Source organism: Methylobacterium sp. J-059, assembly GCF_022829485.1.
In the GTDB taxonomy this organism is placed as follows: domain Bacteria; phylum Pseudomonadota; class Alphaproteobacteria; order Rhizobiales; family Beijerinckiaceae; genus Methylobacterium.
Map to the genome: position 1 here is coordinate 57672 of NZ_JAKSYA010000117.1, position 56951 is coordinate 114622.

52 protein-coding genes (2 of these 52 cut by a window edge) are annotated in these 56951 nt (G+C 70.7%); 28 read left to right on the forward strand and 24 right to left on the reverse strand.

Translation table 11 applies throughout. The features are described 5' to 3' along the window. From MKK55_RS16140 to MKK55_RS16155, 4 genes are all read left to right on the forward strand, one after another. A protein-coding gene (locus MKK55_RS16140; RefSeq protein WP_147724992.1) for an ABC transporter permease crosses the window boundary here: on the forward strand, positions 1–293 show its 3' end. The gene continues 724 nt to the left of window position 1, outside the view; the window shows 293 of its 1017 coding nt (coding positions 725–1017); its start codon lies off the left edge, out of view; the stop codon is at positions 291–293. After that, a complete protein-coding gene (locus MKK55_RS16145; RefSeq protein ID WP_279593165.1) occupies positions 293–1450 on the forward strand; it encodes an ABC transporter permease in 1158 nt (385 codons plus the stop codon). The genes MKK55_RS16140 and MKK55_RS16145 overlap by 1 nt, the downstream gene beginning before the upstream one ends. A gap of 76 nt (positions 1451–1526) precedes the next feature. Beyond that, positions 1527–2669 (forward strand): dimethylmenaquinone methyltransferase, encoded by a 1143-nt coding sequence (locus MKK55_RS16150; RefSeq protein WP_243936321.1) that lies wholly within the window; start codon positions 1527–1529, stop codon positions 2667–2669. A 159-nt stretch (positions 2670–2828) separates the two neighbouring features. Further along, positions 2829–3332, forward strand: a complete 504-nt coding sequence (locus MKK55_RS16155; RefSeq protein ID WP_243936323.1) for a MarR family winged helix-turn-helix transcriptional regulator — start codon at positions 2829–2831, stop codon at positions 3330–3332. 114 nt (positions 3333–3446) lie between these two features. Here MKK55_RS16155 and MKK55_RS16160 read toward each other — a convergent pair whose 3' ends face one another. Beyond that, the gene (locus tag MKK55_RS16160; RefSeq protein WP_147725000.1) at positions 3447–3809 is read right to left on the reverse strand and encodes a c-type cytochrome; all 363 of its coding nucleotides are present in this window, start codon (positions 3807–3809) and stop codon (positions 3447–3449) included. Between the two features lie 306 nt (positions 3810–4115). Here MKK55_RS16160 and MKK55_RS16165 point away from each other — a divergent pair, with 306 nt between their 5' ends. Both MKK55_RS16165 and MKK55_RS16170 read left to right on the forward strand, forming a co-directional pair. Continuing rightward, the gene (locus MKK55_RS16165) at positions 4116–5549 is read left to right on the forward strand and encodes an FAD-linked oxidase C-terminal domain-containing protein (protein ID WP_147841226.1); all 1434 of its coding nucleotides are present in this window, start codon (positions 4116–4118) and stop codon (positions 5547–5549) included. 154 nt (positions 5550–5703) lie between these two features. Beyond that, positions 5704–8484: a PAS domain-containing protein gene (locus tag MKK55_RS16170; RefSeq protein WP_409566075.1), complete on the forward strand. Its 2781-nt coding sequence runs from the start codon at positions 5704–5706 to the stop codon at positions 8482–8484. Between the two features lie 24 nt (positions 8485–8508). On the opposite strand, the gene MKK55_RS16175 is transcribed toward MKK55_RS16170, so the two are convergent. Further along, positions 8509–9915 carry a TAXI family TRAP transporter solute-binding subunit gene (locus MKK55_RS16175; protein WP_147725005.1) on the reverse strand — a complete coding sequence of 469 codons (1407 nt, stop codon included), beginning with the start codon at positions 9913–9915 and terminating at the stop codon, positions 8509–8511. Positions 9916–10022: 107 nt separating this feature from the next. Here MKK55_RS16175 and MKK55_RS16180 point away from each other — a divergent pair, with 107 nt between their 5' ends. From MKK55_RS16180 to MKK55_RS16195, 4 genes are all read left to right on the forward strand, one after another. Next, a complete protein-coding gene (locus tag MKK55_RS16180) occupies positions 10023–10613 on the forward strand; it encodes a regulatory protein RecX (protein ID WP_243936344.1) in 591 nt (196 codons plus the stop codon). Between the two features lie 95 nt (positions 10614–10708). Beyond that, positions 10709–11140 carry an OsmC family protein gene (locus MKK55_RS16185; RefSeq protein ID WP_147725009.1) on the forward strand — a complete coding sequence of 144 codons (432 nt, stop codon included), beginning with the start codon at positions 10709–10711 and terminating at the stop codon, positions 11138–11140. A 112-nt stretch (positions 11141–11252) separates the two neighbouring features. After that, on the forward strand, positions 11253–12464 hold the full coding sequence (locus tag MKK55_RS16190) for a putative DNA modification/repair radical SAM protein (RefSeq protein ID WP_147725011.1): 1212 nt from the start codon (positions 11253–11255) through the stop codon (positions 12462–12464). 92 nt (positions 12465–12556) lie between these two features. Continuing rightward, entirely contained in the window at positions 12557–14053 is a 1497-nt protein-coding gene (locus tag MKK55_RS16195) for a UdgX family uracil-DNA binding protein (protein WP_243936352.1), read from the forward strand. A gap of 17 nt (positions 14054–14070) precedes the next feature. On the opposite strand, the gene ybaL is transcribed toward MKK55_RS16195, so the two are convergent. Continuing rightward, entirely contained in the window at positions 14071–15924 is a 1854-nt protein-coding gene (gene ybaL / locus MKK55_RS16200; protein ID WP_243936360.1) for a YbaL family putative K(+) efflux transporter, read from the reverse strand. A 195-nt stretch (positions 15925–16119) separates the two neighbouring features. On the opposite strand from ybaL, the gene dapB reads away from it, so the two are divergent. From dapB to MKK55_RS16255, 11 genes are all read left to right on the forward strand, one after another. After that, positions 16120–16917 (forward strand): 4-hydroxy-tetrahydrodipicolinate reductase, encoded by a 798-nt coding sequence (gene dapB / locus MKK55_RS16205; protein WP_243936369.1) that lies wholly within the window; start codon positions 16120–16122, stop codon positions 16915–16917. A 121-nt stretch (positions 16918–17038) separates the two neighbouring features. Then, a complete protein-coding gene (locus tag MKK55_RS16210) occupies positions 17039–17674 on the forward strand; it encodes a 2,3-bisphosphoglycerate-dependent phosphoglycerate mutase (RefSeq protein WP_147725019.1) in 636 nt (211 codons plus the stop codon). A gap of 10 nt (positions 17675–17684) precedes the next feature. Beyond that, entirely contained in the window at positions 17685–18332 is a 648-nt protein-coding gene (locus MKK55_RS16215; RefSeq protein WP_243936371.1) for an alpha-ketoglutarate-dependent dioxygenase AlkB, read from the forward strand. A 183-nt stretch (positions 18333–18515) separates the two neighbouring features. After that, positions 18516–19475 carry a hypothetical protein gene (locus MKK55_RS16220; protein ID WP_147841219.1) on the forward strand — a complete coding sequence of 320 codons (960 nt, stop codon included), beginning with the start codon at positions 18516–18518 and terminating at the stop codon, positions 19473–19475. 110 nt (positions 19476–19585) lie between these two features. After that, the gene (locus MKK55_RS16225) at positions 19586–20728 is read left to right on the forward strand and encodes a YihY/virulence factor BrkB family protein (RefSeq protein ID WP_147725025.1); all 1143 of its coding nucleotides are present in this window, start codon (positions 19586–19588) and stop codon (positions 20726–20728) included. Between the two features lie 41 nt (positions 20729–20769). Then, a complete protein-coding gene (locus MKK55_RS16230) occupies positions 20770–21066 on the forward strand; it encodes a nucleotidyltransferase family protein (RefSeq protein ID WP_147841217.1) in 297 nt (98 codons plus the stop codon). After that, positions 21047–21412: a DUF86 domain-containing protein gene (locus tag MKK55_RS16235; RefSeq protein WP_243936373.1), complete on the forward strand. Its 366-nt coding sequence runs from the start codon at positions 21047–21049 to the stop codon at positions 21410–21412. The genes MKK55_RS16230 and MKK55_RS16235 overlap by 20 nt, the downstream gene beginning before the upstream one ends. Positions 21413–21449: 37 nt before the next feature. After that, positions 21450–24515, forward strand: a complete 3066-nt coding sequence (polA, locus tag MKK55_RS16240) for a DNA polymerase I (protein WP_243936374.1) — start codon at positions 21450–21452, stop codon at positions 24513–24515. 189 nt (positions 24516–24704) lie between these two features. Beyond that, positions 24705–25025, forward strand: coding sequence for a GIY-YIG nuclease family protein (locus tag MKK55_RS16245; protein WP_243936376.1), 321 nt, complete (start codon positions 24705–24707; stop codon positions 25023–25025). 169 nt (positions 25026–25194) lie between these two features. Continuing rightward, positions 25195–25941, forward strand: coding sequence for a rhodanese-like domain-containing protein (locus MKK55_RS16250; RefSeq protein WP_243936378.1), 747 nt, complete (start codon positions 25195–25197; stop codon positions 25939–25941). Then, positions 25938–26144: a SlyX family protein gene (locus MKK55_RS16255; protein WP_147725031.1), complete on the forward strand. Its 207-nt coding sequence runs from the start codon at positions 25938–25940 to the stop codon at positions 26142–26144. The genes MKK55_RS16250 and MKK55_RS16255 overlap by 4 nt, the downstream gene beginning before the upstream one ends. Before the next feature lie 67 nt (positions 26145–26211). Here the strand turns inward: MKK55_RS16255 and MKK55_RS16260 are convergent, their stop codons facing one another. After that, positions 26212–27645 carry an NAD-dependent succinate-semialdehyde dehydrogenase gene (locus MKK55_RS16260; RefSeq protein ID WP_243936380.1) on the reverse strand — a complete coding sequence of 478 codons (1434 nt, stop codon included), beginning with the start codon at positions 27643–27645 and terminating at the stop codon, positions 26212–26214. Between the two features lie 117 nt (positions 27646–27762). Continuing rightward, positions 27763–28554 (reverse strand): class II glutamine amidotransferase, encoded by a 792-nt coding sequence (locus MKK55_RS16265; protein ID WP_147858564.1) that lies wholly within the window; start codon positions 28552–28554, stop codon positions 27763–27765. Positions 28555–28893: 339 nt separating this feature from the next. Between MKK55_RS16265 and MKK55_RS16270 the strand changes: the two genes are divergently transcribed. Further along, positions 28894–29286, forward strand: coding sequence for a response regulator (locus MKK55_RS16270; protein ID WP_147725038.1), 393 nt, complete (start codon positions 28894–28896; stop codon positions 29284–29286). Positions 29287–29424: 138 nt separating this feature from the next. Here MKK55_RS16270 and rpsU read toward each other — a convergent pair whose 3' ends face one another. Further along, positions 29425–29745 (reverse strand): 30S ribosomal protein S21, encoded by a 321-nt coding sequence (gene rpsU / locus MKK55_RS16275; protein ID WP_147725040.1) that lies wholly within the window; start codon positions 29743–29745, stop codon positions 29425–29427. 404 nt (positions 29746–30149) lie between these two features. On the opposite strand from rpsU, the gene MKK55_RS16280 reads away from it, so the two are divergent. After that, positions 30150–31193: a threonine aldolase family protein gene (locus MKK55_RS16280; protein ID WP_243936382.1), complete on the forward strand. Its 1044-nt coding sequence runs from the start codon at positions 30150–30152 to the stop codon at positions 31191–31193. Positions 31194–31415: 222 nt separating this feature from the next. Beyond that, positions 31416–32888 (forward strand): SulP family inorganic anion transporter, encoded by a 1473-nt coding sequence (locus tag MKK55_RS16285; protein WP_243936384.1) that lies wholly within the window; start codon positions 31416–31418, stop codon positions 32886–32888. 15 nt (positions 32889–32903) lie between these two features. On the opposite strand, the gene lysA is transcribed toward MKK55_RS16285, so the two are convergent. The 5 genes from lysA to MKK55_RS16310 form a co-directional block, all read right to left on the reverse strand. Then, the gene (lysA, locus tag MKK55_RS16290) at positions 32904–34172 is read right to left on the reverse strand and encodes a diaminopimelate decarboxylase (protein ID WP_243936386.1); all 1269 of its coding nucleotides are present in this window, start codon (positions 34170–34172) and stop codon (positions 32904–32906) included. Between the two features lie 133 nt (positions 34173–34305). Next, positions 34306–34665: an LPS translocon maturation chaperone LptM gene (gene lptM, locus MKK55_RS16295; RefSeq protein ID WP_243936388.1), complete on the reverse strand. Its 360-nt coding sequence runs from the start codon at positions 34663–34665 to the stop codon at positions 34306–34308. Between the two features lie 132 nt (positions 34666–34797). Continuing rightward, the gene (locus MKK55_RS16300) at positions 34798–35064 is read right to left on the reverse strand and encodes a 3',5'-cyclic-nucleotide phosphodiesterase (protein WP_147729929.1); all 267 of its coding nucleotides are present in this window, start codon (positions 35062–35064) and stop codon (positions 34798–34800) included. Between the two features lie 130 nt (positions 35065–35194). Then, positions 35195–35890, reverse strand: a complete 696-nt coding sequence (locus MKK55_RS16305) for a hypothetical protein (protein ID WP_243936390.1) — start codon at positions 35888–35890, stop codon at positions 35195–35197. A 199-nt stretch (positions 35891–36089) separates the two neighbouring features. Beyond that, positions 36090–36746 carry a DUF1134 domain-containing protein gene (locus tag MKK55_RS16310; protein WP_243936392.1) on the reverse strand — a complete coding sequence of 219 codons (657 nt, stop codon included), beginning with the start codon at positions 36744–36746 and terminating at the stop codon, positions 36090–36092. 172 nt (positions 36747–36918) lie between these two features. On the opposite strand from MKK55_RS16310, the gene MKK55_RS16315 reads away from it, so the two are divergent. Beyond that, positions 36919–37371: a YHS domain-containing (seleno)protein gene (locus tag MKK55_RS16315; protein WP_243935531.1), complete on the forward strand. Its 453-nt coding sequence runs from the start codon at positions 36919–36921 to the stop codon at positions 37369–37371. Here the strand turns inward: MKK55_RS16315 and MKK55_RS16320 are convergent. From MKK55_RS16320 to MKK55_RS16365, 10 genes are all read right to left on the reverse strand, one after another. Beyond that, positions 37349–38242 (reverse strand): 3'(2'),5'-bisphosphate nucleotidase CysQ, encoded by an 894-nt coding sequence (locus tag MKK55_RS16320; RefSeq protein ID WP_243936394.1) that lies wholly within the window; start codon positions 38240–38242, stop codon positions 37349–37351. The two genes, MKK55_RS16315 and MKK55_RS16320, sit on opposite strands and share 23 nt — an antisense overlap. Positions 38243–38324: 82 nt before the next feature. Next, positions 38325–39326 (reverse strand): asparaginase, encoded by a 1002-nt coding sequence (locus MKK55_RS16325; RefSeq protein ID WP_243936407.1) that lies wholly within the window; start codon positions 39324–39326, stop codon positions 38325–38327. A 157-nt stretch (positions 39327–39483) separates the two neighbouring features. Then, positions 39484–40122: a hypothetical protein gene (locus MKK55_RS16330; RefSeq protein ID WP_243936409.1), complete on the reverse strand. Its 639-nt coding sequence runs from the start codon at positions 40120–40122 to the stop codon at positions 39484–39486. 174 nt (positions 40123–40296) lie between these two features. Next, positions 40297–41172, reverse strand: coding sequence for a CheR family methyltransferase (locus tag MKK55_RS16335; protein ID WP_147844378.1), 876 nt, complete (start codon positions 41170–41172; stop codon positions 40297–40299). Beyond that, a complete protein-coding gene (gene cheB, locus MKK55_RS16340) occupies positions 41169–42338 on the reverse strand; it encodes a chemotaxis-specific protein-glutamate methyltransferase CheB (protein WP_409566076.1) in 1170 nt (389 codons plus the stop codon). The genes MKK55_RS16335 and cheB overlap by 4 nt, the downstream gene beginning before the upstream one ends. A 100-nt stretch (positions 42339–42438) precedes the next feature. After that, the gene (locus tag MKK55_RS16345; protein ID WP_243936585.1) at positions 42439–42831 is read right to left on the reverse strand and encodes a response regulator; all 393 of its coding nucleotides are present in this window, start codon (positions 42829–42831) and stop codon (positions 42439–42441) included. A 43-nt stretch (positions 42832–42874) separates the two neighbouring features. Next, positions 42875–43357: a chemotaxis protein CheW gene (locus MKK55_RS16350; RefSeq protein WP_243936411.1), complete on the reverse strand. Its 483-nt coding sequence runs from the start codon at positions 43355–43357 to the stop codon at positions 42875–42877. A gap of 89 nt (positions 43358–43446) precedes the next feature. Then, the gene (locus MKK55_RS16355; protein WP_243936414.1) at positions 43447–46200 is read right to left on the reverse strand and encodes a hybrid sensor histidine kinase/response regulator; all 2754 of its coding nucleotides are present in this window, start codon (positions 46198–46200) and stop codon (positions 43447–43449) included. A gap of 120 nt (positions 46201–46320) precedes the next feature. Then, the gene (locus MKK55_RS16360; RefSeq protein ID WP_147726975.1) at positions 46321–46971 is read right to left on the reverse strand and encodes a hypothetical protein; all 651 of its coding nucleotides are present in this window, start codon (positions 46969–46971) and stop codon (positions 46321–46323) included. After that, on the reverse strand, positions 46968–48191 hold the full coding sequence (locus MKK55_RS16365) for an ATPase (RefSeq protein ID WP_147726976.1): 1224 nt from the start codon (positions 48189–48191) through the stop codon (positions 46968–46970). The genes MKK55_RS16360 and MKK55_RS16365 overlap by 4 nt, the downstream gene beginning before the upstream one ends. A gap of 287 nt (positions 48192–48478) precedes the next feature. Here MKK55_RS16365 and MKK55_RS16370 point away from each other — a divergent pair, with 287 nt between their 5' ends. Next, the gene (locus MKK55_RS16370) at positions 48479–50323 is read left to right on the forward strand and encodes a cation:proton antiporter (protein WP_147726977.1); all 1845 of its coding nucleotides are present in this window, start codon (positions 48479–48481) and stop codon (positions 50321–50323) included. A gap of 28 nt (positions 50324–50351) precedes the next feature. Here the strand turns inward: MKK55_RS16370 and MKK55_RS16375 are convergent, their stop codons facing one another. After that, on the reverse strand, positions 50352–50768 hold the full coding sequence (locus MKK55_RS16375) for a hypothetical protein (RefSeq protein ID WP_147726978.1): 417 nt from the start codon (positions 50766–50768) through the stop codon (positions 50352–50354). A gap of 246 nt (positions 50769–51014) precedes the next feature. On the opposite strand from MKK55_RS16375, the gene MKK55_RS16380 reads away from it, so the two are divergent. Next, the gene (locus MKK55_RS16380; protein ID WP_147843333.1) at positions 51015–52190 is read left to right on the forward strand and encodes a vWA domain-containing protein; all 1176 of its coding nucleotides are present in this window, start codon (positions 51015–51017) and stop codon (positions 52188–52190) included. A gap of 13 nt (positions 52191–52203) precedes the next feature. Here MKK55_RS16380 and MKK55_RS16385 read toward each other — a convergent pair whose 3' ends face one another. Further along, positions 52204–52524: a 2Fe-2S iron-sulfur cluster-binding protein gene (locus MKK55_RS16385; protein WP_147726980.1), complete on the reverse strand. Its 321-nt coding sequence runs from the start codon at positions 52522–52524 to the stop codon at positions 52204–52206. Between the two features lie 217 nt (positions 52525–52741). Then, positions 52742–53056, reverse strand: a complete 315-nt coding sequence (locus MKK55_RS16390; protein ID WP_243935539.1) for an Hpt domain-containing protein — start codon at positions 53054–53056, stop codon at positions 52742–52744. Positions 53057–53328: 272 nt separating this feature from the next. On the opposite strand from MKK55_RS16390, the gene MKK55_RS16395 reads away from it, so the two are divergent. Further along, a protein-coding gene (locus tag MKK55_RS16395; protein WP_243936416.1) for a hypothetical protein crosses the window boundary here: on the forward strand, positions 53329–56951 show its 5' portion. Its footprint extends 3496 nt past the window's final position; 3623 of the gene's 7119 nt are visible here — the first part of the coding sequence; it begins with the start codon at positions 53329–53331; the stop codon falls past the right edge of the window.

The following is a 56951-nucleotide window of genomic DNA, read 5'->3' on the forward strand; positions in this document are numbered from 1 at the left end:
GCCTGCCGCCGCTGCGGGCGCTGCTCAAGTATCCGTTCCGGATGTCGCTGAACCCGTTCGTCGCCGACATCGGCAACCTGCTGCCGCACCTCGTCTCCGGATCGGTGCTCGTCTCGCTGGTGCTGAGCCTGCCGACCGTCGGCCCGCTGCTGCTCGACGCGCTGAAGAGCCAGGACCAGTTCATGGCCGGCTTCATCCTGATGTTCGTCGCGCTGCTGACGCTCGTCGGCATGCTGATCTCGGACCTCGTCCTGGTCTGGCTCGATCCGCGCATCCGCATGGGGGCACGCTGATGGTGCCCGAGACGGCACCCGTGGCACCTCACTTCGTCGACCCGGCGCCGTTCGATCCGGAGGCCGGCGGCGGACGTGATTCCGGCACGGCCTACGCCTCGGCTTGGCGGCTGATCTTCCGGAAGTTCCTCGGCCACCGCATCGCCGTCGCCTCGGCGCTCGTGCTCCTGGCACTCTACGCCGCCGTGCCCTTCGTTGAGTTCCTGGCCCCCTACGAGCAGGCGAGGCGCAACGGCGACTACCTGTTCGCGCCGCCGCAAGCGGTGCACCTGTTCCACGAGGGGCGGTTCGTCGGGCCGTTCGTCTATCTCTACCGGGCCGAGCTCGACATGGAGACCTTCCGCCGCGGCTACGTCACCGACACCGCCACGCCGCAGCCGCTGCGCTTCTTCTGCCGCGGCGACGCCTACACCCATCTCGGGCTCGGCCGGGGCGACCTTCACCTCGTCTGCCCGTCCGAGGGCGGGACGCTCTATCTGCTGGGCACCGACCGGCTCGGCCGCGACCTGCTCTCGCGCATGATCTACGGCGCGCGGGTCTCGCTGGTGATCGGCCTCGTCGGCGTTGCGATCTCGTTCGCGCTCGGGCTCCTGCTCGGCGGCATCGCCGGCTACTTCGGCGGCTTCGTCGACGCGGCGGTGCAGCGGCTGATCGAGGTGGTGCGCTCGCTGCCCGAGCTCCCGCTCTGGCTCGCCCTGTCGGCGGCGCTGCCGCCGAGCTGGAGCCCGCTCTGGGTGTTCTTCGGCATCACCATCATCCTCGGGCTGCTCGATTGGCCGGGCCTCGCGCGCGCCGTGCGCGGCAAGCTGCTGGCGCTGCGCGAGGAGGATTTCGTGCAGGCGGCGGAGCTGATGGGCGCCTCGCCCGCCCGCGTCATCGGCCGGCACCTGATCCCGAACTTCATGAGCCACCTGATCGCCTCGGCGACGCTCTCGATCCCGACGATGATCCTGGGCGAGACCGCCTTGTCGTTCCTCGGCCTCGGCCTTCGGCCACCGGTGACGAGCTGGGGCGTGCTGCTCAACGACGCCCAGAACCTCTCGGCGGTGCAGCTCTACCCCTGGCTGCTGCTGCCGGTGGTGCCCGTGCTGGTGACGGTGCTGGCGTTCAACTTCCTGGGCGACGGGCTTCGGGACGCCGCCGACCCGTATCATTGAGGCACGCCTCGGCAGGGCTCGCCCCGGGCCGCGCCGTGCCGCATAAGGCGGCGAGATCGCTCCCGAGGACCGCCCCGTGACCGTCACCCAGATCACCCATCACGACCTCGACGGCTACGGCGCCGTGGCGATCGTCGGCAACCACGTCGACGTCGCGCGGATCGTCCACGTGCCGCGCTACTCCGATGTCGGCCCGGTGGTCGAGGAGGAGCTGAAGCGCCTGTCGAAGGCGGAAGCCTCCGAGACGCTGATCATGACCGATCTCGGGCTCGAGCCGGTGGCGGTGAAGTTCCTCAAGAGCTTCGTCGAGATGAACCGCAAGCGGGGCGAGGATGCCCGCCACCGCCTGATCGTCCTCGACCATCACGCCTCCTCGATCGACCAGCTGCGCCAGCACGGGGTCGAGCCGGTGGACGAGGCGGCCTCGCCGAAGCGCTTCGAGCTGGACGACCCGGACGTCGTCGTCCTGATCGACGAGACCTGCTGCGCCACGCGGATGGCGCACGCCAACCGCAGCCTCTACGCGACGCGCGACGGCGAGGATCTCACCGCCCTGGTCGAGGCCGTGGACGCCCTCGACCTGTGGAAGAAGGAGCGCCCGACCTTCGCCGGCGGGCTGATGCTCGACGAGGTGTTCTGGGACAACGTCGGCAACCTCGTGCCGGTCGGCCACCCCTGGCACGACCGCTTCGTCGTGACGCTGCTCCGCGCGGTCTCGGGGCTGATCGACGAAGGCCTGGCGCCCGCCGAGATCGAGACCCGGGTCGCCGCGCTGCGCCGGCAGGTCCTCGATCGGCTCCTCGATGGGGAGGCCGACGACGACCGCAACCTGACCACGCGGATGCGGATCGCCCGCGTGCTCGCGCGCTCGGACGTGCTGTTCCGCCCCCTCTCGGACGGGACCCTGCTCTCGTTCGGCCTCGATTCGGGCACCTTCCAGCGCGTCTCGGACCTGATCATGGATCGCGGCGGCGCCAAGCGGGTGTGCAACGTCCAGCGCACGGGCTCCCTGTCGTTCCGCTCGAACGACGAGACCGCCCTGGATGCCGCGCGCAAGTTCCGCGGCGGCGGCCACAAGGACGCCGCCGGCGGCAAGCTGCCCGCCGGCTCGGCCTTCTCGCTCGCCGACGCGATCGCCCAGGTCGAGCCGATTCTCAATCCGCCGCCGCCGGATCGCTCGGGCAGCCCCTTCGCCGCGCTGAAGGATTGGAAAAGGTAGTCCGTCTCGAAAAGCCGCAGGATGATCGCATAGATTGTGCAATCGCTCCGTGCTGGCTAAGATATTGCCCGACCGAGATACTGCGTCAGATCTGTGCCTACGCCTGACCGAATTCGTGCTGGGATTTGACCAGCGTCGTCAACCGGAGTCGAAAAGCCCATGTCCGTTCGGCAAGGCTCGCAGCGGCGAGCGCCGAGGAAGCCCGCAATCGTCCCGGAGGCGTCCGCGGACTCGCAGCGCCTCGACAACCAGCTTTGCTTCGCCGTCTACGCCGCGGCGCATGCCTTCGGCCGCGCCTATCGCACGCTGCTGGGCCAGCACGACCTCACCTACCCGCAATACCTCGTGCTTCTCGTCCTGTGGGAGGAGGAAGGGTTGTCGGTGAAGGAGATCGGGACGCGGCTGTTCCTCGATTCCGGGACGCTCACGCCGTTGCTGAAGCGGCTCGAGTCGTCGGGCCGGGTCCGGCGCGCCCGCGACCGTGCGGACGAGCGTCAGGTCAGCATCTTCCTGACCGATTCCGGCCGGGCCCTGCGCAAGCCGCTGGCCTGCATTCCCGATCAGGCCGGCGGCATGACCGGCCTCGACGTCGAGGGGCGCCGCGCCCTGCTCGACCATCTCGTCACCCTCCGCACCGGCCTGCACGACGGCACCGACGCCTGATCGGGCCGGCAACGTCGACCACTGCGGAATCCGCCGACCGTCACGAAAAAAGGCCGTCCCCGCGCGAGCGGGAACGGCCTTCGGCCTGACCTGAATGGCCGGGTCGTCGATCGCTCAGGTCTTGGACTTGAGGTAGGCGATGATGTCCTCGACCTTCTTCTCGTCCTTGATGCCCGGGAAGACCATCTTGGTGCCGGGGACCTTCTTCTTCGGGTCGACCAGCCACTCCTTGAGGTTCGCCTCGTCCCAGGTGATGCCCGAGTTCTTCAGCGCCGCGGAGAAGGCGTAGCCGTCGCGGCCCTCGCCGGCCTTCTCGCCGACGATACCCTTGAGGTTCGGGCCGACGCCGTTCTTCTCGAAGTTGTGGCAGGACTTGCAGGGTGCGAACGCCTTCTCGCCGGCGGCCGCATCGCCTTCCGCCTGGGCGGCGATCGGCAAGAGCAGGGCAAGGGCGGCGCCGAGGATGACATGACGCATCGGGATTTCCTCCATTATGACGGCTATGGCCGTCAGGCTTATGGCAGAGCTTGGTCGATTGGAACAGGTCGAAGGTGCAAACGCCGTTCACGCCGATGTGCCGGTGCGACCAAACGTTGCAGTAGCCTCTCAGTCGCCTTCGAGCCGCCCCTTCGCCCGACGGTGCGGACCCGCCGGGAGTGCGATAGACTGATCTCCAAACGGTCCCCGCACCGCCGCGGAACCCGTCTAGGCCCACGCTCCTGAGCGGCGGCTGAAGGGCCTGAGACGGTGACGATCGGATCGACGAAATTCGGAGGTTTCGCCATGTCCATCCGCTTCCCCGAGCCCGATGCCGGCGTCGTCGCCCGCCGCGACGCGATCGTCGCCGGCCTGCGGCCGCTGGTCGGCCCCGAGGCCCTGGTGACCACGGAGGACGAGCGCCGCGCCTTCGAGACCGACGGGCTCACCGCCTACCGCAAGATGCCGCTGGCGGTGGTCCTGCCCTCCACCACCGCCGAGGTCTCCGCGGTGATGGCCTATTGCCACGCCCACGGCGTCCGCGTGGTGCCGCGCGGCGCCGGCACGTCGCTGGCCGGCGGCGCCATCGCGCAGGAGGATGCGATCATCCTCGGCGTGGGGAAGATGACCCAGGTGCTCGCCCTCGATTTCGAGAACCGCATCGCCCGCGTCCAGAGCGGGATCACCAACCTGGCGATCTCGGGCGCGGTCGGCCACGAGGGCTTCTTCTACGCGCCCGACCCGTCGAGCCAGCTCGCCTGCACCATCGCCGGCAACATCGCGATGAATTCCGGCGGGGCGCACTGCCTCAAGTACGGCGTCACCACCAACAACCTGATGGGCGTGACGCTGGTGATGAACGACGGCACCGTGGTCGAGATCGGCGGCGACCATCTCGATGCCGGCGGCTACGACCTGCTCGGGCTGATCTGCGGCTCGGAGGGGCAGCTCGGCATCGTCACCGAGGCGACCGTCCGGATCCTGCGCGCGGCCGAGGGCGCGCGCCCGGCGCTCGTCGGCTTCTCGTCGGTCGAGGATGCCGGCGCCTGCACCGCGGCGATCATCGCCGCCGGCATCATCCCGGTTGCGATCGAGTACATGGACCGCGAGGCGATCCTGATCACCGAGGATTTCGCGCAGGCCGGCTACCCGCGCGACGCCGAGGCGATGCTGATCATCGAGGTCGAGGGCTCGGACACCGAGTGCGAGGCGATGCTCGCCCGCATCGCGGCGATCGCGCAGGATTTCCGCCCGACGAGCATCCGGGTCTCGAAGTCGGAGGCCGAATCCGCCGCGATCTGGAAGGGCCGCAAGTCGGCCTTCGGCGCCACGGGGCGCATCTCCGACTACATCTGCATGGACGGCACGATCCCGACCGGGCAGCTGTCCGTGGTGCTGGAGCGCATCGGCGCGATCTGCAAAGCGCAGGGGCTTCGCGTCGCCAACGTGTTCCATGCCGGCGACGGCAACCTGCACCCGCTGATCCTGTTCGACATCAACAAGCCCGGCGAGCTGCAGAAGGCCGAGACCGCGGGCGACGAGATCCTCAAGCTCTGCGTCGAGGTCGGCGGATGCCTTACCGGCGAGCACGGCGTCGGCATCGAGAAACGCGAGCTGATGCGCTTCCAGTACACGCAGGCCGACCTGGAGCAGCAGATGCGGGTGCGCAACGTCTTCGACCCGCACTGGCTGATGAACCCGGCGAAGGTCTTCCCGCTCGAAGGGCGGGTCGCCGCCTGAGAGCAGGACCCGCCGGACCCGCGTTGACACCCATCGGACTTGCCGACATCCCTCCTGCGATGTTCCGGACCGACGTTTCGACAGCCACCGCCCGCCAGGAACGCCGCCTCGGCCGACGTCCGGATCGCGACCGGACCGTGCCGAGACCGACCCGGTGACGATCGGCATCGAGGACCCGAAGTTCCGCTTCCTCGCCGAGGGCGGCGAGACCGGCCGCGAGATCCTGATGAAGGATTGGTCCGGCTCGGTGCTCGGCCCGCTGGCGGAATGGCCGGTGGCGCTCCGCACCACGCTCGCGACGATGCTCGCCTGCCCGGTGCCGATGTTCCTGGCCTGGGGGCCGGACCTCGTCAGCTTCTTCAACGACGCCTATCGCGAGGTGCTGGGCGATCGCGTCTCCCGTGCGCTCGGCGTGCGGTTTCCGGAGCTGTGGGCGGACCTGTGGCCGGAGATCGGGCCGCTCTGCGCCCGGGCGCTCGCGGGCGAAGGCGTGTCGGTGCGCGACCTGCCGCTGACGATGTACCGCCGCGGGCAGCCCGAGCGGACCTGGTGGACCTTCTCGTACTCGCCGGTCCACGACGACGACGGCGCGGTCGCAGGCATGATCTGCATCACGCGGGAGACCACGGCGCAGATCCTGGCGGAAAAGGACCGCGAGGACAGCCGCAGCCGGCTCGACCTCGCGCTCTCGGCCGGCGACGGCATCGGCACCTGGGACTGGGACGTCGCGGCCGACCGCGTCACCGCGGATGCCCGCTTCGCCCGCCTCTACGGTGTCGATCCCGACCGGGCCGCCGCCGGCGCGCCGATCGCCGAGTTCTTCGGCGGCATCCATCCCGACGACCTGCCCGCCGTGCAGGAGCGGATCGCGGCGGCGATGCGGACGGGCGGCGACTTCGCCGCCGAGTACCGGCTCGTCCAGCCGGACGGCGTGCGCTGGGTCGCGGCGCAAGGGCAGTGCGTGCTCGATGCGGACGGCCGCCCCGTTCAGTTCCCAGGCGTGACCTTCGACATCACCGAGCGTCGCGACGCCGAGGACGCGGTCCGCGCGGCTGCGCGCGAGCTTCGCCTGGTGGCCGATGCGCTCCCGAGCCTGATCGCCTTCATCGATCCAACGCTGACCTACCGCTTCGCGAACGCCGCCTACGAGACGTGGTTCTCGCGCCCGCTTTCCGAAGTGATCGGCCGTACCGTCCGCGACCTCGTGGACGAGGACGGCTTCGCGCGGCGTGAGCCGGCCTTCGCCGCGGCGCTCGGCGGGGAGGATGTCCGCTTCGAGATGGAGTGGCCGCATCCCGACGGGCGCGAGCGCGTCGCGGACATCCGCTACATCCCGCGGTGGGATGGCGACGGCGCCGTCGATGGCTTCTACGCCTTCGTGCAGGACATCACCGACCGGACGCGGATCGAGGCCGCGCTGACGCGGGAGGTCGAATCGCGCACCCGCGAGCGCAACCGGCTCTGGGAGACCACGACCGACCTGATGGGCACGGCCGGGCTCGACGGCTACCTCAAGGCGGTCAACCCGGCCTGGACGCGGGTGCTCGGCTGGAGCCGCGAGGAACTCCTCGGCGAGCCGTTCGCGACGATCATCGACACCGCCGACCATGCCGAGACCGCCGAGGTCGTCGCGCAGCTCGCCCGCGGCGAGACCGTCGACGGCTTCGTCGACCACGTCATCCGGAAGGACGGCGAACGCCTCACCATCTCCTGGAACGCGGTGCCGGAAGGCGACCTGTTCTACATCGTCGGCCGCGACATCACCGAGCAGCGTGCGGTCGAGGAGCTGCTGCGCCAGGCGCAGAAGATGGAGGCGGTCGGACAGCTCACCGGCGGCATCGCCCACGACTTCAACAACCTGCTCACCGGCATCGTCGGCTCGCTCGACCTGATGCAGACCCGGATCAAGCAGGGCCGGACCGAGCAGATCGAGAAGTACGCCACCGCGGCTTTGTCCTCGGCCAACCGCGCCGCCGCGTTGACCCACCGCCTGCTGGCCTTCGCCCGCCGCCAGCCGCTGGAGCCGAAGCCCACCGACGCCAACGGCCTGATCGCCGGCATGGAGGACATGCTGCGCCGGACGCTGACGGAGCAGGTCAACCTGGAGATCGTCACCGCCGGCGGCCTGTGGCTCACGCTCTGCGACCCGCACCAGCTCGAGAACGCGCTGCTCAACCTCGCGATCAACGCCCGCGACGCGATGCCGGACGGCGGCCGCCTCGTGATCGAGACCTGCAACACCCACCTCGATCGGGCCTACGCGCGGCTGCATCCGGAGGTGGAACCGGGCCAGTACATCTGCGTCTGCGTGACCGACACCGGCACCGGCATGAGCGCGGACGTGGCCGCCAAGGCCTTCGACCCGTTCTTCACCACGAAGCCGCTGGGCCAGGGCACCGGCCTCGGCCTGTCGATGATCTACGGCTTCGCCAAGCAATCGGAGGGGCACGCCAAGATCTACTCGGAGCTGGGATCGGGCACGACGATCAAGATCTACCTGCCGCGCTACCGCGGCGAGGCGGCGGCCGAGGGCACCGGTCCCGGGATCGCCACGGCCCTGCGCGCCGAGCGCGGCGAGACGGTGCTCGTCGTCGAGGACGACCCGGTGGTGCGCGACCTCATCGTCGAGGTGCTGGGCGAGCTCGGCTACCACGCCCTCGAGGCCGCCGACGGGCCGGCCGGCCTGCGCATCGCGGAATCGCGCACGCGGATCGACCTGATGGTCAGCGACGTCGGCCTGCCCGGCCTCAACGGGCGCCAGCTCGCCGACCGCGCCCGGCTGGTGCGGCCCGGGCTGAAGATCCTCTTCATCACCGGCTATGCCGAGAACGCGATCTTCGGCAACGGCGGCCTCGACCCGGGCATGCAGATGATCACCAAGCCGTTCCCGGTCGAGGTGCTGGCCAGCCGCATCCGCGAGATCATCGAGGGATAGGGCGACGCCGCGTCCCGGGCTCGCCTATTCGGCGGCCGAGAGGTTGAGGGCGAGCGACCGGGCGGCCCGCGTGCGGCCGCCGGGGCGATGCTCGGCCCCGGCGGAAAGCCCGCGTCGGCCGTCGTTGATCGCCGCGTGGACCCCGTCCACCGCCAGGATCAGGGCGCTGACCGTGCGCGCGTCGATCGAGCGCTCGCGGGCGTAGCGCACCACGTCGGCGACGAGATCGTCCACCTCGATCGCCAGGGCGTCGAGTTCGGCCATCGTCGGCGCGGCGCGGACCTCGCGCATCACGTCGAGCAGGCGGTCGAGCACGATGTCGACCCGCTCGCGCCGCTTGCGGGCGAGGCGCTGGCCGAGCCAGGCAACGGCGGAGCCGATCGTGCCGCCGAAGAAGGCGAGCAGGTAGATGTAGTCCTCGTAGCGGTCGAGGAACGTCTGCTGCTCGCGCTCGAAGTAGTCCACCGCACCGGGGTGGTTGGGCAGGCGCGCCGAGGTGGCGGCGACCGTGGTGTCGAAGTCGGGCGCCTTCATCAGCCTGACGATCGGCGCGGCCGCCGCGAGGCGCGAGCGCCACTCGAACAGGTGCTGCGTCGCGGAGGCGACGGCGACCCGGCTCACGGTGCCCCGCGCCATCAGGCGATACGAGGCGCCGACGGTCTTGACCTCCTCGGCCGGACGCTTCGGGCGCCCGCCGAAGGTTCCGGCCGGGATCGTGACGGATTGCAGCTCGGGATAGCGCTGCAGGATCGCGTCGCCGTCGGGCACCGAGACGAGGCCGACCTTCTTGTCGGGAAGGCCGATCTCGACGGCGTGAACCATGGCGCCCGCGGCCTTCGAGGTCGGGCTGGCGATGATCGCCACCGCGTCGACCCGCTTCTCGGCGATCGCGGCGGTGACCTCGGATGGCTTGAGCGGAACCAGCACGACCTGCCCCGGCGGGGCTTCCTCGCCGTCCGGGATGTCGGCGGCGGCGGGGACGAAGTCGTAGAAGGTCAGCAGGTTGGTGATGAACGGGATGTCGGCGCTGTGGCGCACGACGATGCCGAGGCGCCGGCGTGCAAGGTCGGGAAAATCATCGATCTCGCCGGCCTCCGAGGCGGCGACGATCAGGGCCTCGTCGTGCAGGATGGCGAGCGTCAGGCCGTTCTCGGGCAGCAGCACGTCCGGCCGCACCACCGCGAGGTCGGCCTTGTTGGCCTGGAGCGCGGCCGCGCTGTCGCGCACGTCGGCGTAGCGCACCACCTTCAGGCGTACGTCCTCGCGGGCGCGGGACAGGGCGTTGGCGTAGGCCTCCATCAGCGCGGCCTCGGGGCCGTCCTGCGGCCCGACCGCTACGGTCAGCGTGGTCGGACGGGACAGGTAGACCACCGCCGCCGCGGTGGCGGCGAGCCCGAGAGCGAGCAGCACGAGGAGCCACTCGCGTCTCAACAGGATGGCCGATGCTGCGGGGAGGAGACCATGACCGATCCTGCCGCGTTGCCTGGGTTCCATGGCTGATCCATGAAACCGAAACCTGTCCGGATCGTGAAGAACCCGTGAAACGCGCAACCGTTGCAGACTCCGGTGCGGCCCGCGGTGCAAGGCCCGCGCCGCCCGTCACGGCCGCCTATCTCGAGCGGGCGGCGTTGCACTACCTCGAGCGCTACAGCGCCTCGGTGGAGATGCTGCGCCGGACGCTGCGGCGGCGGGTCGAGAAGCGCGCCCGGGCCCGCGGCGAGGAGGCGAGCGCCTTCTTCGAGATGATCGAGGCGACGGTGGCGCGGGCGGTCTCCGCCGGGCTGGTCGACGACGCGCGCTTCGCGACTGCGCGGCTCGCGACGTTGCGCCGGCGCGGCACCTCTTCCCGCGGCGCCTCGGCCAAGCTGTCGGCCAAGGGCCTGTCGCGCGATGCGGTCGAGACCGCGATGGAGGCCGAGCGCGAGGCCGTGCCCGAGGCGGATTCGGCGGCGATCGAGGAGAAGGCCGCCTTCGCCTACGCCAAGCGGCGGCGGCTCGGGCCGTTCCGCCGCCCGGACATCCGCGCTCTCCACCGCGACCGGGATCTGGCGGCGCTGGCGCGGGCCGGCTTCGGCTACGATCTCGCGCGCCGCACCGTCGACGCCGAGGAGGTGCCCGACGGGGCCTGAGCCTGGAACTCGCCGGAGCCTGCGCCACTTGGCCGGTCATCGACGGTGACGTCGCGCACGGTCGTGCGCGGCACCGCGAACCCTGGAGAGCTTCGATGATCAACCGCAAGGCGCACGCTGTCTGGCAGGGCAACGGCAAGGACGGCAAGGGCACGATCACGACCCAGTCCGGCGTGCTCTCGCAGCAGCCCTACGGCTTCAACACGCGCTTCGAGGACAAGCCCGGGACCAATCCGGAAGAGCTGATCGCAGCGGCGCATTCCGGCTGCTTCACCATGGCGCTGGCGTTCCAGCTGCAGGAAGCCGGGCTGGCCGCGACCGAGATGACCACCGAGGCGGTCGTGACGCTCGAGAAGGACGGTGCCGGCTTCAAGGTGACGAAGTCCGCGCTGACGCTGACCGCGGCGATCCCGGGCATCGACCAGGCCAAGTTCGACGCGCTGGCGCATGCCGCCGAGATCGGCTGCCCGATCTCGAAGGTTCTGGACTGCGAGATCACCCTGAAGGCCACCCTCAAGCAGGGCTGATCGGTCTTCGGAGCCGCGCCCCGCGAAAGGCAGGCGGGGTGCGGCATCGCCGCCCGGGGGCAACGCCGGCCGACGCCTTGTATTCACGCTCCCCGGGTTCATTGTTTGTTCGATGGATGAAACGCTCGCCAAGAAACTGCGCATCCTCGCCGATGCCGCCAAGTACGACGCCTCGTGCTCGTCGTCCGGCGCGCCGAAGCGCAAGGCCGGCAAGGACGAGCTCGGCTCGACCACCGGATCGGGGATCTGCCACGCCTACACTCCGGACGGGCGCTGCATCTCGCTGCTGAAGATCCTGCTGACGAACTACTGCCTGTTCGATTGCGCCTACTGCATCAATCGCCGCTCCTCGAACGTCGAGCGGGCACGCTTCTCGGTGCAGGATGTCGTGACGCTCACGGTGGAGTTCTACAAGCGCAACTACATCGAAGGGTTGTTCCTCTCCTCCGGCATCATCAAGTCGCCCGACTACACGATGGAGCTGCTGACGCGGGTGGCGAAGTCGCTGCGGCGCGACCACGGGTTCCGCGGCTACATCCACCTCAAGTCGATTCCCGAGGCGAGCCCATGGCTGATCGAGGAAGCCGGCCTCTACGCCGACCGCCTCTCGATCAACGTCGAGCTGCCGACCGAGGCGAGCCTGCAGAAGCTCGCCCCCGAGAAGGACGGTGCGACGATCCTCGGGGCGATGGCGCAGGTGGCCGAGCGCATCGTCGAGGCCAAGGCCGAGCGGCGGCGCTTCTCGCCGGCCGGGCAGTCGACGCAGGTGATCGTCGGGGCCGACGCGACCACCGACGAGGCGCTGATCCGCAAGAGCGCGCATCTCTACGGCAGCGTCGGGCTCAAGCGGGTGTACTACTCGGCCTTCAGCCCGATCCCGGAAGGCTCCGGCATCCTTCCGCTGAAGGCGCCGCCGCTCCAGCGCGAGCATCGGCTCTACCAGGCCGACTGGCTGATACGGTACTACGACTTTTCCGCCGACGACGTCGCCGATGCGGCCGACGACGGGATGTTCTCCCTCGACATCGACCCGAAGCTCGCCTGGGCACTGAAGAACCGCCACCGCTTCCCCGTGGACGTGAACACCGGCGACCGCGAGATGCTGCTGCGCGTCCCCGGCCTCGGGGCGCGGGCGGTCGACAAGATCATCCGCGCGCGCCGCCACACGCGCCTGCGCCTCGACGACGTGGCGCGGCTGTCCTCGGCGCTGAAGCGCGCCCGCCCGTTCCTGATCGCGGCCGACTACACGCCGGGTGGGCTCACCGATCGGCTCGATCTGCGCAGCCGTCTGGTGGAGCCGGCGCAGCAGCTGAGCCTGTTCTGATGGATGCGCGGCGCCACTCCCCTCCCCCCTGTGCGGGGGAGGGTGGGCCTCGCGTCAGCGAGGGTCGGGAGAGGGGAGCGCCGTATCCGGAAATGCCGCTCCCCTCTCCCGACCCGCTGCACGGGCCACCTTCCCCCGCAGAGGGGGGAGGGACAGACAGCGCGCATCGCACGATCCACCTGCGCCCCGGTGCCGATCTCGATGGCTTCCGCACCGCCCTGCGCCGGCTGGTCGCCGATGGGGTTCCGCCCGATCGCGTCACGTGGTCGGCGGGCGATGCGCCCGGCTTGTTCGGCACGTCCGCCAGCGACGAGCCCGACGCGCCCCCGGTCGCGCTGCCGAAGCCCGTGGCCGGGCTGATCCCGATGGTGGTGCCCCACCGCGATCCCGAGCGCTACGCGCTGCTCCACACCCTGGTCTGGCGCGTACTCCGCGGCGAGCGCCACCTGCCGGAGGTGGCGAGCGACCCGCTGGTCCACCGCCTCAACGGGATGCGCAAGGCGATCGCCCGCGACCTACACAAGATGCACGCGTTCCTGCGCTTTCGCCGTATCGAAACCGATACGGGCGAACGCTTCGTCGCGTGGTTCGAGCCGGACAACCACATCCTTGAGGCCGCGGCTCCGTTCTTCGTCGACCGGTTCCGCGCCATGGATTGGACGATCCTGACGCCGGACGGCTCGGCGCATTGGGACCGCACGGCGCTGACCTTCGGACCGCCGGGCGACAAGGCGCAGCTGCCGGAGGGCGATGGCTTCGAGGCCGGCTGGCGGGACTATTACGAGAGCACGTTCAACCCGGCCCGTACCAACCTCAAGGCGATGCGGGCGGAGATGCCGAAGAAGTACTGGCACAACATGCCGGAGACCGCCGCCATCCCCGGCCTCGTCCGCGCGGCCGCGACCCGAACCACGCAGATGATCGAAAGGGCCCCCCAGATGACGATCAAGCGCGATCCGGCCAAGGCGGTGGCGGCGATGTCCGACCAGGCGCCGAAGACCCTCGAGGCGCTGAACGCGATCATCAAGCGTTCCGAGCCGCTGGTGCCGGGCGCGACGCAGGCCGTGCTCGGCGAGGGCCGCATCGGCTCGACCATCGCCTTCGTCGGCGAGCAGCCGGGCGACCAGGAGGACCGGCAGGGCCGCCCCTTCGTCGGGCCCGCCGGCCAGCTGCTGTCGCGGGCGATGGCGGAAGCGGGTCTCGACCGAGCGGCGAGCTACCTTACGAACGCCGTCAAGCACTTCAAGTTCGAGGAGCGCGGCAAGCGCCGCATCCACCAGAAGCCGACCGCGGGCGAGGTCAGCCACTACCGCTGGTGGCTCGATCGCGAGCTGGACTTCGTCGCCCCGAAGCTCGTCGTCGCGCTCGGCGCGACCGCCGTGCTGGCGCTGACGGGCAAGCAGATCCCGATCACCCGTGCCCGCGGCCCGTTCCGGTTCGAGCGCCTCGACGACCGCTTCCAGGGCTTCATCACCGTCCACCCCTCCTACCTGCTGCGCCTGCCGGACGAGGCGAAGGAGGAGGCCTACGCGACCTTCGTCGACGACCTGCGTCGGGTCGCGGAATTGGGGCGCGCGCTGACGGCCTAGGACGACGCGGCCGGCGCTCACCCCGCCGCCGGCTCCTCCTTGTGCGGCCGGAGTTCCGGCGATGGGTCGATCTCGGCCTCCGTCGGCGCCTCGGCGCGGCTGTCGGCGCGGCTCGCATCGACGAAGAGGCGGGCCTCGCCCTCGGTCAGGCCGAGGCTGCGCAGGGCATAGAAGGTCATGCCGAAGGCGAGCTCGCGCTCGGCCATCAGCACCAGCCCGACCTTCTCCTCCTCCATCCGGCGGCGCTCGGCGTCGCTGTGGGTGCGGATCAGGGTGTCGATCCGCGGGTTCGCCTCCCGGGCGATCTCGACCAGCCGGCGCGCATGGTGCGAATCCGGCGTCGCGATCACCAGGAGGCGGGCCTGCGCGATGTCGGCGGCGGCGAGGATGCCCGGCGCCAGCGCATCGCCGAACACCACCTCCAGGCCCGAGGCGCGCAGGTCGAGCACCCGCCGGCGGTCGCGATCGACCACGACGAAGGGCAGGTCCCAGGCGTCGAGCGCCTTGCCGATCCCGCTGCCGACCCGGCCGTAGCCGACGATGATCGCGTGGCCGCGATGGGGCTTGGCGGGCTCGGCGACGGCGATCGCATCGGCGCCGTGGCGCTCGAACCGGCGCGCGAGGTCGGGCCTGTCGGCGAGGTAGCGCTCCACCCGCGCGGCGAGCACGAAGAACAACGGGTTCAGCGTGATCGACAGCAGCGCCCCGCCGAGGATGAGGTCGCGCCCCTCCTCCGGCAGCAGCTTCAGCGACAGGCCGAGCCCGACGAGGATGAAGGAGAACTCGCCGATCTGCGCCAGGCTCGCGGCGATGGTGAGCGCGGTGCCGACCGGATGCTTGAACGCCAGCACGATCGCCACCGCGGCGATCGACTTGCCGAGCAGGATCACGCCGAGCACCGCCAGCACCGAGAGCGGCTCGCGCACGAGGATGCCGGGGTCGAACAGCATGCCGACCGAGACGAAGAACAGCACCGCGAACGCGTCCTGCAGCGGCAGGGAATCGGCTGCGGCCTGATGGCTCAGGTCGGACTCGGCGAGCACCATGCCGGCGAAGAAGGCGCCGAGAGCGAAGGACACGCCGAACAGCTCCGCCGAGCCGAAGGCGATGCCGAGCGCGAGCGCGAGCACGGCGAGGGTGAACAGCTCGCGCGATCCCGTGCGGGCCGCCTGGTCGAGCAGCCACGGCACCATGCGGCGGCCTGCGACCAGCATCAGGGTGGTGAAGACGCCGACCTTGGCGAGCGTCAGCCCGAGGGTGAGCCAGATGCTGTCGCCGAGATAGCCGGAGAGCGCCTGCGCGAGGGTGTTGCCCGTGGCATGGTCGCCGGTACCGGCGCTCCCGCCGAGCGAGGGCGCCAGCGCCGGCAGCAGCACCAAGGCGAGGACCATCGCGAGATCCTCGACGATGAGCCAGCCGACCGCGATGCGGCCCTTGTCGCTGTCGAGCAGGTTGCGCTCCTCCAGCGCCCGCAGCAGCACCACCGTGCTCGCCACCGCCAGGGCGAGGCCGAACACCAAGCCGGCGCCGAGGCCCCACCCCCAGGCGAGCGCCAGGCCGCCGCCCATCGCGGTCGCCACCGCGATCTGCACCACGGCGCCGGGCAGCGCGATCGTGCGCACCGCCATCAGGTCCTTGATCGAGAAGTGCAGGCCGACGCCGAACATCAGCAGGATGACGCCGATCTCGGCGAGCTGGCCGGCGAGCTTCTGGTCGCCGACGAAGCCCGGCGTGAACGGCCCGATGGCGATGCCGGCCACGAGGTAGCCGACCAGCGGCGGCAGCCGCAGGCGTTGCGCCAGCATGCCGAACACGAAGGCGATCACGAGGCCCAGGGCGATGATGGCGATCAGCTCGGTCGCATGCGGCACGGGTCGGTGGTCTCCTGGCGTCGGCGTCGGGACGGGCGTTCCTGAACAACCTAGCGGAATCGCGCATCGAATTCCGTACGCGATGGCACCCGGGGGTGTTCCGGCGCACAGGCACGTTCGGGTCGGCAGGTGCGGGTTGGCAGGCCGGCACCGAGCCTATACCCGTGATCCTCGGATCGAAGGACGGCGAAGACGATGCGGCTGGTGGTGGTGGGCGCCGACGGGCGCATGGGGCGAATGCTGATCCGCGCGGTGGCGGAAGCCGAGGGCTGCACGCTCTCGGCCGCGATCGAGCGCGAAGACTCGGACGCGATCGGCCACGATGCCGGGACGCTCGCCGGCCTCCACCCGCTCGGCGTGCCCGTCACCGACGACCCGCTGACTGCGTTCGCGGCCAGCGACGGCGTGCTCGATTTCACCGTCCCGGCGGCGACGGTGCAGTTCGCCGAGCTCGCGGCGCAGGCCCGCATCGTCCACGTGGTCGGCACCACCGGCCTGTCGGAAGACGACCTCGCCAAGCTCCGGGCCGCCGCCTACCACGCCCGCATCGTGCGCTCCGGCAACATGTCGCTCGGGGTCAACCTGCTCGCCGCCCTGGTGCAGCGGGTCGCCGCCGTCCTGGGGCCGGAATTCGACATCGAGATCGCCGAGATGCACCACCGCATGAAGGTGGACGCGCCCTCCGGCACCGCCCTGCTGCTCGGGGAGGCCGCCGCGGCAGGCCGCGGCGTCGACCTCGCCGACGTCCGCGTCTCGACCCGGGACGGCCATACCGGCGCGCGCCGGGCCGGCGACATCGGCTTCGCGACGCTGCGCGGCGGCAGCGTCGTCGGCGATCATTCGGTGATGTTCGCCGGCGCCGGCGAGCGCATCACCCTCTCGCACCACGCCGAAGATCGCAGCCTGTTCGCGGCCGGAGCGGTGAAGGCGGCGCTCTGGGCGCATCCGAAGCCGCCGGGCCTCTACAGCATGACAGACGTGCTCGGCCTGTAAGGCTACGCTCGACCACGGACGGGCGCGGGTGGCCGGCCCGCGCTTGGGGCCTCGGCCCGGCTCTGGTAGGAGCCGCAGCGACCTGCCCAATCGGGCGCCTCCCCAGAAAGACCGGACCCCGATGGACCGCTTGCTCGTCCTCGCTCGCCACGGCCAGAGCGAGTGGAACCTCAAGAACCTCTTCACCGGCTGGCGCAACCCGGACCTCACCGAGCGCGGCGTCGACGAGGCGCACAAGGCCGGGCGCTGGCTGAAGAGCGAGGGCTACGGCTTCGACGTGGCGTTCACCTCGAACCTCGGGCGGGCGCAGCGGACCTGCAAGCTGATGCTCGGGGAGATGGGCCTGTCCGAGATCGAGACGATCCGCTCGGAGGCGTTGAACGAGCGCGATTACGGCGACCTGTCCGGCCTCAACAAGGAAGACGCCAAGGCGCGCTGGGGGGCCGAGCAGGTGCACCAGTGGCGCCGCTCCTACGATATCCCGCCGCCCGGCGGCGAGAGCCTGAAGGACACCGCCGCCCGGGTGCTGCCCTACTATATCGAGACGATCCTGCCCCGCGTGATGGCCGGCGATCGGGTGCTCGTGGCCGCCCACGGCAACTCGCTCCGCGCCCTGGTGATGGTGCTCGACCGGCTCAACACCACGACCATCGCCGGCCTGGAGATCGCCACCGGCGTGCCGCTCGTCTACCGCCTCAAGGCCGACACCACCGTCGCCTCGAAGACGGTGCTGGAACGCGACATCGACGACGCGTGACACGCAGCGCGTGGCGGTCGAACTCGCGCCGGGCCTGATCCACCATCCCGGCTGGCTCGATGCGGCCGCCCGGCGGCGCCTCTCCGACGAGATCGCGACCGTGCTGGCGGCCGCGCCGCCGTTCACGCCGCGGATGCCGCGCACGGGAAAACCGTTCTCGGTGCGGATGTCGAATGCCGGCCCGCTCGGCTGGGTCTCGGACGTCGCCGGATACCGCTACCAGCCGGATCATCCCGAGACCGGCGACCCCTGGCCGGCGATGCCCGCGACCGCACGCGCCGCCTGGGACGCGCTCGCCGATCATCCCCGCCCGCCCGAGGCCTGCCTGATCAACCTCTACGCGCCGGGCGCCCGCATGGGCCTGCACCAGGACCGCGACGAGGACGACCTGACGGCCCCGGTCGTGTCCCTGTCGCTGGGCGCGGCGGCGGTGTTCCGCTACGGCGGCCCGAAGCGCTCCGACCCGACCCGCTCGATCCGCCTGACGGCCGGCGACGCCCTGGTGATCGGCGGCCCCTCCCGCCTCATCCACCACGGCGTCGATCGCATCGTCGCGGGCGGCGACCTGCTGTCGGCGGCGGAAGACCCGGACCCGCCCTTCCTGCCCCCGGGCGGCCGCTGCAACCTGACCCTGCGGCGGGTGACGAGGGCGCCTTGAACGCGAAGGGCCCTGGTTGATGCGGACTCATGGAGACAGGCGCCTGGTTCGAAGTTCGCTCCAAGGCCCGCAGGTCCGGCATCCGGGTAGACGCGTGAACGCGTCCGCTTGACAGGACCCGGCCGCGGGCCGACGCATCGCATCCGGTCCGGCGCCGTTCCGGATTGTGGAGATCCTGGTTCGATGCGCCTGCGCCCCCGTCTGTCCGCCCTCGCGCTGCTTGCCCTGGTGCTCGGCTTCGATGCGGGGCCGGCGTCGGCCGCCGAGCCGGTCTATCCCGCGGGCTCGCGCTTCGGGTTCGAGCCGCCCTCCGACATGTCGCCCTCGCGCCGCTTCTCCGGCTTCGAGCGCAAGGAGGGCGGGGCGACGCTCTCGGTGGTCGAGCTGCCGGCGACCGCCTTCGCCGACCTCGTGCAGACCTTCACCGACGCCAACCTGAAGAACCAGGGCTTCGCCGTCGAGACCCGCGAGCCGGTGAAGATCGGCGAGGCCGACGGCATGCTGTTCACCGGCTCGCAGCCGGGCGAACCGGGCAGCGCCACGCCGACGGTCCGCAAGTGGCTGCTGCTCGTCGGCGATCCGACCGTCACCGGGCTGATCATCGGGCAGGCGCTGCCCGATGCCGAGACCGAAAAGACCATGCGCAGCCTCGTCACCGGCGTGACGATCCGGCCGGCGCTGACGCTGGCGCAGCAAGTCGACGCGCTGCCCTTCCGCATCGCCGATCCGGCGGGGTTCCGCCCGCTGCGCGTGCTCGCCGGCAACTCGGTGCTGCTGACGCAGGGGCCGAAGGACCAGATGAGCAACCTCGAGCAGCCGATCCTGGTTCTGGCTCAGGCGGTGCAGCAGCCGCCGACGGCCGAGCAGCGCGACGGCTTCGCCAAGGCCGCGCTGTACTCCAACCAGACCATGAAGGATTTCGTGATCGAGCGCTCGCAGAGCTACCGCTCCAACGGAACCGATTGGCACGAGATCGTGGCGCGCGCCACCGACATGCCGACGAACACGCCGGTCGTCGTCTCCCAGACGATCCGCTTCGCGCCGGACGGCTATCTCCGCGCCCTCGGGGTGGTGCGCGAGGACCAGCGCGAGGGCACGCTCGCCAAATTTCGCGAGGTCGTGGACAGTGTTCAGGTGAAATAGCACGGGGCAGCCTGAGAATTCGCCCGTCGTCCGAGGAAACCACTCCTTGCGACCACCGGTTGTCGTCGCGACGCGCCGTCTCGTAGACGGCCATCGCGACGGGACCATTGATGACCGACCGAAACCATAGCGCAGACGGACTGGACGAGCGCCATTCCGCCGTGTGGACGCTGGCGCTCGCCGCCACCCTCGTCGGCATCGCCGCGCTGCCGTATCGGCGCGGTGGAGACCGGCCCGCGCCGGCCCCGGACGGTCCCCGTGCGCCCTCGCCCTCGCATTCCGGCGGCGACGCCCGGGCGGTGGCGCAAACCGAGTCGGACCGCGGCCGGCAGGCGAGCACCCCCTCCGAAATACCCAAAAGCGGCTGGAAGGATGTCGGGCTGCGCGTGTTCCGCGACCTGAAGGAGAATCGCCTGGTCTCGGTCGCGGCCGGCGTCACCTTCTACGTTCTGCTCGCGATCTTCCCGGCCGTGGCGGCGCTGGTGTCCTGCTACGGCCTCTTCGCCGACGTCGCCACGATCAACGACCACCTCGCCAGCCTCCAGGGGGTGATGCCCTCCGGCGCGATCGACATCGTCGGCGAGCAGGTCAAGCGCATCGCGGCCAAGGGCGACACGACCCTCGGCGTCACGTTCTTCACCGGCATCCTGCTCTCGGTCTGGAGCGCCAACGGCGGCATGAAGGCGGTCTTCGACGCGCTCAACATCGTCTACGAGGAGCGCGAGACGCGAAACTTCGTCTGGCTGAACCTGCGGTCCCTCGCCTTCACCGCGGGCGCGCTGCTGTTCATCATCCTGGCGCTCGGGGCGATCGTGGTGTTGCCGGTGGTGTTCAACACGGTCGGCCTGTCGGCGGACGCGTGGTACCTGGCGCTGCTGCGCTGGCCCGCCCTGTTCGTCGCCGTCCTCGGCGGCCTCGCCCTGCTCTACCGCTACGGCCCCTGCCGCGACGCGCCGCGCTGGCGCTGGGTGACGTGGGGCAGCGCGATCGCCGCCTTCGCTTGGCTCGCCGGCTCCCTCGGCTTCTCGTGGTACGTGGCGAACTTCGGCAAGTACAACGACACCTACGGCTCGCTCGGCGCCGTGATCGGGTTCATGACCTGGATTTGGATCTCGACGGTGATCGTGCTGCTCGGCGCGGAGGTGAACGCCGAGATGGAGCACCAGACCGTCCACGACACCACGGTCGGGGCGCCGCAGCCGCTCGGCACGCGGCGGGCGAAGATGGCGGATACGGTGGGGGCTGCGACCTGAGGCGCGTTCCGCGAAGGTCGGATCCGCGGTAGGGTCGGTCCATGGATCGCGACGCCGCCATCGATATCCTGCGTGCGCATGAGCCGGAGCTGCAACGACTCGGCGTGCGGCATGCCGCGGTGTTCGGCTCGGTCGCGCGGGGCGAGAACCATGCAGGCAGCGACCTCGACGTGATGATCGAGATCGACGCGCGGGCGGTACGAGATGCCTTCAACTACGTCGGGATTTGCCGAGCCATCGGGAGCCTGTTCCCGGTCCCCGTCGACGTCGCCAATCGCGAGACGTTGAAGCCGCACATTCTCTCGCGCGCCGAGCGGGATGCCGTCCGTGCTTTCTGAGCGTGAATCGGACGCCTGCGTCGATATCGTCGCCAACGTTCAGGCTGCCCGCGACTTCATCGACGGCATGCCCTACGAGGCCTTCGCCGCCGATCTGCGGACGAATTACGCGGTGATCCGCTGCATCGAGATCGTGTCCGAGGCGAGCCGACGCCTCGGAGCGGCATTCAAAGCCCGGCATCCGCACATCCCCTGGCAGGACGTCGCAGATACGGGCAACTTCTATCGCCACGCCTATCATCGTGTCGCGCTGGACATCGTATGGAGGACCGTCCACGAGCCGCTGATGGAGATCGCTGTGGTCTGCCGCGCCGAGCTCGAGGCGCATCAGGATCCGGCTGCGTGATCTTCTGTTCTCCCGTTCGCCGAGATGTCCGCGCACCATGACCGACGAGACGCTTCCTTCCCCCGTCGGCCCCGGCGATCAGGTGATCCTGGTGGACGGCTCGTCGTTCATCTTCCGGGCCTACTTCCAGGCGATAAACCAGCCGGAAAAGTTCAACTTCCGTCCCTCGGACGGGCTGCCGACCGGTGCGGTGCGGCTGTTCTGCACCAAGATCGCGCAGTTCGTTCAGGAGGGCGCGGCCGGCATCTGCCCGACCCATCTCGGCATCGTCTTCGACAAGTCGGAGGGCTCGTTCCGCAAGGAGCTCTACTCCGACTACAAGGGCCACCGCCCCGACGCGCCGGACGACCTGAAGCGGCAGATGCCGCTGATGCGCGACGCGGTGCGCGCCTTCGGCCTGCATGCGATCGAGATGGAGCGCTACGAGGCCGACGACCTGATCGCCACCTATGCCCGGCAGGCCGAGGCGCGGGGCGCCGGCGTCATCATCGTCTCGTCCGACAAGGACCTGATGCAGCTCGTCGGGCCGCTGGTTCGGTTCTACGATTTCGAATCCGGCTCCAAGGGCAAGCCGGGCCACCGCCCCGAGCGCAACCTCGACGAGGCGGCGATCGTCGCCAAGTGGGAAGGCCTGCAGCCGAACCAGATCGGCGACGCGCTGGCGCTGATCGGCGACACCTCCGACAACGTGCCCGGCGTGCCAGGCATCGGCCTGAAGACCGCGGCGGCCTTGATCAAGGAATACGGCAGCCTCGAGCAGCTGCTGGAGCGGGCGGGCGAGATCAAGCAGCCCAAGCGCCGCGAGATGCTGCTCGCCGGCATCGAGCAGGCGCGGCTCTCGCGCCGGCTCGTGGCCCTGGTCGAGGACGTCGACGTGCCGGTGGCGCTCGACGACCTACGCCTGCCCAAGCCCGACCCGGAAAAGCTCGTCGGCTTCCTCAAGGCGATGGAGTTCAACACGCTGACCCGGCGCATCGCCGCGATGCTGCATGTCGACCCGGAAGCGGTGAAGCCCGATCCGCGCCTGCTCCCGGGCCATGTCCCGGGCGACGACGCCCCCTTCTCCGACGCCGCGGCCGCGGCCGGGGACGGCGCCGAGATCGACCCCTTCGCCGATCTCGGCCTGCCGGACGCCGCGCCCAAAGCCCGCGGCCCGTCCGATCCGACGCCGTCGAACCTCGTCGCGGCGCGCGCGGCGGAGGCGAGCAAGCCGTTCGACACCAGCGCCTACGAGACGATCCTCTCGCTCGAGCATCTCGATGCCTGGATCGCCGAAGCGCACGAGGTCGGTGTGATCGCAGTCGACACCGAGACCGACTCGCTCGATGCGCACCACGCCAACCTCGTCGGCGTGTCGCTCTGCGTCGCGCCGGGGCGCGCCGCCTACATCCCCCTCGCCCATGTCCGCGCGGTCGAGGCCGCGCCGAACGCCGACGACCTGTTCGGCGGCGGGGCGACGGCGTCCGATCTCGTGGAGCCGCTGCCTTCGCAGATCGACCGCGACGCCGCGCTCAGTCGGCTGAGGCCGCTGCTCGAGAGCCCGAGCGTGCTCAAGGTGGCGCAGAACCTGAAATACGATTGGCTCGTGTTCCAGCGCTACGGCATCACCGTGGCGCCGTGTGACGACACCATGCTGATCTCCTACGTGCTCGATGCCGGCAAGGGCGGGCACGGCATGGACGAACTCGCCAAGCGCCATCTCGGCCACCAGCCGATCACCTTCTCGGACGTGGCCGGCACCGGCAAGGCCAAGGTCACCTTCGACCGGGTGCCGCTCGACCGGGCCACCGCCTACGCGGCCGAGGATGCCGACGTGACGCTGCGGCTGTGGCGGATGATGAAGCCCCGCCTCGTCGCCGAGCGGCGGCTCGCCGTCTACGAGACCCTGGAACGGCCCCTGATCGCGGTTATCGCCCGGATGGAGCAGCACGGCATCCGCGTCGACCGCAACATGCTCTCGCGGCTGTCCGGCGACTTCTCGCAGATCCTGGCGCGTCTCGAGGAGGAGATCCAGGAGGATGCCGGCGAGCGCTTCCAGGTTTCCTCGCCGAAGCAGATCGGCGACATCCTATTCGGCAAGATGGGCCTGCCCGGCGCCAAGAAGACGCCGTCCGGCCAATGGGCGACGCCAGCGACCCTGCTCGAGGAGCTGGCCCAGGCCGGGCACGACCTTCCGAAGAAGATTCTCAACTGGCGCCAGCTCGCCAAGCTGAAGTCGACCTACACCGACTCGCTGCAGGAGCACGCCGACCGCGACACCAACCGGGTCCACACCTCGTTCTCGCTCGCCGCCACCACCACCGGGCGGCTGTCCTCGTCGGACCCGAACCTGCAGAACATCCCGATCCGCACCGAGGAGGGGCGCCGCATCCGCCGCGCCTTCGTCGCCGACCCCGGCAACCGCCTGATCTCGGCCGACTACAGCCAGATCGAGCTGCGCCTGCTCGCCCACATGGCCGACATCCCGCAGCTGCGGCAGGCCTTCGCCGACGGCATCGACATCCATGCGGCGACCGCGAGCGCCATGTTCGGCGTGCCGCTCTCCGAGATGACGCCGGACCTGCGGCGGCGGGCCAAGACCATCAACTTCGGCATCATCTACGGCATCTCGGCCTTCGGGCTAGCCGACCGCCTCGGCATCGGGCGCGAGGAGGCGAGCCTGTTCATCAAGCAGTATTTCGAGCGCTTCCCCGGCATCCGCGACTACATCGACACCACCAAGCGCGCCTGCCGCGACAAGGGCTACGTCACGACCCTGTTCGGCCGCGTCTGCCACTACCCGCAGATCCGCTCCAACAACCCGTCCGAGCGCGCCAGCGTCGAGCGCCAGGCGATCAACGCCCCGATCCAGGGCACCGCCGCCGACATCATCCGCCGGGCGATGACCCGGATGGAGGCGGCGCTCACCGCCGAGCGCCTGAACGTCCGCATGCTGCTGCAGGTGCACGACGAGCTGGTGTTCGAGACGAACGAGGCCGAGGTGGATCGCGCGATCCCGGTGATCAAGCGCATCATGGAAGAGGCCCCGGCTCCGGCGCTCACGCTCCACGTGCCGCTGGTCGTCGAGGCGCGGGCAGCGGAGAACTGGGAGGAGGCGCATTGAGCGGGGGCTCACCCGGTCGTCAAGTGATCGAGCTTCAGACCTCCGTCAAACCACCGCATCCTGAGGCGTCGAGGGTTCTGGAGGCCTTCTTCGAGGCTCGCTGATGCGAGCACCTTAGGATGAGGGGGATGGCCGGATCGACGGCTTTGCCCGATCATCCAAACAGCGTTGGTTCGAATTGGGTGTGCGATGAGCGCCTTCGTCTACATCCTGCGATGCGCTGACGGCAGTTACTATGTCGGTTCCGCGCGCGGAGAATCGCTCGATCGCCGGATCGGCGAGCATCAGGCCGGGACCTATCCGAGTTATACGAGCCGGAGGCGACCGGTCGAGCTGGTTTGGTCGGAGTCGTTCGACCGGATCACCGATGCGATCGCGATGGAACGGCGCCTCAAGGGTTGGACGCGGGCCAAGAAGGAAGCGCTGATCCGCAGCGATTGGACCGTTCTGCAGGACTTGGCCAAACGCCCCGCAACACGAACTCGAGCCGAACCACCCACCTCATCCTGAGGTGCCCGCGTCAGCGGGCCTCGAAGGAGCCCTCCAGGGATCACGCGGCCGGCTGGAAAGCTCCTTCGAGGCCTCCGCTCCGCTCCGGTGCCTCAGGATGAGGTCGCGGGCTGGAGGGCCGAACCTCGCATGAATTCCCTGGATAGGTAGGCCCTGGTACACCGCCGCCATGCCCCAAACCGTCGCCACCCTCTACCAGTTCGTCCCCCTCCCCGATGCCGCAACGCTCGCGCCGGTGATCGAGGGCTTGTGCCAAGACCTCGGCCTGACCGGCACGCTCCTGCTGGCGCGCGAAGGCATCAACGGCACGGTGGCGGGCTCGGCCGAGGCGATCGCGGCGTTCCTCCCCGCCCTAAATGGGCCCGACCTGTTCGGCGGACGCCTCGATCGGCTCGAATGCAAGCTGTCGACGGCGGAGGCGCCACCGTTCGCGCGGATGAAGGTGAAGCGCAAGCCGGAGATCGTGACCTTCGACGGCGGCGCCACCGACCCGGCCGACGGGGTTGGGACCTACGTCGCGCCCGAGGACTGGAACGCGCTGCTCGACCGGCCGGGGGTGGTGGCGGTCGACACCCGCAACCGGTTCGAGGTGGCGCTCGGCACGTTCGCGGGCGCGGTCGATCCCGGTCTGTCGCGCTTCGGCGAGTTTCGCGCGTTCGCGGAGACGCTCGACCCCTGCACCGAGGTCGCCCTGTTCTGCACCGGCGGCATCCGCTGCGAGAAGGCCGGCGCCTACCTCAAGGCGCGCGGGTTCGCGCACGTCCACCTGCTCCAGGGCGGCATCCTGAAATACCTCGAGACCGTGCCGGAGGCCGAGAGCCGCTGGACCGGCGACTGCTTCGTCTTCGACGGCCGCATCGCGCTGGGGCCGGCGCTGGCCGAGCGGCCCGACCATCCGCCGGAGGCCCTGCGATGAGCGAGTCCGCCCGCATCGACCATCTCGAGATGCGCCTCACCGAGCAGGACGCGACCATCGACGACCTCAACCGCACCGTCACCGAGCAGTGGCGGCTGATCGATCGGCTGCGGCGGCAGGTGGAATCGCTGATCGAGCGCGTCGAGGAGGCGGGCGCTCGCACGGCTGCCGGCGGCGCCGAGCCCCCACCGCCGCATTATTGAGGGCATCAGCGCGCCCTTCCCTCCCCCGCAGGGGGGAGAGAAGACGCGGTGAACCTGCCTTCGAGGCCTAGAAATTCGCCTGCGTGACGAACTTGGTGGCGAGGTAGCCGTCCAGCGCTTCGCAGCCGCCCTCGCTGCCGTAGCCGGATTCCTTCACCCCGCCGAAGGGCGTCTCCGGCAGGGCGATGCCGTGGTGGTTGATCGAGACCATGCCACTCTCGACCATGCTCGACACCCGCGTCGCCCGCTCCGACGAGCGGGTGTAGGCGTAGGCCGCCAAGCCGTAGGGCAGGCGGTTGGCCTCCGCGTAGGCTTCCGCGTCGTCGGAGAAGCGCTGGATCGCCGCGACGGGGCCGAACGGCTCCTCGTTCATGATCCGGGACGTCAGCGGCAGGTCGGTCAGCACCGTCGGCTCGAAGAAGTTGCCGCGGTTGCCGATGCGCTTGCCGCCGGTGCGCAGCGTGGCGCCCTGCGCGTTGGCATCGGCGACCAGCGCTTCCATCGCCTCCAGGCGCCGCCCGTGGATCAGGGGCCCCATCTTCGTCTCGGGATCGAGGCCGTCGCCGACCTTCAGGTTGGAGGCGAGGTCGGTGAAGCCGTCGACGAAGCGGTCGAACACTGAATCGTGGACGAGAAAGCGGGTCGGCGCGACGCAGACCTGGCCGGCGTTGCGGAACTTGTTGGCGCCGAGAACCGCCACCGCCTTCTCGACGTCGGCATCGCCGAAGACGATCGCCGGCGCGTGGCCGCCGAGCTCCATCGTCGCCCGCTTCATGTGCTGGCCGGCCAGGGCCGCGAGCTGCTTGCCGACCACGGTCGAGCCGGTGAACGAGATCTTCCGGATTACCGGATGCGGGATCAGGTATGACGAGATCGTCGCCGGATCGCCGTAGACCAGCGCGAGGCAATCGCCCGGCACGCCGGCATCGAGGTAGGCGCGCACCAGCGCGGCGCAGCTCGCCGGCGTGTCCTCGGGGCCCTTGAGGATCACCGGATTGCCGGTGCAAAGCGCGGCGGCGATCTTGCGGACGGCCTGGTTGATCGGGAAGTTCCACGGGGTGAAGCAGGCCACCGGCCCGACCGGCTCGCGCACCACGAACTGCAGCACCCCGTCACCGCGGGGCGGGATCACCCGGCCGTAGGCGCGCTTGCCTTCCTCGGCGAACCAGTCGGTGACGTCGGCCGCGGCCATCGTCTCGATGCGCGCCTCGGCGAGGGGCTTGCCCTGCTCCAGCGTCATGATCCGGGCGATGGCGTCGGCGCGCTCCCGCAGCAGGTCGGCGGCCCGGCGCAGCACCTTGCCGCGATCGAAGGCCGAGACCTTGCGCCACTGCGCGAAGCCGCGCGCGGCGGCCTCGAGCGCCCGGTCGAGGTCGTCCCGGGTGGCGACGGCGCATCGCCCGATGGTCTCGCCGGTGGCGGGGTTGAGCACCGGCAGCGTCTCGCCGCCCGAGCCGGCGACCCAGGCGCCGGCGATGTGAAGCTTCACGTCCGGATACATGTCGGCCCTGCGATCCCTGCCCGGCCGGCCGCGATGGGCCGGCGACCGAGGCAATGTCGCGCTCGACGCCGCCGGGGGCAAGGCGCCGGCGGGAACGAACCGGCCGGGATGTCCGGCTCAGGCGGCGATGCTGCGCTTGACCGGCTCCGGGCCCTTCACCGTGACGGGGCCGCCGCGGCGCGCGCGCAGCGTGCCGCCCTTCGGCACGACCTGCCAGCCGTCCTTGGCGCCGTCGATCGGCTCGGAGACCACGACCAGGCCGGCCTCGGTCTGGCGATAGTACAGGCTCGGGGGTCGCGCGTCGCAGGCCCACCGATAGGCGATGAGCTCGTCGCCGTCGGTCAGCAGCGCGGTGAAGCGCAGCGGCTCGGTGATGCCGGCCGCCTTCATCAGGTCGCGCACGGTGGCCAAGGTCTCGGCCATGGCGCCGATCGGGTCCTCGGCAAGGCCGTTGGAGAGGGCGAGCAGGAAAAGGGCCTCGGAGTCGGTGCTGCCGCGACGCCCGTCGTACAGGGCGTCCGGGATCAGCGCCTCGAGGCGGCGCTTGATCCGCAGGTATCCGCCGATCTGACCGTTGTGCATGAACAGGTGCCGGCCGTTCACGAAGGGGTGGCAGTTGGTCCGCGCGGTCGCCGTCCCGGTGGAGGCGCGCACGTGCGCGAAGAAGGTCCGGGCGCGGACCTGCCCGCACAGGTTGACGAGGTTCTCGTCCGACCAGGCGGGCGAGATGTCGCGATAGACGCCCGGCTCCGGTCGTTCGCCGTACCAGCCGAGGCCGAAGCCGTCGCCGTTGGTCTCGGTCTTCCCCTGCTCGGCGTGCAACGATTGATGCACGAGCGAGTGCGTCGGCGCGCAGACGAGGTCCGACAGGAAAACCGGCTCACCGCTATAGGCCAGGAAGCGGCACATGGTTGGGGCCAACCTCTTGCTGATCGCGCTGGCGCGAACCTCACCCAGTCTGCCCTCGGGCAAGCCCGGTGCCGCGCCGTCGCCGAACCGTAACATTTCGTTGTCGATGATGAACAGTTCGCTAACGCACTGCAGCATGCACGGAGTTTGTGCGCTCCTGAACGGATCCTCGCCAAACCGGTCGCAACGCAGGCATGCGCTTGAGACGAATTCGGACTCTTGTTACCCGGCTTCGGACGGCGCAGCATGGCTCATCCGGGAATCAGCGCCCCACGCATGAGGTCGCGTCGCCGGTCAGGCATCGAACCCGCATCCGCAACATCTCGTGAAGGAGGTCCCATGGACCGCGCCCCCTCCCCTTGTCCGGTCGCCCTCGTCGTCGAGGACGATGCCGCGGTCCGCAACCTCGCCGCCGCCGTGCTCGAGGAGACCGACCTCGGGGTGATCGCCTGCGACAGCGCGGAGGCCGCGATCTCGATCCTGGAGCGCGACGACGTCACCGTCGCGCTGCTCTTCGCCGATATCCGCCTGCCGGGCGCCATGGATGGGCTCGCGCTCGCCCGCACCGTCGAGCGCCGCTGGCCGGACGTGCGGGTGGTGGTGACCTCGGGCTACGATGCCGGCGGCGATGCGAGGATGCCGGCGCAGGCGGTGTTCATGCAGAAGCCGTGGCGCGCCCTCGACGTGCTGGTCCAGGCCGAGCATGCGACGGAAGCCGCCCGCGCCGCCTGAGCGCGTTCCGGTCAGATACGAGGACGGCGCACGCGGCGTCGTCCGAAATCCTTTCACGAACGAAAAAAGCCCGGACCGCAAGGGCGGCCGGGCCTTTTTCGAGGATTGCGATCGACGGGCCTCGCGGCCCGGATCGTCTTACTCGGCGGCGGAAGCCGCCGGAGCGCCGCCGGCCGGAGCGGACGGGGTCATCGACGGGAAGCCGGGACGACGGGGGGCGCCGGCGCCGAAACGGGGCTTCGGCTTCGGAGCAGCGATCAGGCCCTCGCGGATCGCGGTCTTGCGGGCCTGCTTGCGGGCGCGACGGACCGCCTCGGCCTTCTCGCGCGCCTTGCGCACGGACGGCTTCTCGTAGGCCTTGCGCTGCTTCATCTCGCGGAAGATGCCTTCGCGCTGCATCTTCTTCTTGAGGACGCGGAGCGCCTGATCGACGTTGTTATCGCGAACGAGTACCTGCAACGGAGTGGATCCTCTAGAACCGGTTTGAACGTGGCATTCGGTCGGCGCGGTCAGCGTGACGCCCGCGAGCGTTGCGGGAAACCGACAGCGCCCCGGACCCGGGGATCGCCCGGGCGGGACGCGGTTCGGACCGTCTCGATTCGGCACCAAATCTGCACCTTGGGCAGGCTCTTACACCAAGCGCCCGCGAGTTCCAACCGGATTGGCGACGCGACGTCGATCCGCGTGCGGTGTGACCGCGCGGACGCAGGGCGGAAAGCCGTCGTCCGCCCGCACAGGGCATGCCGGGCGCAGCAATCCGGCCCGGCTCCTGCAATGCCGTCCTAAGTCGGGTATGACATCCCAGGCCGGACTCGTCCCGGCAGGGCTGGCGAAGGGACGCTCATGACGGGTGAGAGACAGCGATGACCGACGACGCGCAGCAATTCGCCAGCGACAACTATTCCGGCATCTGCCCGGAAGCCTGGGCGGCGATGGCGGCCGCCAATGCCGGGCATGCGCCGGCCTACGGCGAGGATGCCTGGACGGCACGCGCGGCGAACGCCTTCCGCACCCTGTTCGAGAGCCGCTGCGAGGTGTTCTTCGCCTTCAACGGCACGGCCGCCAACGCGCTTGCGCTGGCCGCGCTCTGCCGCTCCTACCACAGCGTGATCTGTGCCGACGCCGCCCACGTGGAGACCGACGAGTGCGGCGCGCCGGAGTTCTTCTCGAACGGCTCGAAGCTGCTCACGGTCCGCACCGAGAGCGGCAAGCTGACCCCGGACGCGATCCGGGCGCTCGCCACCAACCGCAAGGACATCCACTTCCCGAAGGTCCGCGTGGTGACGGTGACGCAGCCGACCGAGACGGGGCAGGTCTACACCCTCGCCGAGTTGCGGGCGATCTCGGCGACCTGCCGCGACCTCGGCCTGTCGCTGCACATGGACGGGGCCCGCTTCGCCAACGCCTGCGCCCATCTCGGATGCAGCGCGGCGGACATGACGTGGCGGTCGGGCGTCGACGTGCTCTGCTTCGGCGGCACCAAGAACGGCATGCATGCCGGCGAGGCGGTGGTATTCTTCGACGCCGCACTGGCCGAGGATTTCGGCTATCGTTGCAAGCAGGCGGGGCAGCTCGCCTCGAAGATGCGCTTCCTCTCGGCCCCCTGGGTCGGGATGCTGGAGAGCGGGGCGTGGCTGAGAAACGCCGCGCACGGCAACGCCTGCGCACAGGACTTCGCGGCGGCGGTCGCGGACATGCCCGGCATCGCGCCGATGTTCCCGGTCCAGGCCAACGCCGTGTTCCTGGCGATGCCGGCGGACACGATGGAACGCCTGCGCGGCAGGGGCTGGCGCTTCTACACCTTCATCGGTGGTGGAGCCCGGTTCATGTTCGCCTGGGACGCGAAGCGTGAGCGCGTCGCTGAGCTGGTTGCGGATCTGCGCGCCGTCGCTGCGGCACCGGCATGAGCGGGCGGCGGGTTGCGTGGCCGGGTGCCGCTGTCTAACAGGGTCTCATGGTTCCGGCAGACGTTCGCCCGTCATCGATGACGCCGCCGTAGCGCGCGCGACGCCCCGCGGTCCCCGTTTCCATGGGGCATCGTGCTTGGGCCGCCGAACCGTCTCCCGTCGAAATCCCGTCTCTCATGAGCCCGCACGCCGCCTTCCGCGGGCGCGGGCCGGATCCTTTGCATGACCTTTCAAACCTTGCGGGCCGAATGGGCCCCGCACGTGCCGCGCGAGCTCCTCGCCGGCACCGTCGTCGCGCTCGCGCTCATTCCGGAGGCGATCGCCTTCTCGCTCATCGCCGGCGTCGATCCGCAGGTCGGGCTCTACGCCTCGTTCTGCATCGCGGTGACCACCGCGATCGTCGGCGGACGGCCGGCGATGATCTCGGCCGCCACCGGCGCCACCGCCCTGGTGATGGCGGGGCTGGTGCGCGAGCACGGCCTGCAATACCTGCTGGCCGCCTCGATCCTCGCCGGCCTGATCCAGATCGGCGCCGGCCTGCTGCGGCTGGGCGACCTGATGCGCTTCGTCTCGCGCTCGGTGATCACCGGCTTCGTCAATGCCCTCGCGATCCTGATCTTCCTCGCTCAGATGCCCGAGCTGATCGGGCGCGGTCCGACCGTCTACGCGATGGTCGCGATCGGGCTGGCGATCATCTACGGCCTTCCGCGCCTCACCAGGGTGGTGCCCTCCCCGCTCATCTGCATCGTCGTCCTGACGATCGCCGCGATCGCGCTGGCGCTGCCGATCCGCACGGTCGGCGACATGGGCGCGCTGCCGAGCAGCCTTCCCTCGTTCCTGCCGCCGCAGGTCCCGCTGAGCTTCGAGACCTTGCGGATCATCCTGCCCTACGCCGCCACGGTCGCCATGGTCGGCCTGCTCGAATCGCTGATGACGGCGGCGATCGTCGACGAGATGACCGATACCGGCAGCGACAAGAGCCGGGAATGCCTCGGCCAGGGCACCGCCAACATCGTCTCGGGCTTCTTCGGCGGCATGGCCGGCTGCGCCATGATCGGGCAGACGGTGATCAACGTCACCTCCGGCGCCCGCGGTCGCCTGTCGTGCCTGTGGGCGGGCTGCTTCCTGCTGTTCCTGATCGTCGCGCTCGGCGCCTACGTCCGGCAGATCCCGATGGCGGCGCTGGTGGCGGTGATGATCTTCGTCTCGATCCAGACCTTCTCCTGGCGCTCGATCCGCGATCTCGCCCGGCACCCGGGCTCGTCCAGCGTGGTGATGCTCGCCACCGTCGCGGTGGTGGTCGCAACCCATGACCTCGCCCGCGGCGTCCTCGTCGGCGTGCTGCTGTCGGGCGTGTTCTTCGCGCGCAAGGTCGCCCGCGTCTTCCGCGTCGAGAGCCGCCGGAAGGGCGTGGTCCGCACCTACGTCGTCACCGGGCAGCTGTTCTTCGCGACGGCCGAGGCATTCCACGGCGCGTTCGATTTCCGCGACGACGCCGAGCGGATCGTGCTCGACCTTTCGGCGGCGCATTTCTGGGACATCACGGCGATCAATGCCCTCGACCGGGTGGTGCTGAAGTTCCGCCATCACGGCCGGGCGGTCGAGATCGTCGGCCTCAACCGCGCGAGCGCGACCCTGGTCGAACGTCTCGGCACCCACGACAAGCCCGGTGCGATGGCAGCACCGGAACACTGACGCGACGGCCGGCGCTCAGGCGAGCCAGTCGGGCATCTGGTCGAGGCCAATCAGCGCGTCGTAGCTCTGGCGCGGGCGCACGATCGCCGCCTGCGAACCGCTGACCAGCACCTCGGGCACGAGGCGGCGGGTGTTGTAGGTGCCGGCCTGGACCGCTCCGTAGGCGCCCGCCGTCATCACCGCGATCAGGTCGCCGGCGACGACCCGCGGCATCTCGCGCTGCAGGGCGAGATAGTCGCCGGTCTCGCAGACCGGTCCGACCACGTCCGCCGTCACGCGCGGCGCGTCGGCGGCCGGAGCCTCCACCGGGCGGAGGGCGTGATAGGCCTCGTAGAGGGTCGGCCGGATCAGGTCGTTCATCGCGGCATCCACGATGACGAAGGTGCGGCCCTCGCTTTCCTTCACGTAGACCACGCGGGTGACCAGGACGCCGGCATTGCCCGCGATCATCCGGCCGATCTCGAAGACCGGCCGCAGGCCGAGCGGGGCGAAATGCGGGCGGATCGTCGCGGCGAGCGCCGCCGGGTCCGGCGGGGCTGCGTTGTCGTCGCGATAGGGGATGCCGAGGCCGCCGCCGAAATCGATGTGGCGGATCGGATGGCCCTCGGCGATCAACCGGCCGGCCAGCCCGGCGAGCAGCCGCGCCGCATTCTCGAACGGCGCGAGATCGGTGATCTGGCTGCCGATATGCATGTCGACGCCGTGGATCGCGAGGCTCGGAAGGGTCGCCGCCAAGGCGTAGACGGCGGGCGCGCGCGTGATCGGGATGCCGAACTTGTTCTCGTACTTGCCCGTCGAGATCTTGGCGTGGCCGCCCGCGTCGATGTCGGGATTGACCCGGATCGAGACCGGCGCCTCGATCCCGAGGCTGGTCGCCACCTCGGAGAGCGCCAGCAGCTCGGGCTCGCTCTCGACGTTGAAGCAGTAGATCCCGGCCTTCAGCGCCGCCGCCATCTCGTCGCGGGTCTTGCCGACGCCGGAGAACACGATCTTCTGCGCGTCGACCCCGGCCCGAAGCGCGCGGAGCAGCTCGCCCTCGGAGACGATGTCCATGCCGGCACCCCGCCGGGCGAGCGTCGCCAGCACGGCCTGGTTGGAATTCGCCTTCATGGCGAAGCAGACCAGCGCGTCGTCGCCCGAGAACGCCTCGGCGAAGACGTGGAAGTGCCGCTCCAGGGTGGCGGTGCTGTAGCAGTAGAACGGCGTCCCGACCCGCTCGGCCAGGGCCGTCAGGTCGACGTCCTCGGCATGCAGGCGTCCATCGCGATCCTGGAAATGGTGCATCGTTCGGCCGTGTCCGGGAAGCGTCGAGATCCGCCGTTCGGCTCGAGATCCCGTCCGCGGGGAAGCCTCCCCCGGGGCGGGAGAGCAGGGTGGAAGACGAGGGCGCCGTGCGATCCGGCGCGGGAGCGGCGCGCTACAGCAGCGGATCGAGGATGAAGGGATCCTTCGGGATGCGATAGCCGCGCTTGGCCCCGCGGCCGGTCTCGACCGGCGCCTCCGTGCCGGAGGCCGGGGCGAGCGCGGAGGGCGGCAGCTCGTCGCCGTCGCGGACCGCGGACGGATCGGGCTCCGGCGTGCCGCCGCCGAGGCCGGTGCTCTGCGGAAGGGTCCGGGGTCCGGCCGTCGCCGTGGGGGTGCCTTGGGCTGCACTCCGTTGCGGCGTCGTCGCCGAGGCGCTCGGCGGCTCGAGGGCTCCGCGGCGGCCGCACCCTGCCAGCGCGAGCGCGGCGAGGCCTGTGGCGAGGGTCAACGTCAGGACGCGGGTGGGCGGCATCGCGGAGGGTCCGGCGGGCACTTCTGGGGCGGTCCTCCCGAGGGAGGATCGCACCTTAGCCGTTGCCGGAACGCGAGGCGAGCGTTCGCGCGCCACAGCCTCGCTCCGAACCGGCTCGGTCGAGCGGGCGGTTCAGCCCTTCTTGTCGCCGTTGGTCGCCTCGTAGGCGTCGATCGCCCGGCGGCAATTCTCGGACAGCGACTTCCAGTTCTTCTCGAAGCAGGCATCGAGCTTCGGGTCCTCGGGGGCGAGGTTGCCGCAATAGTTCAGGTAATCGCCGGTGCAGTACTTCTTCAGGGTCTCGTTGCCGCGCTTGGTCTCGGGCGCCGCCGAGGCCGGCGCGGAGAACGACACGGCCAGGCCGAGCGCGAGGGCGAGGGACATGAGCTTCAAGGCCATAGGGCGTCGTTCCATCTGTCGGATCGAGAGGGGGGATGGCGGTGCGATGATGCCATCGCGTGGTGGAAACAAGGCATCGCGGCGCGGTTTCGCAACCGCAACCCTAGGATTTTGGTGGCTCGACAGCCGCTCAGTGCGAGGAGGCACGCATCGCGTAGGCCGCCACCGGCGGAAGGCGCTCGCGCTGCGTCAGGGTGTCGGCCACCTCGGTGATGCGCCGGCGAAGGTCCGCATTCTCGCGCTCGACCGCCTCCCCGCGGTCGGACACGGCCTTGGCGAGCGCCGCCTCGGTGGCCGCGAGCTTTTCGCGCACGCTGCCCTCGCTCTCCGCCGCGCCGGATGGGACGTCCTCGACCGTGCCGAGGGCGTTCCGCGCGGCGAGCAGGCTGTCCAGGAGGTCGGCATGCGCCTCTTCCAGGGCGAGCAGGGTCGCGAGGCTCGACGAGCCGTCGGCCTGCGCGGTCGAAAGCTCGTTCTCGAGACGACCGCGAAGCGCCAGCGCCTCGGCGATCTCGGCGTCTCGCGCGGCGACGTCGCGCGCGAGGGCGGCCGCCTCCATGGTGCGGTTGCCGAGGGCCGCCATGTCGGCCTGCCGCTTGGTGCGCGCGTCCTCGACGGCACGCTCCATCCGCCGCTGCCGCACCGCGAACTCGGCGCGCAGAAAATCCTTCTCGGCGGCGATCTCTCCGACGGACAGCGGCAGCTGCGCCTCCGTCCGGCGCCGCGCCAGGCGGGCGGCGCGCGCGTTCACGGCGGGCAGCGCCAGCAGCGCGCACAGCATCGCCACCAGGAAGCCGAGGGCGAAGACCATCACGGTTTCGATCACGCGGGCGAACTCGATCCCTTGAGCGCCGCCGCAAGACCGGACCCTGCCCGCTCGTGCGACGATGCGACCACACGCAGAACGAGCCCGGACACCGGGGCTGAACCCGGATGCCGTGCCCGTGGGCCGAGCATGCCCGGCCGAAGCTGACGCGCAGTCTAACCGGTTTTGCGCGCGGGCGCGAAGTCGAGATTCGGTCGCGTCAGAACGGGTTCCAGGTCGGCGTGCCGGTGAACTTCAGATAGCCGACGTTGATGCCGAGGCGGGCGCCGACGCCGGTCCGGATCGGAACCACGACGATGCCGTCGTTGGTCACCGCCGTCATGCCGAAGCCGCCGACGAAGTAGGCCGAGCCGTCGACACCGCCGAAGCGGCGGTAGATCCCATTCACCGCCGGCAGGTTGTAGACCAGCATCATGGTGCGGTCGCCGTCGCCGCCGATGTCGAAGCCGAGGGTCGGGCCCTGCCAGTAGATCCGGCGCTGGCCCGCATTGCGGGTGTAGAGCGTGCCCTCGCCGTACCGGACGCCGCCGACGATGGCGCCGGAGGCTTCCTGGCCGAGGATGTAGCCGTTGGGCTCGCCCCAGCGCTTGGTCGCCTCCTGCACCGTGAGCGCCAGCCCGCGCGAGACGCTGCCGAAGAACTTGTGGCCGGAATCGACGATCTCGCGCGGCCGGAAGGTCTCCGGCGCGCCGGGATCCTCGACGCCGCGGGCGGAGGCCGGCACGCTCGGGGAAACGCCGAACGCGGCCGCCGACAAGGCGAGGAGCCCGGCCGAGCTCAGGCCGGCCAGGGCGCGGCGGCGTGTCGGCGCGTCCTGCCGCAGGGTGGCCGTGCGGGGGGAATCGGGTGTGGTCATGGTTCCTCCTCGATCCGCTGAAGGCGGCGCCGTCATGGGACGCGATCGCGCGCCTGGACTTGGATGCGCACCTGGACGATGCCTTGCGTCCGCCCCCAAGGACATGCGGCAGACCTGCCGCCGGAGCGCACGGCGGTCGATCCGGGCGCGAGCTAGGGGACAGGTGGACACGATGTGGTTAACGCGGCGTGACTGCGCCATCCTCGTCCTGGCGGGCCTCGCGGAGCCGGCGATCGGACAGACGCCCGTCGCCGGCCCGCTCGCGCTCTCGGGCTTCGACCCGGTGAGCTACTTCCTGCCGAAGGGCCCGCGGGCGGGCTCGTCCGCGTTCGAGGCTTCCGGCGGCGGCAGGACCTGGCGGTTCGCCGGTGCCGCCAACCGCGCCGCCTACCTGCGCGACCCTACGGTCTACACGCCGCGGCTGGGCGGATACGACGTCGTCGGCATCCTCGACGGACGGCTGGTCGACGCCGATCCGCTGGTCTTCGCGGTGATCGAGGAGCGCCTTTACCTGTTCCGCAACGCCGAGCGACGGGATCGGGTGCTGGCGGACCCCACGCTGGCGGAGCGGGCGGAGGCGTCCTGGCCGAGCCTGCAGCCGCTCACGGACGGAGGACGGGAGTGAGCCGCGTCACCGCTGCGCCCTCCCGCGGCCGCAGGATCGGCCCGCGATCGGGAAGCGCGACCCGGGCGGCGAGCGCCGGATCGCCCAGAGCCGCGAACGGGCCGTTGCGATAGGCCATCGCGTGCCGGCCATAGATGATCGGCCGGCCGGTGGGGGTGACGACACGGCCGCCGGCGGCGGTCAGGATGTGGTCGCCGGCCGCGGTGTCCCATTCCATGGTCGGTCCGCAGCGGACGTAGAGGTCGGCCTCGCCCGAGGCGATCAGCGCGAACTTGAGGGCCGAGCCGGCCGCGCGGCGCGATGTCACGCCGAGCGCGTCGAGGCAGGCCTCGGTCTCGGAATCGCCGTGGCGCCGGCTGCCGAGCGCGGTCAGCCCGTCCCGCGGCTCGGGCCGGGTTCGGACGGCGCGAGAGGGCCCGGGGCGGCCGGCCTCGATCGGCGCCTCGTGCGCGGCGACACCCGCGTGCCAGACGCGGCCGACGCCCGGCGCGGCCAGCGCCGCGGCGACCGGGCGGTTGCCCTCGATCAGGGCGATGCACACGGCGAATTCCGGGCTACCGGCGAGGAAGTCGCGGGTGCCGTCCAGGGGGTCGACCAGGAAGAACCGGTCGGCGGGCGGCACGTCGTGGCAGGTCTCCTCGGCCACCACCGGGATCGCCGGGAACCGTTCCAGGAGCTTGGCCAGGATCAGCTGCTCGGCCTCGAGGTCGGCATGGCTCGAGGGCGAGCCGTCCACCTTGAGCACGTGCGGGCAGTCGTTGCCGTGGTGGCCGAGCAGGATCTCGCCGGCGGCGCAGGCGATCTCGGCCAGGTACGCGGCGATGCGCTCGCGTTCCGGCCCGGAAAGGGAGACGATGGATGATGCCGCCATTGCCATGGCACCGTCTTGCTCCACCCTCCGATCCTTGTCGATGGCGGAGGCCGAAATCGGGTTCGGCCCGTCCCGACGCGTCTCAGTAGGTGGCGAACATCCGCGCGATCTCCGCGGGCTCGCGCGTCACCGTCAGGGCGAGCGCGAGCAGGATGCGGGCCTTCTGCGGCGTCAGGTTGTCGGCGCTGAGGATGCCGCGCTCCCTCAGGCGGGTGGTGAGCGGGACGACGCCGCTGCCCGCCCGGGTCGACTGCACCACGACGATGCCGGCGGCGGCGGCCTGCTCGAGGGCGTCGGCTTCGCGCGGCGGCGTCATGCCCGGCGCCAGCCCCGCCGAGACGATGCCCCGCGCTCCGGCGGCGAGGAAGGCCCGCACCGCCGTGCCGTCCGCGTCGGCATAGCCGTAGGACACGTCGACCCGCGGCAGCGCTTCGAGCGCGCGGATGTCGAAGGGCGTTCCCGGAGCGTGGCTCCGCTCCGAGCGCCGGTAGTACTGCACCGAGGCGCCGTCGACGTGGCCGAGCACCCCGAAATCCGGCGTCCGGAAGGTCTGGAGCCGGGCGACCGAGGTCTTGGTCACCTCGCGTGCCGCCTGGATCTCGTCGTTGAGGACGACGAGGACGCCGCGCCCGCGGGACTGCGCCGACGCCGCCGTGCGGATCGCCGCGACGAGGTTGAGCCCAGCGTCGCTCGACAGGGCGCTCATCGGCCGCTGCGACCCGACGAGCACCACCGGGACGTCGACGGTGAGCGTCAGGCTCAGGGCGTAGGCGGTCTCCTCGAGGGTGGCGGTGCCATGCCCGATGACGATGCCGGCGAGGTCGCGATGCTCCGCGACGAGGCGTTCGCAGGTCGTCGCCAGGTCGCGCCATTCCGCGAAGCCGATCGCCGGGCTCGGCACGGCGCGGAAGGCGACCGGCACGATCTCGGCGATCGCGCGCACCTCCGGCACGGCATCGAGGATCGCCTGCGCCTCCAGGCGGTTCCCAGTCGCGGTGTAGTCGAGGATGTCGAGGGAATCGCGACCGAGCGACGAGATCGTCCCGCCGGTGCCGATGAACGCGACCTTCGGCCTTGCCGTCATCGAATGGCTCCTGCTCGCTTGGCGTCGAGACCGCGTCCTACCCGCTGAGGCCGGTGGTTGTCTCGCGGCATCGCCGGGGACGGACGATGCGCCGGGCGAGGACGCGGTGTCGGCTCGCTCGCCCCGAGGATGGCGACACCGCGCGCGCCGATGCGGCTCAGCTGCGGAAGTCGAACACGAGGGCCGAGGCGTTGCTGCTCGTGCTGGAAGACCCGCTCGACGCGTAGCCGGTCGCGCTCGCCTGCGTCGATTGGAGCTGCTTGATGAAGCTCGCCAGCAGATCGCTCGTCGACGCGGTGCTGGTGCTGCTCGAGGCCGAGGCGTCGGGATCCGCGCTCGACGCATCGGACAGGTCGTTGCCGTCCGGCGCCGCGCCGAGGGGCGGTCCCGGGGGCGGGCCGCCCGCACCGCCGACCCCGCCATCCTTTGCCTCGCCTTTCGCGCCTCCCTTGGCGAACAGCGACGTCAACGTCGCCGCCTGGTCGCTGGTCAGCGTTCCGTTGGTGACCTGGTCGGCGATCAGGCCGTCGATCCGGCTCTTGATCTGGGACGGGTCGAGCCGCGACGCGGCGGAGGTGCTCGACGATGCCGACGCGGCACCGTTCGCGGTTTCGCCGGACTTGAGGCTGGCGTCGATCGAGTCGAGGGCGCTGGTGAGCGCGGTGGCGTCGGTCGCGGAGATGGCGCCGGCCGAGGCCTCGCTGTCGATCTCGGAGGCGACCCGGTTCTTGTGGGCGTGCGCCGGGCGCTGCGGCGCCTGGATCTGCGAGGCGGTGGTGCTGGGGATCGAACTCATGGGCGGCTTTCCCGTGAAGCTGCCGGAAACGCCCGGCCGCGGGTCCGTGTGCAAAGTGCCCACGCCGCGGTTAAGGATCTGTTCGCCTTAATGTTTCGGTATGTTTCCAGCGGCGCCGAGTGGCCGTTCCCCCCTCTTCCCGCAGCGTAAATCGTACTGTGATGCTCGCCCGAGTCAGCGGGCGGCGACCCGCAATTGCGGGAACGCGGCGGGGAGCGGAGGCGCCGCGCGCAGGGCCGGTTGCGCCACGCCGTAGAGGCCGCGGTGCTGCGGGTTCGGGCTCAGCCGGTCGGTCAGGCCGATCACCGTCTCGGCCGCGCCGAGAAGAAGCGCGCCTTCCGGTGCGAGCCGTTCGGCGAGCCGCCCGAGGATGTCGGCCTTGGTCGGCGTATCGAAGTAGATCAGCACGTTGCGGCAGTAGATCACGTCGAAGGAGCCGAGCGCCTCGAAGCCGTTGAGCAAATTGAGCGGCCGGTAATCGATCATCGCGCGCAGGGCCGGGGCGATCTGCCACTGCTCGCCGATCTGGGTGAAGTACTTCAGCAGCCACTGCACGGGCAGCCCGCGCTGCACCTCGAAATGGCTGTAGAGCCCGAGCTTGCCCTTCTCGATCACCTCGGTGGACAGGTCCGTCGCGACGATCTCGACCTGCCAGCCGGCAAGCTTGGCGCCAGCTTCCTGCAGCAGGATCGCGAGCGAATACGGCTCCTGGCCGGTCGAGGCCGCCGCGCACCAGATGCGCAGCCGGCGCTGGCCGGCACGGCGCGCCATCGCCTGAGGCAGCAGCACGTCGCGGAACAGATCGAACGGCGTCCGATCGCGGAAGAAGAAGGTCTCGTTGGTGGTCATCGCTTCGACGACCGCCTTCTCGATCGACGAATCGCGCGAGATCTTCAAGGTGCCGACGAGGTCGCGCAGCGTGGCGAGGCCGAAGCGGCGGCAGACGGGGGTGAGCCGGCTCTCGACGAGGTAGCGCTTCTCGGGGGTGAGCGCGAGGCCGGAGCGCTGCTTGAGGTAGGCGCGCAGGAAATCGAATTCGAGCTCGGTCATGCCGCCTGTCCCGTGATCATGGCGCGCAGCGCAGGGCCGATCTCGGGAAGCGGCAGGATGGCCTGGGCCAGCCCCGCCTTGGCGATGCTGCCGGGCATGCCCCAGACGGTGCTCGTCGCCTCGTCCTGTGCGAGCACGGCGCCGCCGGCCTCGCACAGCGCGCGGGCGCCGTGGGTGCCGTCCGAGCCCATGCCGGTGAGCACGACGGAGAGGGTGGCGCCCCCGAACAGGGCGGCGGCGTCCTTGAACAGGACGTCGACGGCCGGCCGGCAGAAGTTCACCGGCGGTCCGTCGTCGAGGCGGATCACCGGCTCTCGGCCGGCGCCCCCCGTCAGGCCCATGTGGCGCCCGCCCGGCGCGACGTAGATCCGCCCAGGCTCGAGCCGTTCGTCGGCCTTGCCCTCGGCCGCGACGAGTCCGGTGCGGGTGGCGAGGTGCTCGGCGAAGACCGCGGTGAAGATCGGCGGCATGTGCTGGACGATCAGGATCGGCAGCCGGCGCAGCGTCGCCGCGCCGATCTTCTCGAGCATCTCGCCGACCGCCCGGGGGCCGCCGGTCGAGGCGCCGACGAGAAGGACGCGGGGCGCTAGGCCGGTGCGGGCCTTCGGGCGCAGGGTGACCGGGGGGCTCGGGCGCGGCGCCGCCGGGGCCGGCATCGGCGAGGGGGCGGCGCCGGGCGCGATCGGGGCCGGCGCCGGGCCGCGGCGGCGGGCGCGGGCGGCGCCGAACAGCCGCACCCGCTCCACGAGGTCGGCGCGGAAGGCGTCGGAGGTGGTGACGCCGCGGTTGCTCTCGGGCTTGGCGAGATAGTCGACCGCGCCGAGGGCGAGGCACTTGAGTGAGATGTCGGCGTTGCGCGTCGTCAGCGTCGACATCATCACGACCTGCACGGTCGGGCTGGCCGCGAGCATGCGCGGCAGCGCCTCGGTGCCGTCGAGCTCGGGCATGTCGATGTCGAGCAGCACCACGTCCGGATCGTGCCGCGTCATCATCTCCACGGCGATGCGGCCGTTCGAGGCGGTGCCGACGACGGTGAAGCCGGCCTCGCCGATCCAGCGCGCGACGAGCCCGCGCACCACGGCCGAGTCGTCGGCGATCAGCACCTTGATCGGCACGGACGCGGTCGCCCACGGCTTGGGCGCGAGGCTCGGGTTGGCGGCCAGCATGGGTTCGGCATCCCAATGACGATGGGGGAGTGGGGGTCGTTCGACGTCGCGGTCCAGCCGGCTCGACCGAGCCGACGCGGGCAGCCGGATCGGGCCTGCGTCAGGCCGCGGCCTGGACGACGCCGACCTGCTCGAGCTTGGCCGTCAGGATGTCGCGGTCGAACGGCTTCATGATGTACTCGTCCGCGCCCGCCCGGAGGGCCCGGGCGATGGCGCCGACGTCGTTCTCGGTCGTGCAGAACAGGATCTTCGGGCTGTTGCCGTCGGGCCGCTGGCGCAGGGCCTGGAGGAAGGCGTAGCCGTCCATGTTCGGCATGTTCCAGTCGAGCAGGATGACCTGGGGCATCGCCTCGGCGCAGCGCAGCAGGGCGTCGCTGCCGTCCTCGGCTTCCGAGACGTCGAAGCCGAGCGTCTCGATGATCCGCCGCGCCACCTTCCGGATCACGGCGGAATCGTCGACCACGAGGCAGGTGCGGGTTTCGGCTGAAGCGATGGTCACGGCGTCTTGCCCTCTCGGCTCTTTGCTGTCGGCGACGTCACGCTGCGGTCGCGCCGGCGTGTTCGGACGCGAAAACCAGCAGCGCGTTGACGTCGAGGATGACGAGCAGCCGGCCGTCGAGGCGATGGACGCCGAGGGCGAGGTCGCGCCAGCGGGCATCCAGGTTGATCGGCACCGGCTCGTGCGTCTCGACACCGAGCTTCAGCACCTCGCCGACGCCGTCGACCACGAGGGCGAAGGTCTCGCCGCCCTGCTCCAGGCCGATCGCCATGCGCGCCGCACCTTCGGACGCCGGAAGGCCGAGCCGGCGGCGCAGGCAGATCGCGGTGACGACGCGTCCGCGCAGGTTCAGCAGGCCCACGATCTCGGGCGGGCTCAACGGCACCGGCGTGACGCCGGCCGGGATGAACACGTCGTGCACCCGGTCTATGGCGAGCCCGAACATCGTGTCGCCGACGAAGACGGTCACGAAGTCCTGGGTCGTTCCCGCCTCCGTGGCGTTGCTGTTGGCAGCCTGCATGGTGGTGTCTCCCCGGCGTCGCGGCGCCGTCAAACCAGAATGGTCGGTTCGCGCCGGGATCGGCGCGGCACCGTCGGGACGGGCCGGTCTCAGGCGGCGTGGGCGCGGAGCGCCGCGTTCGGCGCGGCATCGAGCTCGGCGAGCGCCGCGACGAGGCCGCTGCGGTCGAACTTCGCCACGAGGTCGCTGATCGCGAGGGTGCGGGCCCGCTCGACCGCATCGGCCCCGATGGTGCCGGTGAGGCCGATCACCGGGAGGCCGGCGACCCGCGGGTCGCCCGCCCGCATCGCGCCGACGAGATCGAAGCCGCTGCGGCCCGGCATCTCCAGGTCGGTCACCACGACGCTGATCCGCGCATCCGCCTGGAGGATGGCGAGCGCCTCCTCGGCACCGGGCGCCGTGACGACGCGGTAGCCGGCGGCCTTCAGCACCGGGCTCAGCATGTCGCGGAAGAAGGCCGAATCGTCCACGAGCAGCAGCGTGGCGGTCTTCGCCGAGGCCGCCTTCGCGCCGCGCGCCCAGTCGTCGTAGGCCAGCGGCAGGAAGTGGGCGATGTTGATGATGTCGGTGGCGCGGCCGCGCAGCACCGCCGACCCGATCAGGTCCGAACGCTCGGCCGCGATCTCGATGTCGAGGCGCTCCTCGACGATGTCGACGATCTCGTCGACCACGAGGCCCATCGCCCGGTCGCCGTCGGAGAACACCACCAGCGCCTGCGTCCCCTCGGTGCGGATCGCGATGGCCTCGTCGGCCGGGACCAACGGCATCAGCCGGCCGCGATACTGGATCAGCGGACGGCCGCCGAGCCATTCGACCTTGCCGGCGTCGATCTCCTCCAGCCGCGTGACGAGCGACAGCGGAACCGCCTTGAAGCTGCCGGCGCCGCCCTTGAACACGAGGAGCGTGGTCTTCGGGTCGCCGAGCTCGGCCGCCTCGGCCTCGGCCTCGATCGGGCCGCCGCCCTGCGCGCCCTGGCTGACCTGCCGCGCGATGCCGTTCGGGTCGACGATCAGCACCACGGCGCCGTCGCCGAGGATGGTGTTGCCGGCGAACAGCGGGATGTGGCGCAGCTTCGAGGACATCGGCTTCACGACGATCTCCTCCGTGTGGAAGACCTCGTCCACGAGGATGCCGAAGCGCTGGCGCCCGACCTGGGCCACCACCACGAAGCCGGTCTCGGTCCCGGTGTCGTCCTGGCCGAGCAGGCCCTTGAGGGTCACGATCGGCAGCAGCCGCTCGCGCAGGCGCAGCACCGGCGCGTCGTTGATGCGCTCGATCCGCTGCTGCGCGGTGGCGTCGACCCGCACCAGCTCGAGCACCGCGAGCTGCGGCACCGCGAAGCGGCTCTCGCCGGCCCGGACGATGAGGGCGGCGACGATCGCCAGCGTCAGCGGGATCTTGATGGTGAAGGTGGTGCCGACGCCCTTCTGCGTGGCGATGTCGATCACGCCGCCGATGGTCTCGATGTTGGTCTTCACCACGTCCATGCCGACGCCGCGGCCGGAGACGGAGGTGACGGCGGCCGCGGTGGAGAACCCGGCGTCGAAGATGAACTTGGCGACCTGCGCGTCGGTCATGCGCTCGACGTCGGCCTGGGTCGCGATCCCGCGCTCCACGGCCTTCTTGCGGATCGCGACGAGATCGAGGCCCTTGCCGTCGTCGGCGATCTCGATCGTGATGGTCCCGCCCTCGTGGTAGGCCGAGAGGCGGATCGAGCCGCGGGCCGGCTTGCCGGCCGAGATCCGCTGCATGGTCGATTCGAGGCCGTGGTCGGCCGAGTTCCGGACCATGTGGGTCAGCGGGTCCTTGATGACCTCGAGGACCTGCCGGTCGAGCTCGGTCTCGGCGCCGAGCATCACCAGGTCGATCTGCTTGCCGAGCTCGCTCGACAGGTCGCGCACCACCCGCGGCAGCTTCTGCCAGGCGTTGCCGATCGGCTGCATGCGCGTCTTCATGACGCCTTCCTGCAGCTCGGCCGTGACGTGGGAGAGCCGCTGCAGCGGGACCTTGTAGCTCGAATCCTCGTGCTTGCGCGCGATCTCGAGGAGCTGGTTGCGGGTCAGCACCAGCTCGGACACCATCGTCATCAGGTGCTCGAGGGTGTCGACGTTCACCCGGATGGTCTGCATCTTGGCCAGGCCGCCCTCGGGGGCCTCGGCCGGCGCATCGCCCGACACCGGGGCCTTCGCGAGCGGGGCCGGAGCTTCCTGCACGACGGCGGCCGATGCCTGTGCGATCGGGGCCGGGGCGACCGGTGCCTGAGCGATCGGCGCCGGCTCGGGCATCCAGGCGGAGGGGGCATCGTCCGGGCCGGGGGCCGCGAGGAACGCGGCTTCGAGGTCCTCGAGCGAGACCTCGCCGGGCTTGCTTTCGCGCACGACGATCTCGGGCAGCTTCGGCTCCGGAATCTTAAGCTCCGGGAGCTTGGCCTCGGCGATCTTGGGCTCGGGAGCTGCGGCGGCCTCGGGCGTGCCGAGCGACATGCGCTCCAGCGCCTCGATCAGGTCGGCGTCGCTGCCCGCGGGCTCGGTCCCGGTGGCTTCGAGGTCGGCGAGGATGAGCTTCAGGCGATCGAGCGTCGCGAGGATCAGGCTGACGGCCGGGCTGGTCACCGCGAGACCGTCGCGGAAGCGACCCATCAGGGTCTCGGCGGCATGCGCCAGCGCTTCCAGCCGCGGCAGGCCGAGGAAGCCGCAGGTTCCCTTGATGGTGTGCACGAGGCGGAAGATATTCCGGAGGATCGTCTCGTTGTTCGGATCCTGCTCGAACCGGACGAGTTCCGTGTCGACGGTGTCGAGATGCTCGCCGCTCTCAGTCAGAAACTCGCGCAGAAGGTCGTCCATCGGCGGTACTCGGATCACGTCTGCACGCACGTTCGTGCAGACGCATCCTGGCGCGCGAGCGGTTAGGGAAGCGTTTCCTCGGACCCGTTTTTTCGTGCGATGGCGTCGTGTCGTCCTGCGTTACAGCGACTTGCCGTCGTGCCAGACGCAGTTCGAGGCGAGGATCGCAAGATTCACGTCCGATTTTTGTGGTTGCGGTAGAGTTTTACCGTCCATCGCGAGATCGATCTTGATCTCCACCTGGCCCTTCGACTCGTTGGACCGCCGGGAGAAGTAGCAGTACTGCTGGTAGGGCTGGTCGGCGCTGTCCTTGAAGTTCCAGCCGGTCACGATCTGCCCGTCGAGATAGGGCACCTGCTTGAACACGGTGAAGGTTGTGTTGACGATCGCCTTCGAAGCCGGCGCCGCGTCGGCCCCGAGCTGCGCCTTCGTCGGCGTCGGGGCGCCGGCGGCCTTCGGCAGGCCGCCTTCGAGCTTCAGCACGTTGTCGGTCAGCGTCACCTCGCCCTTGGTCTTGAGCGTGACGTCGGAGAGCGCCGCCTGCATCGCGGCGGCGATCTTCTCGGCGGCGGTGTCGAACTGGTTCATCGTGGCCCAGCCGTAGGCCGCCGCGCCGATGCCGATGCCGGCCAGCGCGGTGAAGATCCCCGCGCCGGCCGCCCGGAACAGGAAGGCGCGGGCGAAGACGATGCGGGATTCCGCCCGCAGCCGGCCGTTGACCTGCTGCGCGAGCGCGATGTTCTCCGGCGACCCCTGCGCGACGTAGCTCATGCGCCCGCTCCCGCGCTGGCGGCCGGAAGGTTCGGCTGGTTCGCGGCCGCGATCCCCGGGGCGATCCCCGTGGCCGGGCGGTTGATCGGGATCACCGCGCCCGTCGCCGCCTCACGGTTCTGCCGCGGCAGCACCGGCTCGAGGTTCTGCTTCAGCGCTTCGGTGATCGATTCCAGCATGTAGGGCGTCGCCTCCGGGTTCACGGCGGCGCCGAGGTCGTCCTCGTCCATGAAGGTCTTACGCACCGAGACAGCGCAGAGCGCGAGGATCGTCGAGGCGAAGGCGGCGCAGAGGGCCGGTAGGAACACGAAGATGCGCAGGAAGGCGTGCACCTGCTGCTCGGACACGTCGATCGGATCGACGCCGTAGACCATCGCCGTGAAGGAGTGCAGCTGCGAGCGGTTCACGGCGTTGCGGTAGGCCTGCTCGGCGTCTGCGACCTTGCGCTCGGCGGCGCCGCGGTCGAGCTGCGCACGGGCCTTGCGCGCCTCTTCCAGGTCCTTGGTCAGCACGCCGCGATCGGCCGAGGCTTTGGCGACGCTCGACGAGAGCGTGGCGGTGCGCGGGTCGGTGACGCATTTCAGGTTCTGGTAGCGCACGCCGCGGCTGTTGGTGCCGAACACCTTCTCGCAGCGCTGCGCCGGCAGCGCCGAGAGCTGCGCCGCGTTGTCGGCGGCGCGCTTCTCGATCTGGTCGAGCTCGGTCGTGTACTGTGCAACCCGGGCGTCGGCCGAGGCGATGCGGTTGTCGATGGTGCTCCGGTCGGCCTGCGCGTCTTTGAGCGCGGTCTTGGTCTTGGAGGCCTCCATCAGGCGGGGATGGAACATCATCTCGCCGAGCTGCGAGACCGACTTCGTCGTCACGCCGGCGGCGAAGATGATGCCGACGACCGCGAGCGCGCGAATGAAGTACGAGCGCTGCGTCCGCGCCAGGATGCCCAGCGGCACGCGGCACAGCTCGACCGCGGCGTAGACCAGCGGCGCCAGCAGCATGAAGTAGAAGGCGTGGTTGTCGCCGTCGCTGTAGACCGCCGCGAACAGCCAGGCGCCCCAGAGCGAGGCGCCGATGACCATGAACTCGACAAGATAGGCGATCGCGACGTAGCCCCACTTGATGCGATAGCCCTTCTCGACATGGCGCTCGTGCGTCCACCTGTCGGACTCGATAGCCCAGGCACGGCGCTCGCGCTGGACCTCCCGGCTCGGGGGCATCTTTCGCATGGGGCTCTCTAAGCTCGGATCGTATGCGACGCGCGGTTGAGCGTAACCGTTCGTTAATCGTTTTCGCTAAGCGGGCATTGTGCCGAATTTGGGCCGCATGGCGGCCATCCACCGGAACCGCATCCGGGGTGGCGCAAATGCCTCACTTCGAAGTCGCGAATTCAGGCGGGGCGGCCGCCCAATCGTGCCGCGGCGGCGTTTCGAGGTTGCTCGCGCGGCGCCCACCTCGCATGATCGCGGCGACCCAAAGCAGCGCCACCCGACCAAGAGGTTCGAACCGACCGCCGATGCCCGACGTCCATGCCGGCTCCTACAAGGAAGCGATCCTGTTCCTCGTCACCGCGGGCGTGGTGGTGCCGCTGTTCCATCGGCTGCGCATCAGCCCGGTGCTGGGCTTCATCGGGGCCGGCGCGCTCCTCGGGCCGTTCGGGCTCGGCCGCTTCGCCGACCAGTTCCACTGGGTTTCGCTGTTCACGATCGGCAACCGCACCGAGATCGCGCATCTCGCCGAGTTCGGCGTGATCTTCCTGATGTTCATGATCGGCGTCGAGCTGTCCTGGGAGCGGCTGCGCACGCTGCGGCGCCTGGTCTTCGGCCTCGGCTCGATCCAGGTGATCTGCTCGGCCCTGGTGATCGGGTCGATCCTATTCGGGCTGAAGGTCCCGCTGGCGGGCGCGGTGATCGTCGGCATCGCGCTGGCGCTGTCCTCCACCGCCGTGGTGCTGCCGGTGCTGGCCGAGCAGCGGCGGCTCAACACGCCGGCCGGGCGCGCGAGCTTCGCGGTGCTGCTGTTCCAGGACCTTGCCGTGGCGCCGGTCCTGTTCGCGATCGCGGTGTCGGGCCGCAGCGACGGCGCCGACATGGGCGGCGCGCTGGCTCTGGCTCTCGCCCAGGCGGCGATCGCCCTGGTGCTGATCGTGGTCGCCGGCCGCCTCGCGCTTCGGCCGCTGTTCCACCTCGTGGCGCGCACCAAGTCGGCCGAGCTGTTCATGGCGGCCTGCCTGCTCGTCATCGTCGCGACCGCGCTGACGGCGGCTGCCTCGGGCCTGTCGATGACGCTGGGCGCCTTCGTCGCCGGGCTGCTGCTCGCCGAGACCGAGTACCGCCGGGCGATCGAGGCCACGATCGATCCGTTCAAGGGGCTCCTGCTCGGGGTGTTCTTCGTCTCCGTGGGGATGAACCTCGATCCCGCGCAGCTGCTGGCGGCGCCCGGCGCGATCCTCGGGCTCGCCTTCGCGCTGCTGTTCATCAAGGCGGCGGTCGTGGTGATGGCGGCGCCCGCGCTCAAGCTCTCTCGCGCCGTCGCCCTGGAGACCGCGATGCTGCTCGGGCCGGGCGGCGAGTTCGCCTTCGTGCTGATCGGCGGCGCGATGGCCGGCGGCCTGGTGCCGGAGCCGGTCGGGGGCGCGGCGCTGATCGTCACCACCGTGACGATGATCATGATCCCGGGCCTCGCGGCGCTCGGCCGGCGGATCGGGAAGCGCGCCTCGAAGAACCAGGCCGGGCGGGTGCGGGCCGACCCGCCGCCGGACAAGCAACAGGACCGGGTCATCGTCGCCGGCTACGGCCGGGTCGGTCGGCAGGTCGGCGAGATGCTGGCCCGCCACAAGATCCCCTACCTCGCCCTCGACGCGGACGCCGCCCGCGTCGCCGAGCAGCGCCGGCTCGGCAAGCCGGTCTATTTCGGCGATTCCTCGAACACCGAGCTGCTGCGCCGCTGCGACATCGCCACCGCGCGGGCGCTGGTGGTGACTCTCGACAACCCGCACGCGGTCGAGGCGGTGGTGATGGCCGCCCGCGCCGAGCGGGCGGACCTGACCATCGTCGCGCGCGCCCGCGACGCCAAGCACGCGACCGCACTCTACGAGCTCGGCGTCGACGACGCGGTGCCGGAGACGATCGAGGCCTCGCTTCAGCTGTCGGAGGCGGTGCTGGTGGATGTCGGCGTGCCGATGGGCCTCGTCATCGCCTCGATCCACGAGCGCCGCGACGAGTACCGCGCGATGCTCAAGCGCAAGGAGACCGACACCCGCCCGGTCTTCCGGGCGCGACGCACCGTCGGCAAGGCGCACGAGGCGCCGCGCGAGGCGCCCCCCAAGGACGAGCCCGCTCCGGTGGTGCGGCGCGCCTGAGCCGGGCGCGGACGCCGCGCGCCTGCGGTCAGATCAGGTTCGGCATCGCCTCGCCGTGCCAGTCGCGCGCCTCCGGCTTGGCCGCCCGGACCGCGCGGGCCGGCTCGAGCCCCTCTGCGAAGCTGCAGCGGTAGACGATCTCGTCGGGCGGTCCGAGCCCCATCGAGAGCGGCACCGTCACGGTGTCGCCGTTGAAGCGCCAGCCGCGGGCGCCCTTGTCCCAGTACAGCCAGACCGTTCCCGGATGCCCCTTCAGCGCGAACACCGCCGCCTTTCGCGAGATCGCCTGGACCGTGCGCGGCAGGTACATGCCCTTGTCGCGGTAGGCCGCGCGGGCCGCCTCGGGCTGGCGATCCATGAAGGTGTTGCGAACGACCTGAATCATCGCGCCCGGCTTCCCGAGAAACCGCTTGAATTCGGACATGTTGCGTAGGATGACTGCCATCGCAGACCTCCTGATTCCGGGCATGTTGACTCGCGCCACGCCCGGCTGGACTCGATGCATCCGAGATGATCGATTCCGATGACTGTTTGCGTGACCGTGCGAGCCCGACTCGACGGGATATCAACAGGAATGAGGACTTGTACCCAGGAATCCTGGCCTGCCGGAGCCCATCGTCCCGCCGCACCGCCCTTCAGGTGATCGCGACCGGCGCTTGACCCGATGCCCGCCGCGGCGCGTTATCGAGCGATGCTGCTTCAGTTCTTCACAGCGCTGCGCGAGGCGCGCGTCCCCGTCTCCCTGCGCGAGTACCTGGTCCTGCTGGGCGCGCTCGAGCGCGACCTCGCCGAGAAGCGGGTCGAGGAGTTCTACTTTCTCGCCCGTACGGCCCTGGTGAAGGACGAGGGCCATCTCGACCGGTTCGACCGGGTGTTCGGGTCGGTCTTCAAGGGCCTGGAAACCGTCGGCGAGGCTGTGGCGCCCACCGCGATTCCGGAGGAATGGCTGCGCAAGCTCGCCGAAAAGTACCTCACCGATGCCGAGAAGGCGGAGATGAAGGCGCTCGGCTGGGACAAGCTGTTCGAGACCCTGAAGCAGCGGCTCGCCGAGCAGAAGGAGCGCCATCAGGGCGGCTCCAAGTGGATCGGCACCGGCGGCACCTCGCCCTTCGGCGCCTACGGCTACAACCCGGAGGGCATCCGCATCGGCCAGGACGGCAACCGCAACTTCCGCGCGGTGAAGGTCTGGGACAAGCGCGAGTTCAAGGATCTCGACGACACCGTCGAGCTCGGGACCCGCACGATGCGGCTGGCCCTGCGGCGGCTGCGCCGCTTCGCCCGCACCGGGGCGGCCGACGAGCTCGACCTCGACGGCACGATCCGCGAGAGCGCCCGCCAGGGCTACATCGACGTGCGCCTGCGGCCGGAGCGGCGCAACGCGGTGAAGGTGCTGCTGTTTCTCGACGTCGGGGGCTCGATGGATTGGCACGTCGAGCAGGTCGAGGAGCTGTTCTCGGCCGCGCGCTCGGAGTTCAAGCACTTCGCGCACTTCTACTTCCACAACTGCCCCTACGAGGCGGTGTGGACCGAGAACCGCCGCCGCCACGACGCGGCGACGCCGCTCGTCGACGTGATCCGCACCTATCCGTCGGACTACCGGGTGGTGTTCGTCGGCGACGCCTCGATGAGCCCCTACGAGATCGCGGCGCCCGGCGGATCGGTGGAGCACTGGAACGAGGAGCCCGGCGCGGCCTGGGTCCAGCGGGTGCTCGCGCACTTCCCGAAGGCGGTGTGGCTCAACCCGGTGCCGGCGCCGCAATGGGGCTACACGCAATCAATCGCGATGATGCGGCGGCTGTTCTCCGACCGCATGTTCCCGCTGACGCTGGAAGGCCTCGACGGGGCGATGCGGGCGCTGCTGCGTTGAGCGCCCCGATCGCTCAGCCCTGGCGGGCCGGCGTCGTCACCGTGAGCCCGTCGAACTCGGGCTTGATGCGGATCTGGCACGAGAGCCGGGACGTCGCCTTCACGTCGGAAGCGAAATCGAGCATGTCCTGCTCCATGTCCTCGGCCGGCCCGACCGCCTCGGCCCAATCGTCGGCCACGTAGACGTGGCAGGTGGCGCAGGCGCAGGCGCCGCCGCACTCCGCGTCGATCCCTGGCACGTTGTTGCGCAACGCCGTCTCCATGACGGTGGCGCCGACGCTGCCCTCGACGGTCCTCGCCGTTCCGGCATGATCGACGTAGGTGATCTTGGGCATCCGTAACTCCGGGCTCGTGGATCGGGCGGGCAAATGTCCGGCGAGCGCCGGGCCTGCTTGGCGGGGCATGACGCGGATTGCAAGCACGCGAACGTTGTGACGCGTCGGCGGACACCTGAGGCATGGGTTTGTCGCTGCAAGCTACGCGGCAAGCCGCGGCGTGTTCCCCTCCCCTGCAACCCGAACCGCTTATGCCGCAGATGTCGACCGCTCAGGATCAGCCGGCGATCTCCGCGAGCACGGCCGCGACCGCCGGTCCGAGGGCGGCCACCGCGTCTGCGCCGTCGCCGCCCCCGCGCAGCGCCGACTCGGCGGCGGCGGCGAGATCGCGCACGCGCCCGGCGCCGACCGAGGCGGCGGAGCCCTTCAGGGTGTGGGCGAGATCGGCACGGTCCTGCCCCGGCAGCGCCGCATCGGACAGGCGCGGCAGGATCCGCAGGCACTGCTCCGCGAACAGGCCGAGGAGCTCGGCGGCCAGATCCGCGTCTCCGAACGTCTGCGCGTCGAGATGCGCACGGTCGATGGCGTCCACGGTCGGGCTTCCTCGGATCTACATCCCGGCTGTCCACAGGGCGCGCCGCAAAGCGGTCGCCACCGGATCATCCTTGCTGCATCATGGGTTGGCGGCCTGTCCGCCAGGTCCGCTCCGCCTTGGTAACCATTCCGTTAAGGAATTCCGAAGCGGGGTCCCCGATCGGGTATCCGGGGGGACCGGCGGGGTCTAAATTGACTTGGTAAACGGGTAGTTGTGTCTCCGCCACCGGCTCTCGCCGGCGGTCGCGAGATCGCGTAACGAGGCGTTGCATGGCCACCGAAAAGAAGCTGAAGGACCCGGCCGAGGCGGCGCTCTCTGCGATCGAGCAGGCGCTGAACCTCGAGGTCCTGACGCCCGAGGCCGAGACCCGGACCGAGCCGCGCCTGCCCGATGTCGGCGACGGCGACCCGCTGCAGGAGCAGGGCGGGCGCCTGAGCCCGCCGCGCCTCGACCTCGATCCGCCGCTCGCCTCCGACGTGCCGCCGCCCGGCCGGGAGCGCGCGCATCGCGAAGGCGGCCTGCTTCCGCCCGACCGCTCGCTGGTGGCCAACGACGACCGGCGCAACATCGGGATCCTCCAGCAGACGCTGCGCGTGCGCCCGGCGCGGACTCCCTACATCCTGGCGGCGCTCGCAGCGTTCCTCTGGGTCAACGGGCTCGCGCTGCTGGCCTGGAACCAGTCCGGCGGCGACCTGAAGGGATTTCTGACCGGCCTCACCGCGCTGCAGGCCACGGTCGGCGCCGCCGCGCTGGTCGGGCCGGTGGTGCTGTTCCTGATAACGGGCATGCTGGCCGTGCGGGCCCAGGAGATGCGCCTCGTGGCGCGCGCCGTCGGAGAGGTCGCGATCCGCCTGGCCGAGCCCGAGAGCTTCTCCACCGACGCGGTGTTGACGATGTCGCAGACCGTCCGCCGCGAGGTCGCGGCGGTCGGCGACGGCGTCGAGCGGGCCCTGGCCCGGGCCGGCGAGCTTGAAACCCTGGTCCGCGGCGAGATCGCGACCCTGGAACGCGCCTATTCCGACAACGAGATCCGCATCCGCTCCCTGGTCGACGAGCTCGTGGCGCAGCGCGAGTCCATCGTCGCCAACGCCGAGCGCGTGCGTGGCGCGATCACCGGCTCGCACCAGAGCCTGACGCAGGAGCTGGAGGGCGCGGCCGAGCGTATCGTCACGGCGATGACCGGCGCCGGCGAGCGCGTCACCGGCGCTCTCGACGCGCGCGGCGACGCCATCACGACGTCGCTGGGCGAGGCCGGCGACCGCGTCGTCGGCGTGATGTCGGGACGCGGCGACGAGCTGATCGCGCGGCTCGCCGCCACCAGCGAAGGCGTGCGCGGCTCGATCGCCGAGGTCGGCGAGACGCTGACGCGGTCGTTCGAGACCCGCGCGGCCGACGTGACCCGGGTGTTCGAGAGCACCGGCGGCGCGCTGACCGAGCGGCTGGCCGAGAACGCCAGCCAGGTCGCACGCTCGCTCGCCGAGACCGGTGCCGGCGTGATCGACGCTCTCGACCGCCAGGGCGCGACGGTGCGCGAGAGCTTCGAGCGCTCGGCGGGAAGCCTGGAGACCACGTTCCTCAGCCGCGGCGATGCGCTCGCCGAGCGCTTCACCCAGACCGGCGGCGAGATCACCGCCCGCTTCGCTGAGACCGGCGACGCCCTGCGCGCGCACTTCGCGGCCACCGGCACCGCCCTGTCCGACGACATCGCCGGCCGCGGCGCCGCGCTCCGCACCGAGATCGAGACCGCCGGCGACGGCGTCGCCGCGTCGATCGAGGCGCGCGGCCGCGACGCCCAGGCCGGGCTGGCGCTCGCCGCCGCGGGGGTCATCGAGACCTTCGCGTCGCGCGCCGCCGCCGTCCGCGACGACCTCATCGGCACCGCCGAGCGGGTCGCGGAGGCGGTCACCACGGGCGGCGGCGGCGTCGCCGACCGCATCGAGGCGATCGCCGGGCGCCTGCACGAGACCATCACCCTCCACGGCGGCGACCTGGAGACCCGCCTCGACGCGGCGGGCGAGCGCGCCGGCAGCCTCGTGGCCCAGCGCTCGCAGGAGGCCGCCTCCAGCCTGGAGGCCGCCTTCGCCAACCTCGGCGACACCTTCGCCCACGGCGCCTCGGGCGCCACCGGTTCGCTCCGCGAGACCATCGCGACTCTCTCGGCCGAGATCGCGGCGCGCACCGCCGAGGCCGTGGACAGCTTCCGCCGCTCGGCGGAGGAGACCACGGTCTCGATCGGCGCGACCGGTGCCGAGGCGGCGCAGGCGATGCGCCGCTCGGCCGCCGGCGCCACCGGCGAGCTCGAGGCCCGCACCGTCGAGGCCGTTCAGATCTTCGAGCGTCGCCTGGCCGACACCGCCGCCGACCTCGCGGCCCGCAGCGCCGAGGCCGCCGAGGCGATCGGCCTTGCGGCGACCGCCGCGCACGGCGCCACCGCGACCCAGACCGCCGAGATGGCCGCCCGCGTCGACGCCGCGATGGACGCGCTGCGCGCGACCTCCGGCGAGGTGACAGGTGCCGTCGAGACGCACATGACCGGCCTGCTCGGCCGGATCCGCGCCGCCTCGGAGGAGACCGGGGGCGAGCTCGGCAGCCGCGCCGAGGCGGCGATCGAGGCCCTGCGCACCGCGATGGGCTCGCTCAACGCCGAATTCGCGACGCGCTCGAACGAGACCACAGGCGCCATCGCCCGCGCCGCCGATCAGGTCGCCGAGGAGCTGTCCGCCCGGATGCGCACGATCGAGGCGGCCTTCGGCGAGCACGGCCGCGGCGTCACCGACCTCCTCGCCAGCCATGCCGAGGAGACCCAGGCGCGGATCGCCGGGACCGGACGCGACATCGTCCTCGCGGTCGCGACGCAGGGCGCGCGCGTCGCCGACGCCCTCCACCAGAGCGGCGCCAGCTTCGGCGAGACCGCCGACGTGCGGGTCAAGGCGATCGACGAGACCATCGGCAGCCGGCTCGCCGCCCTGCAGGACATCATCGCCCGCGGCGACATCCTCGCCGACAAGATCTCCCGCGACACGAGCACGCTCGGCGAGACCATGGGCGGCAGCCTGGCCGAGATGGACCGGATCATCTCCGTGAAGGGCAAGGCGGTCGCCGAATCCATCGCCGAACGCACCCGCGACGCGCAGGACGCGGTCGAGACCCATCTCGGCGCGCTGGAAGAGCGTTCCGCCAAGCGTTCGAGCGAGATCGGCGAGACCTTCGCCAACCTCGTTACCCACATCGACGGGCATCTCGGCACCCGCGCGACGGCGCTGAACGAGGCCCTGGTCGGTCGCACCGGCGAGATGGCGCGGATCATGGCCGAGGGCAGCCGCGACCTCGTGCAGGCGCTGGACAGCCGGACCGAGGGCCTGGGCCAGGACATCGCGTCCCGCGCGGTCGCCATCAGCGACGCCCTCGCGCTCCGCAGCGAGGAGATCGCCCGCCGCCTCGACGAGGGGGCCGGACGGTTCGACACCGGCGTGCTCGGCCGCCTCGAGGCGATCGGCGCGGCGCTGGAGGAGCGCAGCCGCCTGGTCGACGAGCGCTTCGGTGCCCAGGCCTTCGAGGCGATCCGCCTGATCGAGAGCCGCACCCGCGCGGTCGACGAGGAACTCGGCAGCCGGACCCGCGACCTCGTGGAGACGATCGAGAGCCGCACCAGCGGCATCGACGCGGCGATGGCCGCGCGCGTCGCCGACCTCACCCGCGCGATCGAGGAGCGGACCGGCGGCATCGACGCCGCGCTAGCCGGCCGCGTCCAGGAACTCGTCGTCCTGATCGAGGAGCGGGCGACCAGCGCCGACGCGGCGCTCGCGACCCAGACCGAGACGGTACGGCGCGCCTTCGCCGAGCGCTCGGACCTGCTCGGCCAGCTCATCGACGAGCGCACCGCCGCGATGTC

Coding starts and splice junctions, on each gene's coding strand:
- MKK55_RS16145 (WP_279593165.1), top strand. CDS start 293: ATGGTGCCCGAGACGGCACCCGTGGCACCTCACTTCGTCGACCCGGCG.
- MKK55_RS16155 (WP_243936323.1), top strand. CDS start 2,829: ATGTCCGTTCGGCAAGGCTCGCAGCGGCGAGCGCCGAGGAAGCCCGCA.
- MKK55_RS16160 (WP_147725000.1), bottom strand. CDS start 3,809: ATGCGTCATGTCATCCTCGGCGCCGCCCTTGCCCTGCTCTTGCCGATC.
- MKK55_RS16165 (WP_147841226.1), top strand. CDS start 4,116: ATGTCCATCCGCTTCCCCGAGCCCGATGCCGGCGTCGTCGCCCGCCGC.
- MKK55_RS16185 (WP_147725009.1), top strand. CDS start 10,709: ATGATCAACCGCAAGGCGCACGCTGTCTGGCAGGGCAACGGCAAGGAC.
- MKK55_RS16190 (WP_147725011.1), top strand. CDS start 11,253: ATGGATGAAACGCTCGCCAAGAAACTGCGCATCCTCGCCGATGCCGCC.
- MKK55_RS16195 (WP_243936352.1), top strand. CDS start 12,557: ATGCCGCTCCCCTCTCCCGACCCGCTGCACGGGCCACCTTCCCCCGCA.
- dapB (WP_243936369.1), top strand. CDS start 16,120: ATGCGGCTGGTGGTGGTGGGCGCCGACGGGCGCATGGGGCGAATGCTG.
- MKK55_RS16210 (WP_147725019.1), top strand. CDS start 17,039: ATGGACCGCTTGCTCGTCCTCGCTCGCCACGGCCAGAGCGAGTGGAAC.
- MKK55_RS16220 (WP_147841219.1), top strand. CDS start 18,516: ATGCGCCTGCGCCCCCGTCTGTCCGCCCTCGCGCTGCTTGCCCTGGTG.
- MKK55_RS16225 (WP_147725025.1), top strand. CDS start 19,586: ATGACCGACCGAAACCATAGCGCAGACGGACTGGACGAGCGCCATTCC.
- MKK55_RS16230 (WP_147841217.1), top strand. CDS start 20,770: ATGGATCGCGACGCCGCCATCGATATCCTGCGTGCGCATGAGCCGGAG.
- MKK55_RS16235 (WP_243936373.1), top strand. CDS start 21,047: ATGCCGTCCGTGCTTTCTGAGCGTGAATCGGACGCCTGCGTCGATATC.
- polA (WP_243936374.1), top strand. CDS start 21,450: ATGACCGACGAGACGCTTCCTTCCCCCGTCGGCCCCGGCGATCAGGTG.
- MKK55_RS16245 (WP_243936376.1), top strand. CDS start 24,705: ATGAGCGCCTTCGTCTACATCCTGCGATGCGCTGACGGCAGTTACTAT.
- MKK55_RS16250 (WP_243936378.1), top strand. CDS start 25,195: ATGCCCCAAACCGTCGCCACCCTCTACCAGTTCGTCCCCCTCCCCGAT.
- MKK55_RS16255 (WP_147725031.1), top strand. CDS start 25,938: ATGAGCGAGTCCGCCCGCATCGACCATCTCGAGATGCGCCTCACCGAG.
- MKK55_RS16260 (WP_243936380.1), bottom strand. CDS start 27,645: ATGTATCCGGACGTGAAGCTTCACATCGCCGGCGCCTGGGTCGCCGGC.
- MKK55_RS16265 (WP_147858564.1), bottom strand. CDS start 28,554: ATGTGCCGCTTCCTGGCCTATAGCGGTGAGCCGGTTTTCCTGTCGGAC.
- MKK55_RS16270 (WP_147725038.1), top strand. CDS start 28,894: ATGGACCGCGCCCCCTCCCCTTGTCCGGTCGCCCTCGTCGTCGAGGAC.
- MKK55_RS16280 (WP_243936382.1), top strand. CDS start 30,150: ATGACCGACGACGCGCAGCAATTCGCCAGCGACAACTATTCCGGCATC.
- MKK55_RS16285 (WP_243936384.1), top strand. CDS start 31,416: ATGACCTTTCAAACCTTGCGGGCCGAATGGGCCCCGCACGTGCCGCGC.
- lysA (WP_243936386.1), bottom strand. CDS start 34,172: ATGCACCATTTCCAGGATCGCGATGGACGCCTGCATGCCGAGGACGTC.
- lptM (WP_243936388.1), bottom strand. CDS start 34,665: ATGCCGCCCACCCGCGTCCTGACGTTGACCCTCGCCACAGGCCTCGCC.
- MKK55_RS16300 (WP_147729929.1), bottom strand. CDS start 35,064: ATGGCCTTGAAGCTCATGTCCCTCGCCCTCGCGCTCGGCCTGGCCGTG.
- MKK55_RS16310 (WP_243936392.1), bottom strand. CDS start 36,746: ATGACCACACCCGATTCCCCCCGCACGGCCACCCTGCGGCAGGACGCG.
- MKK55_RS16315 (WP_243935531.1), top strand. CDS start 36,919: ATGTGGTTAACGCGGCGTGACTGCGCCATCCTCGTCCTGGCGGGCCTC.
- MKK55_RS16320 (WP_243936394.1), bottom strand. CDS start 38,242: ATGGCGGCATCATCCATCGTCTCCCTTTCCGGGCCGGAACGCGAGCGC.
- MKK55_RS16325 (WP_243936407.1), bottom strand. CDS start 39,326: ATGACGGCAAGGCCGAAGGTCGCGTTCATCGGCACCGGCGGGACGATC.
- MKK55_RS16330 (WP_243936409.1), bottom strand. CDS start 40,122: ATGAGTTCGATCCCCAGCACCACCGCCTCGCAGATCCAGGCGCCGCAG.
- MKK55_RS16335 (WP_147844378.1), bottom strand. CDS start 41,172: ATGACCGAGCTCGAATTCGATTTCCTGCGCGCCTACCTCAAGCAGCGC.
- cheB (WP_409566076.1), bottom strand. CDS start 42,338: ATGCTGGCCGCCAACCCGAGCCTCGCGCCCAAGCCGTGGGCGACCGCG.
- MKK55_RS16350 (WP_243936411.1), bottom strand. CDS start 43,357: ATGCAGGCTGCCAACAGCAACGCCACGGAGGCGGGAACGACCCAGGAC.
- MKK55_RS16355 (WP_243936414.1), bottom strand. CDS start 46,200: ATGGACGACCTTCTGCGCGAGTTTCTGACTGAGAGCGGCGAGCATCTC.
- MKK55_RS16360 (WP_147726975.1), bottom strand. CDS start 46,971: ATGAGCTACGTCGCGCAGGGGTCGCCGGAGAACATCGCGCTCGCGCAG.
- MKK55_RS16365 (WP_147726976.1), bottom strand. CDS start 48,191: ATGCGAAAGATGCCCCCGAGCCGGGAGGTCCAGCGCGAGCGCCGTGCC.
- MKK55_RS16370 (WP_147726977.1), top strand. CDS start 48,479: ATGCCCGACGTCCATGCCGGCTCCTACAAGGAAGCGATCCTGTTCCTC.
- MKK55_RS16375 (WP_147726978.1), bottom strand. CDS start 50,768: ATGGCAGTCATCCTACGCAACATGTCCGAATTCAAGCGGTTTCTCGGG.
- MKK55_RS16380 (WP_147843333.1), top strand. CDS start 51,015: ATGCTGCTTCAGTTCTTCACAGCGCTGCGCGAGGCGCGCGTCCCCGTC.
- MKK55_RS16385 (WP_147726980.1), bottom strand. CDS start 52,524: ATGCCCAAGATCACCTACGTCGATCATGCCGGAACGGCGAGGACCGTC.